The following is a 57,671-nucleotide window of genomic DNA, read 5'->3' on the forward strand; positions in this document are numbered from 1 at the left end:
CCTATGCCACTGAGGTTCAAAATATGTGCAAAAATCATCGACCTCACAAAACAATGCTTCTAAACTAGACATAGGACGGGGCGCTGAATGGTTTAACTTAATTTCAGCTTACTTGCCCCCTCCTTTTCTTATCCCGAACTGACGTTAAATACAAACTCTTGATATGCAAAGTTTTTGATGCGATCGCCCAATCAATAAGTAGTTAATATTCCCCTAAAGCAAGGAGGCAGCATGCAATCTTTAATTATAAGATCTCCAAAAATAGCCCGATTAATTTGTCAATTAGTTCCGGCACAATGTCCTTTTGAAAGAAATATTAAATTTGGTAATATTTTTGTACATATTCCACCATTGTGCAAACTTAATCCTTTCTACAATGAGATAGTTCATCTTCGTTTTCTTTGCTTATCTTATTTAGCTGAGGAGTGTGGAGAAGATGTTTCAGTCTATTGCTAATGAGTCAACTTAAATGTCACATCACTTCACTTGTAAAGAAATCAAAGTAGTTTCTCTTCTGCTATTTGTCATTCTAATTGTAAAAAATTAAGAAAAAACATGAAAATCAAAGCACAAATTTATACATCGAGTAATATCACTGATGTGCTGCCTAGTGGCACATGGCAATATCGACTACTCCTAGAAGACAACTACGTACGTTTAGTAGAAGCCTATAGCGAGCTGGGCTATTGTGATGCTGAGGATAACTTTTTTTGTAGAGAGCAATTGATAGAACTGTTTTTTGGTTCGAGTAGTCAGTTTGACTATTCAATAGCAGAAGCTGAAGAATGCAGCGGCTCACATCCGATCGCAGCAGTTGACTGTGAAACAGAGAAATAACATAATTAACCTTTGTTATTATGAGCAGTCCTAATTTATTTTATCCAGCAGCTTTTGCGAATTCTACTTCTCGGCGTCTGGGAACTTCATAAGTCATAAAATCGTATGCCATTTCTGTGTTGGAAAAAATTGCCCGTGCTTCTTGGAGTAAGTCTTTTAATTCTATGGCATTGCCTGGAGCATAGCGAGGACTAAAGTGTGTCATAATTAATGATTTGGCTTGAGCAGCTAAAGCGACTTGTGCTGCCATTGTTGAGGTGGAATGTAAGCGTTGAAAAGCAAGTTCTGCATCCTGATGAGAAAAGGTTGCTTCGTGAATCAAAACATCTGCGTCTTGAGCTAAGACTACTGCACTATCGCAATAGATTGTGTCTGTACAATAAGCAATTTTGCGCCCAATTTCTGGCAATCCACATAAATCTGTACCATTGATTGTGCGTCCATCGAGAAGTGTGACAGTTTCTCCTCGTTTGAGTTGACCGTAAATTCTTCCTGGAGGAATTGCTAGTGCTTTCGCCTTTTCAACATCAAATCTTCCTGGACGATCTTTTTCGGCAATGCGATAGCCAAAGGTTGTGACACGATGTTCTAAACGTTCGCAAGTGACTGTAAATTCATTATCTTCATAAACAACACCAGGTTGTACAGTATGAACTTGTATACTGTAGGCTAGGTGAGTAGAAGAATACCGACTACACGCCCGCAAGTATTCGTCTAATTTTGGTGGACCATAGAGATCAATTCTTTTTGTATTACCAGCTAATCCACAGGTGGCTAGAAGACCCATTAAGCCAAAAATGTGATCTCCATGCAAGTGCGTGATAAAAATGCGCGAGAGTTGGCTGATTTTGAGATCGCTACGTAAAATTTGATGTTGTGTCCCTTCTCCACAGTCAAACAACCACATTTCAGCTCTTTGCGGTAAACGGAGTGCCACGCTAGAGACATTACGCGATCGCGTAGGGACACCGGAACTTGTTCCTAAAAATGTAATCTGCACGAAAAATTTGGCAACCTATCTACACAATTATGCGACTTCTTTATTTATAGTGGCACGACTAGAGGAGAAAACTAATTTATAGATTTGATTACTGCAAAAACGAGATTATTTCGCTTATACTGGTTTATTTGAAATTTCGGATTGACAGATTTCTATCCTATCGCCAAAGCAAAATAAATTGTCAGGATATCAGCATGAGATTTAATCTATCCTTATTATCCCTTCAAGGACGCTTCTGGGGGCTTTCTACTTTGTTTTGGATCGTGCTAGTGGCTCCTGCAAATGCTGCTATGGAAGTTAGAGTAGCAATTCAACAAGGTGTTAATCAACTGAAAGTTGGTAGTTCTACAACAGCGACAGTACGCGATTACAGTAGTGGCAAACCTTTAGGTCAACTTGCAGCAATGAATGCATTTTATGCCCAACCTGATCCTGCTGGAATTTCCTTAGCAGAAGTACAATCTTCGGCAGTGTGGGTTGAACCGAGTGAAAAGGGCTATGTTTTTATTGGCGATCGCTGGTATCGAGGAAAAACCTTGTTGTTGCCTACACAACAAGGAGTCACTGCCGTTAACTATGTTGATTTAGAACAATATCTTTACAGCGTTCTCGGCGGAGAAATGAATGGTAATTGGCACCAAGAAGCCTTAAAAGCCCAAGCTGTTGCAGCGCGTACTTATGCCGTTTACAAGCGAGAAAATGAAAGCAACGGTATTTACGATGTCGTCAATACACAATCATCACAAGTTTATAAAGGTATTGCTAGCGAATCACCTGGTACTCATGCTGCGGTGAATGCTACCGCTGGACAAATTTTGACTCATAATAACAAAGCAATTCTTGCAGCGTTTCATGCGTGTTCTGGCGGTCATACAGAGAACGTTGAAGATGTATGGTCGCAGCCATTACCATACTTGCGGGGAGTGGCTGGCTATGATGACAACGTTAATGCTTGTCAGTGGGTAAAGACGGTTACTGGAGCAGAGCTTAATCAAAAAATTACAGGAATCGGTACTATTCAAGCTTTAACTCCCGTTTTAAGTCCTTATGGTAGTATCAAAAGCATGAAATTTGTAGGCGATCGCGGTACGCGAGAATTGCGAGGAGACGCTTTACGGACAGCACTCGGTTTAAGAAGTACGCGCTTTACCATCACTGCCGAACCTTTGGGTTTACGCTTTAATGGTCGTGGTTGGGGTCATGGCTTAGGTATGAGTCAATGGGGAGCTTATAATTTAGCGCAACAGGGAGTAAGATACGAGCAAATACTAGCGCACTATTATCGCGGTGCTAGCATAGCTAAGCTGGAACGTTAATGCTGAGAGGGTACTGAAACTCTCAAGCGAAATAGTGAAAGGCGATCTCTTCTTGCTACGATCGCTCAAGCCCATCTGCTATGAAGAATAAGTTAAACTGTGCGATCGCTCGATCTACATGGCTGAAACATGAAGCAATGCGATCTTCTCAGAGTGGCGGACAGCTTAGACTAGTAAGCAATATCAGACAGGGAACCGAAGCGATCGTCACAGTCAATTCAAAATCAGCAGTTAAACTCCAAGGATGCAGCAACAATGGTGCAAGCGATCAACTCACGCAATCTCTACGAGCAAGACCTCATGGCATGGTACGAAGATACGATCGCCAAACTCAAAACTGGAAACTTTAGCAATATTGATATCAATAAATTAATTGAGGAGATCGAAGGGTTGGCAGGACGCGATCGCCGTGAGTTCAAAAGCCGTTTAAGAGTATTACTCGCTCATTTACTCAAGCGCATTTATGTTAACTCTCCTGATGACTATAGAGGTTGGGAAATTACGGTGCGATCGCAGCGCCAGCAACTTCTAGATCTGTTAGAACAATCCCCTAGTCTGCGCAACTATTTTGCCGAAATATTTACCAAATGCTGGAACGATGCACGGACAGAAGTAACAGAAGACTATCCTCAAACTGAATTTCCCAGCGAGTGGACATTCAGCTACGAAATTGACACGCTACTTAACAAGAAATTTTGGTAGTTTGATTTTAATAATTTGCAGAAGACTTGCTTTCTTACCAATGGCGATCGCATCCGCAAACTTATTTCAACGTGAGTTCAACGGTTAGTAAAATGAAAAAAACACTACTACCTACTACCCAACTCGGAAAGGTGAGATCTATAAATTATGCTCTCTTAGTTAATTAATACTTACATGTTTTGGTTGTAATTGACTTATTTCGAGTAACGTCACTTCCCAAACTAATCGGGGTTGTACGTAGGAGCTTAAGTATTTCTTGGCTTGTTCTAAAGGTGGTAAAGGTGAGTTTTGAAGTTCTCCTGCTAAAAACTGCTGCCAATAACAGTATTGTAAGTAATCTAACAACCACAGTTGAGCTTCTGTATCTAAAGTTTTATCAATTTGTCTTGCTAATTCTAAGGCGCTGTGTAGGGATTGTGGAGGATAAGCAACAGCTTTAAGTAATTCGGTAGGAATTGTTTGAAGTTGCTGAGTTCCGGCGATCGCTTCTCCTGGGCTTCCTTGGGCGATCGCTAATACAACCGGCGATGTCTGTAAAATCTCTTCATGACCAGTTTGCTGCAAAACTCGTGCCATCTGATCTTGAGCGAGGCGATAAAACGGAATCCGCTGACACCGAGATACCAAGGTTGGTAGTAAAGATTCTACTGCAGGCGCGATTAAAATAATTGTTGCTAACCCTGGTTCTTCTAATGTTTTGAGCAAAGCATTTGCCGCAGCTTCTGCCATTGTTTCTGCTTGTTCAATCACAACAATATTTCTTGGCGCTTCTAGGGGAAAACGACTGAGAAACTGCGATATTTCGCGAATTTGCTCAGTACGGATAATAGGAGGGGCTTTACGCTTAACTCCAGCAGCTACGGCTTCTAATGCTGTAAGTCGCTGTCCTTGATGCAAATAAGTAGGTTGTACCCACAATACATCTGGGTGATTTCCTAATTGCAAGCGTTGTTTGATTTGCTGCTGTTTGTCTGGTGCAACATTTGTACAGAATATTTGCGCGATAAAGCAGTGTGCTGTTAAGCTACGTCCTACCCCTGGTGGACCAACAAATAAATAAGCAGGAGCAATTCGCTGGCGGTTGACTGCTTGTGTCAGAAACTCAATTGCTGGCGCTTGTCCAATAACGGATGTGAAAAAAGGAGACACGGGGAATAGTGATTAGTGATTATGATGACTTTGTCCTTTTTAAGTTTATAAACTCTGACTTCTGATTTCGGGAAAGCGTTGCATTAGGATTTGCTGAATTTGTTCTTGAACTTCGGCTTCACTATAACTTGCATCGATTCTGACAATGCGCTGTGGGTTTGCTTGGGCTAATTCTGTGTAGCCTTGTTGGACGCGACGATGAAAGTCTATTTTTTCTTGCTCAATGCGATCGCCTCCGGTGCTGCGTGGAACGCGATCGCTCGTATGTTGTTGTTTTCTTGCTAGACTTACAGCGACATCAATATCTAACCAGATAGTTAAATCGCTTTCTAGCCCACCAGTCGCAATAGTATTTAACTGTTCAATTAAACTGCGGCTTAAACCTCGACCATAACCTTGATAAGCCATCGTGGAATCAACGTAGCGATCGCATAAAATCATTGTCCCGTTTGCTAGTTCTGGTTTCAGTAACTCTTCTACGTGCTGGGCGCGATCTGCTGCATACAATAATAACTCAGTAGAGTTATAAATCGGCTGTTCGGGTATGTTCAACAACAACTGGCGCAGATCCGAACCTAAATGAGTCCCTCCTGGTTCACGGGTAACAATAACGGGGAAAGACGGCTTTAGCCACTGATACGATCGCTGTAACTGTGTTGTTTTGCCACAACCTTCCACGCCTTCAAATACAATTAATCTACCATTCATACATTGACTTAATTTTTACTCTCTGTAATTTGTACAAAAGTTGCAAAAACATGAAAACCGCAATTGGCAATACCTAAGCGCTAACAGCTAATTACTAACAGATTTAATTCAGCTTTGACTTTAGCAACTAAAATATCTTTTAACCCTTTACCTTTTACAATCGTCGGATATCATATAAGCGACGCGTTTCTCCTGGCGAGGAGTATCTATGGCTCGCTACACTAGCTGGTTTACTGTTGAAGTTCCACCTACACGTTTACAGCAGTTGCTTGCAGAGGTTTTACAATCCTGCAACCTTGATGTTGTATATCATACAAGTGACTACGTAATGGCACAAGAAATTCCTGGACAAACGTCGTTTGCCAGGTTAGTAGTTGTAGAAATACTAACTGATAAAACACTGAATACGACAACAGAAACTCGGATTAACGTTGTGGTAAAAAATGAAGAATTGCCATTACAGATGAATAATCATTGTTACCAGATGTTTCAACAAGTAAATCAAGCGATCGCTGACAATCGTCAGTGGCAATTAATAGAAAGTATTTGTAGCTAAATCATAAAACTGATAAAAACTAAGCCCTCAGAAAAGAGGGCTTGTATACTGCGTTTTCGTTGCAATCAGCAAGTTGTAGGGTCTATGAATTAGGTAGCTATTAACTAACAACTGGGTAATATACAAGTGCGATTGAATGTATAAGACGCAATTACACTTGTCGCTAGCATTGTCTAGTCTTCAAATTCAGGCATCATATTTGGACCAATAAGAGTGACATCATACTCATCTAAAGGTCCAGAAGGCATAGTATCCTTACTTAACAAGTAATAAATCGCTCGAACTTGAGGACCAAAAACGATCTCATCTTCATTTTTTAGGTCGTGGGCAGGAATTTTACGACCATTAATCAGCAATCCATTAGCACTAGGTTTCCCCTTAGAATCGCCATCAATAATGCGATAGTAAAAGCTGCCATCTTCGCGTGGCAGCCTCACTAAGGTAGCATGACGCCGAGAAACAAACTGCGAGAACAAGCGAATATCGCAGCGGGCATCTCTACCAATAGAATACACAGGAGCGTCTAGACTAAATTCTTTACGTCCCTGATCGTCTTCAACAATCAGTATATGGTTCTGATTAGGTTGTAAAGCCATTGAAGCATCGGTTAGTAAAATCACTCAATCAATTATTATCGCTTTAGTTACACAAGCTATTGTTCGCTGCTACAGATGCGCTCTGTACAGATATTGGCTCAGCTTAACTTAGGTTGATTGTACTCGACATTGTGCCTCCTGAGTGAAACTAAGGTAGTCTTTATATTCATCAGTAGGAATTAGTCAGCCTTTGCGACTTAGTAACATAAAGTAACACTACAAAGGAAAATTATTTAGTAGCGCACGAGCTTTCAGAAGCACAATTCTGTCTTAACCCTCGCCTCTTACCCCTCATTCCTCACCCCTTTATAAAACCGCCGCAACAATAAAGAGTTGGTAACGACGCTAATAGAGCTAAATGCCATTAACGCTCCAGCCGCAGCCGGACTAAGAACAAACCCAAAACTAGGTAACAAAGCACCAGCGGCGATTGGAATCCCGAGTGTGTTGTAGGCAAATGCCCAAAACAAGTTTTGGCGAATTTTATTAAAAGTCGCACGACTTAACTCAATTGCGACAACCACATCAGTTAAACAGTCGCGCATGAGGACAATTTCTGCAGCTTCCATCGCGACATCAGTACCTGTTTTCAAAGCTATGCCTACATCCGCTTGTGATAAGGCAGGAGTATCATTAATGCCATCTCCCACCATCGCGACTAGATGATGTTGAGATTGCAATTTAGAAATTGCTGCTGCTTTTCCGTCAGGACGTATATTAGCGAAGATGTGTTGTGTCTCTATGCCGAGTTGAAGCGCGATCGCCTCCGCAACTTCTTGTCTATCCCCAGTTAAGATTGCGACTTGCAAACCAATTTGCCGCAAGTTATTTACTGTTGCTTTGGCATCTACTCTTAAAGTATCTGTGAGGGCAATTAACCCTACGAGTTTGTTGTCTGCTGCCACGTAAACAACTGTTTTTCCCTCAGTTGTTAGCGAATGGCTGAGTTGTTGTGCCGTTTCATCAATCACAACTGAGTGCTGTACAAGCCATTCTTGATTACCTAACAACACCTTAGTATGACCTGCCACTTGCGCAGATACCCCTAAACCTGGTTCCATGCAAAAGTCTTGGGCGGCTAATGGAGACAAATTGTGCTGTTGCGCTGCTTGTTGAATTGCGGTTGCCAGAGGATGCGCATTGCCACTTTCTGCTGCTGCTGCTAATTGAAGAAGACGTTGAGTAGAAGATATTGATTGTTCCAGCGAAATACAGTCACTCACATGTGGCACTCCAGTCGTGAGAGTACCAGTTTTATCAAACACTACGGTAGTAAGTCGATGGACTCTTTCTAAAACCTCACCGCCTTTGATTAATAATCCCCGTTCTGCGCCTACTCCTGTACCGACGAGAATTGCTGTTGGTGTAGCAAGTCCTAAAGCACAAGGACACGCCACAACCATTACGGCGATCGCTAGCTTCAAACTAAGTAATAATGGCGATTGTACTATTGCATGGGTAGTATGTACCTGATGATGTAGTGAGTTGTGTCCAAGATAAGCGAGGTGATGAGGTTGTGTCGCAATATCAGACCAAATATGAGTTCCGACAAAGTACCAAAACACAAATGTCAATATTGCAGAGGTTAACACTCCGTAGGTAAAGTACCCTGCTACTGTATCTGCTAATTTTTGAACTGGTGCTTTTCGCGTTTGTGCTGCTTCTACCAAAGCAACAATCTGGGCAAGTGTCGTGTTTTTTCCCGTCCGAGTTGCCCGTAACGCAATTGTTCCTGTTTGATTTATTGTCCCAGCAGCGACCTGATCTCCAGATTGCTTACTAACAGGCATGGCTTCTCCAGTCAACATTGATTCATTGACTGTTGTTCTACCAGAAACGACTTCACCATCAACGGGAATTTTGTCTCCTGGTAAAACTTGTAACCATTCCCCTATCCGCACGCGATCAGCAGGAATTTCAACACTGTTATATCCTGTAGTTGTTGTCGGATCGGCAATCAATCGGGCAACTTGCGGTTGCATTGCGAGTAATTCGCGAAAAGCTGATGCTGCACGTCCACGGGCTTGCTGCTCTAATGTTCTGCCCAACAAGATAAAGCCTAATAGCATCACGGGTTCATCAAAAAAGCAGTCCCAACCTAGTTGTGGAAAAAGAAGTGCTACTAAACTTGCGGTATAAGCCGTTAGCGTTCCTAATCCGACTAAGGTGTTCATGTTGGGTGCGTTGCGTCGCAGACCCTGCCAGCCATTGAGTAAGATCGGGCGTCCTGGTCCAATTAGTGTTGCAGTTGCTAAACCAAAGTGCAGCCAAATGTTGTGTAACATTGGTGGCGCAGGCAAACCCCATTCACTGAAATGCCCCAAGCTAGACAAGACAAGCAGAATGCTAGCAACAATCAACTGTTTAAGCGCTGATTGCATTTCCTGCTGGTGTCGTGATGGTTCGACGACACTATTATCAGTTTCTCCCTGGGCATAACGTGGTTGGGTGGGAAACCCAGCCGCTGTTAAATTCTCAGCAAGTTCTACTGCATCAACAGCACCTGCGACACACTCGACAACAGCAACTTCCGTGACCAAATTGACACACGCAGACAGTACACTTTGATTTTGTGTTAACTGATTTTCAACAACCTTGACACAGCCAGCACACTTCATCCCTTGGACATCCAGCGTGATGGTTTCTATCGCTTGAGGTTCGCTATTGGGTAAGGGCTGCGACGGCTCGATTTTTGGGACAAGTTGCATACAGAGTTGGCTATCAACACATCACCACTGTAGCGTTTAGGTAAGAGGTAACGGTAGTACAAGTTAGAACTTAGGAAATTCGGAGAAGTTCTACATCAAAAACGAGAGTTGCATTAGGAGGGATAACTCCACCTGCACCACGCGCACCATAACCAAGTTCAGGAGGAATGATTAATTGACGACGTCCGCCGACTTTCATTGTACTTAGTCCTTCGTCCCAACCTTTAATAACTTGTCCAGCACCGAGTTTGAAGCTAAACGGGCGATTGCGATCGCGCGAACTATCAAATTTACTACCGTTTTCAAGAGTTCCGGTGTAGTGAACTACGACTGTTTGTCCTGCCGTAGGAGTTGCACCATCGCCTTCTTGGATATCAATGTATTTAAGCCCAGAGGGTGTTGTGACAACGTTTTCATCAGACATCATGTTGTTATTCGCTAAAGTATCTACGGTATTCGCGTTGCTTGGCGCAACGATTTCTTTAATTGGTTGATTTTGTGTGAGTTTTTCTGCGATCGCAGCGGGTGAATTGCTAAACTGTGTTACTACCAAAACTACAAGGCAAACCATTACGAAACTCAAGCTGATTAGAATTTCTCTCAAAAGTCAGTCCTCCACCAGCAACAATATATGCCATAAATTCAGCCACTTTACGTGTTCTAGTTTAGGTCAAAACAAGCCATTAACTTTGAGCTACCACCTAAACCTGATAGAGAAATTTGAGGGTTTGAGACAATGCCAAGTTTTATTAAAGGAAAATCCAATCGAGTAAGTTTGGTTAAACCTGCTAGTGAAGCAACTTACTATTGGTTGTGTGTTCTATTGCTAAAATTAACTTGCGTTTGAGTGCGATTTCAATATTGATGGTACTACATTCCGCGCCACAACTTATTTTCTAGATCGCGTACTTGGCGCTCTAAGCGATCAATCCGTCCGCGCAATTCATCCATTTCAGCTTGGCGAGGTACACCCAAGTCTTGTAGCATGTTACGCATTTGACGCTGCATCTGCTCTTCAACATTGCCTTGTTCTGACTTGAGTTGTTGCATCAAGTTGTCGATGAATTCTTTGGCCTGATCTGGGCGAAGTTTGCCGTCTCTTACCAGTTCATCACTTACTTCCCGCAGCTTTTCTGCTACCAATGAGGTTGTGCCTATACCAACCATTAATAGCTGTTTAATCCAGTTGTTGCTTTCCATGCTATCTTGCAGTGTCTAATCAATAAAATGAAGTTGAACGTTAAGGTTCAGGGATGAGTTACTCCAAGAATATAACTTTGAGACTAATTTATCGCTCGTCATCAGATTAAAGAGAATTATTTCTCTGACCTTTGACCATCGTTTGCTAAAGCTATGCTTGAAGCGTAAACCCTAAGCGCTTGTAGTTATATTGTGGCAAATTTACAGCTGCACTTATAGCTACTGCAAGATAGAAAATAGCTAAGATGGTGATTGAGTTACTTAAGTGTCAAGTAGACCCAGATTTGCGCGAGCAATATTTACAAATGGATGCAGAAGTCTGGACAAAAGCTTTGGCTAAGTGTCCTGGATTTCTAGGCAAAGAAGTTTGGCTAAATCCAGAAGAAGCATCAGAAATTGTTTTAGTCATTCGCTGGGCAACAAAAGAAGATTGGAAATCGATTTCTGAAGAGTTGCTTCGTCAGACAGAACAAAAATTTGCGCAACAAATGGGTAGCACTTATCAAATTGTATCTGCTGAGTACCAGGTTTATCAAAAAGGGGTGAGGAGCGAGGGATGAGGGGTGAGGAAGAATAAATCTTTCACCAAACACTAAAACATCTTGAAATACCTGCCAATCATTAGCGATCGCTGTTCCTTGTTGACTATTAACTTTACTACAAGCAATGCCACATTGTCCTCGTTGTCATCAATCGGTTGATGCACAAGATGTTACTTGTCCTTTTTGCCGTACACCACTTAAAGCATATGGACATCCAGGAATTCCTTTACACCGTGCTACTGAAGATACTTATTTGTGTGATAGCTGTACCTACCACCTAGACGATACATGTAATTTTCCACAGCGCCCTTTTGCTAAAGAGTGTACGCTTTACCAAGATGTGACACAATCTCAATTGAAAGCATCACAGCAACAGTACAAAAGAAGCTTTGGTGCTCATTTCCGTAGCTGGCTTAAACAATACCAATTTTGGCTATTGATTCTCGGTTTACTCTTGCTGAGTTTTTTGATTGCTCTTTAGATTTACTTGTTCTCGCCCCTCGTTATGATTTCCCGAATCTTCTGTGCGGTTGCAGGTGCGAGTAAAACTCCATTGCGGTAATGTCCAGTTGCAAACAGAATATTGCTAAAATTATGCAATTCAATCACTGGTGCTGGGCGTCCTTCAGGGCGCGGACGTAAACCCGACCAAGTACGGATAATTTTAGCTTCGGCTAAAGCAGGACAAAATGCGATCGCTTGCTGTCTTACTTGCTCTAATTGGGCAGGATCTGCAATGAGTTCATCTGTAGGAAATTCTACAGTAGCACCAATCCAATAATCTGTAATCGGCTGACTACCTATACAAGGTACGACGTGAACGTCATCTTTTGTAATGACAGGTTGAAATTTTGGATCGCCTAGAGGTTGATTGACCTGCAAATGAATTGCTTGACCGAGTACAGGTTTAATGTCTACTACTGGTGTTGGTTGTGTTGGAGGCGAAGTTGAAGATGTTATGGCAATTTTGGTCAGAGAGACATCTGTATGTTGTCTGGATTGTAACTGCGTCGAACCTGTGCCAGCAGCGATAATTAGCCAATCAACATTTTGAATTCCATCTAAGATAGCCTTGTGTGGTGTACTCGTAGTATCGATGTAGAGATACATTTGCCGATCTGAAGCATCGAAATGATAACCAGCGGCTTTAACACCAAAATGAAATTGAACTCCTTGACGCTGTGCGGCTTCTACCAAAGCTAGAGTAATGGATACAGGATCAACTTGGCGATCTTGTGGTGAATAAATTGCTGCTACAATCTCTTCACAGTTAAGCTGCGGACATTGTACTTGTAATTGCGTGGTATTCCAAATTTCTATTTGCCATCCTTGTGCTGCACGAACTGCGGTCAACTTTTCCCAACCTGCCACATCTTCCTGATAACACAGCATCAAAATTCCCTGTCGATTAAAGGGGATCTGGCGCATAGTCAGCGCTTCTAGTTCTGGAATGAGTGTTTCGTAACGTTGGAGACTTGCAGAGCGCATCTGCCATGCATTACCCTTGATTTTGTGACTAATTGCTCCCATCAATACACCCAGCGCCGCACCTGTTGCTGCTTGGGCTGGTGGCTGTTGATCGACAACTGTAACTTCAAGTCCAAATAAACTTAGTTCGTAAGCGATCGCTGCTCCAACGACACCGCATCCAACAATCAATACATGACTCATGACAATTTGAAAGAATTTGCGAGATGGGGGAGACGAGGAGTCGTGAAGTGTTGAGTGTTGAGTTATGAGAGTTATGAGAGTTATGAGTTTAAGAGAAGTTTGAAATTTCTTTTAATTAATTCAAAACTCACGCATTCACAACTCAAAACTTAAAATAAATGCCTCCGGCACCTTTCTTCGCTTTCCAGAACTCAAAACTAATCACTAATCACTAGCTACTAGCTACTCACTCCTCGCTCCTAGTTAATTACGCTTCACTTTCTTGTTGTAAAACCGTCTGTTTAGGAATTAGCTGCAAAAAACCATCAATATCTGCTAAGGCTTCTCGATAATTGAGTGTCGCTTTTTGATAATCTGCGGCTTCTGCGGCTTGTTCTATTTTGACTAAATTGTCAAACAGACTCCGCGTTACTTCCCGTGCTTGTGATTGGTCTTGGGGAAGGAGATTGCGAGTGACATAAGTCATTTTAAGTCGCATTTCTCCTCCAGGACCGTGAATGAAGTTACTCACATCGATCCAATCACGTCGTTTAATCAACGTAATGAGTTCATTATCTAGGCGATCACGTAGAGCAACAATGTCGGGAACATATTGCTGAATTTGCTCTACTTGCGCTGCGGTATAAGTTGGAGGTGCTTTTGCAACGCTGGGACTACTACAACTAACAAGAAACGTTGTCACGATAACTAAAATCAATGACAGAATTGACCGATAACGCGCCATAATCTGACTATATGTTTGTCTGCTGATGAACAGTGTCATTTTAGATCGCTGGTGGCAACAATCAATTGCTATTGTCTTGCTCAAATGAATTTTTAGTCTCCTACTCTAAGAGGTATGTTCTCAAAGAGCGATGAGATTGTCATCATTTGCTTTGTTTTAGTAATAATACTTAGAGTTAAAGTCGCGTTCCAATTGAGCACTTAGTGTTGTGAGCCATTAGTCACTTAAGAGTCAACAATTGCTAAATTGATAAAGTATTGTTAAGCTGGAAAATTAATAGAGTAAGCTTTCTAGCGGTTTTCTGTCGTCCTTTTCACTACACTAGACTCAAAATCCAGGAGAGTTCCCGCGTGAACGCAGCTGAGCAAGCAACTAATTTGGAACTTACTAGTAAAATTGCGACAGTCGTCAATCTTTTTAAGTCAGAGTTTCCTGACGTGAGAGCAGATCTCAAGCCGTGGACTAATGACCCAGATACTAGAGAGTTAGTCGATCCTGATTCTATCGATATTGGCTTTCATTTTCCTGGTGTAAGTCGATCGTTGCAAAGTCGTAGTATCTTGATTCAGATCCGCTTTTATCAAGACCCCTTAAACGGCGATCGCACTTGTATTGGTGTGGAAGCTGCAGGTTTTAATCATTGTGGTAAGCAGTGGCGTCTTTCTACTGTAGAAAACTGGAGTTTTGTTGGTGCAGTTCAACCTTCCCCCGAAGCTGGAGAAAAGTTGAAATCGTTTTGTCGCCAACTTATGCAAGTGTTTAATCAACCAACTGCATAAAGGCAGTAGCTAGTCATAAACAAATTTGGGGAATTCCTTAAGCCCTAACTTCTTTTAATTGCTTACCATTCGACTACCACATTCACCACAATAAGGTGAGTTATAGGTGTTCTGGCGTTTCCCAAATAGCGTGTAGCGGTTGTCGCGGACTTGATCGTAAATGCGATCGCCCACCCATTTCACTCCAGGTAAACCTCGATAAGCTTCAACAAATAAATTACCCATTGGTAATACTCGCCCAATTTCTTCAATTGCTGCTGTACCTTGCCAGCGACGTTCGGGGGCATCAGCATCAAGTAAAATCACACCTAACTCGCAATCTTGCGGTGTAATACCCCAGGGTGCGAGCGTTTCTTGATCTTGCATGGATACGTAACGAAACATCTGTCCTTTGTCAAAGCTTTCTAGTAGCTGAACAAAAGTTACGCAAAGATTGCAATTGCCATCGTAGATAACGTAGTAATTCATGAAATCAGTTTTTTACTGCTGAGTTTATATTTCTATTTTTAAGCTTATTTACCTTACCTTGTAAATCTTTCTTTGGGTTACTTTTAACTCTTTCACTAAGTTTTATATTTTGAGTTGATCAATTTTAATTTTCATGTTTTACAATTTAAAATTTTGAAGTTCAAATTTGAATTGTACAAATATTTTATTGTAGTTATTAGCAATTGTAAGATAAATAGCTACATCTACACAAATAAAATTTGGACTTTCTTACAAGACTAAATAACTCCTGTCTTTCATATACTAATAATGTATATCTTATGATATCTACACTGTATACTAGTTCTGTTTAAATTAAGAATACCTGGTTGTGGCGAAAATAAACGTAACCTAAAGGGTATTATCAGTCAATGGACAATGGATAGTAGAGTATTAATTAACCATTAACACGCATAAAACGCGTGATAAATAATTATCCTCACTTACTGATAGCTTTACTTGGGTAAATCAGGATTTTGTATTCTATAAAACTACTGCAATTTAAAAAAACATTACATAAATAATGACTGTTTGAATAATTTCTTAAAAGTAATTTACTTACTTTTAAGTACGTACTTACTATTTTTATTTTTCTGTTTTAATATAGTAACAGAAATTAATGAGTAATAATTCTATCTTAATAAGTTGTTAAGTCTTACTTATCAAAGTATTAAAGTAAATCAACTGATATTACCAACAGCATTGAGAATGAAGTTCAGGAGGTAGAAGTATGACACAAAACACAACGACCAATATCATTCATGATAGAAATGCTCGTGGTCGTACTCGAATGGGTTGGTTAGATAGTCAGCATACCTTTTCCTTTGGTAGTTTTTACGATCCGGCACGGATGGGATTTCGTTCTCTACGAGTCATTAATGACGATCGTGTTGTGCCTGGTGCGGGTTTTCCAATGCATAGTCACCGTGACATGGAAATTTTTACTTACGTTTTAGAAGGTGCATTAAAACATCAAGATAGCTTAGGTAGCGGTGCGATTATTTCTCCTGGAGAAGCACAAATTATGAGTGCGGGTACTGGAATTACCCACAGCGAATTTAATCCATCAAAAACGGAACCTGTGCATTTTTTGCAAATCTGGATTCTTCCTGATACACAAGGATTACAACCCCGATATGAGCAAAAAGCATTTCCTCTAGAACAGTGGCGTGGCAACTTACGTTTAATTGCTGCTAAAGATGGACGCGATGGTGCTGTTACAATTCACCAAGATGTTGATTTGTATACCTCTGTCCTAGAAAAAGGTGATGCTTTGCATTATCACCTTAACCCAAATCGATACGCTTGGTTACAGGTTGCGCAAGGAGTTGTATCTCTCAACGATCAAGAACTTCGTGCAGGCGATGGAGTGCAAATGTATGGAGGAGAATTAGAAATTAGCACTGATATCGGTGCAGAAGTTCTGTTGTTTGATCTTGCATAATCTCAGGAAATGCGAACCTTGAAAATTATGTTTTGGGGTGAGGAATAACTCACCCCGTTTAATATTTATGAGGTAATAAAATGCCAGCGATCGCCAAAACCAATGATTTAATCACAGTAATAATTATCTTTGTAGTTGAGCCAGAACAGCAGCAAGAACTAATTGATACTATCATTGAGTTTATTGATAATGCAGTCAAGTATCAACCAGGTTTTGTTTCAGCTAGTCTTCATAAAAGCTTAGATGGCATACGTGTGATGAATTATGCTCAATGGCAAAGTCTTGAAGAATACTACACTTTCCTTGATAATTCAGAAGTACAAGCGCAAGGGAAAAAACTAGCTAATTTTAACCCACCAGATTTGCACATTTTTGAAGTTATTGTTTCGCAACCAGAAAATGCCCCACTTGAAATTAATCAAGGTGATTTAATTCATCTTGCTGAGTTTCGCGTGAAACCAGAAAACCAGCAGCGCCTTGTGGAATTAGAAAAGGAATACATAGGTGTAGCATTACAAAATCCAGGGCTAATCTCTGCTAACTTTCACCGTTCGCTTGATGGTACGCGTACAATGAACTATGGTCAGTGGCGTAGCTTGGAAGATTTTGAATTATTGCTACAAGATCCAAAATACAAACCCTTGAGCGAATATTGGCAGGGTTTAGCTGAAAACGAGTTTCATTTATATGAGGTAGTATTTACTAAATCTACTACCAACTAATAAAAATCACTTTGTTCATAAAAGCTAAGAAATTATGAAAGTAACCTCAGCCTATACTAGACTCCTTGTTACCGATCTTAAAGCTTGCTTACTCTTCTATAAAGATATTATGGAATTTCCAGTCAATATAGAAGATGAAAAAAGTGGCTATGCAGAGTTTCAAGTTGGTGGAATGAAACTCAGTTTATTTAGACGACAAGAAATGGCAGAAATTATCAGAACTACGGACAAACCAACTGAAGCAGAATGTCAAGATAAAGTAGCTTTGATTTTTACTGTGTATGATGTAGACCAAGAATATCACCGTTTATTGCACAAAAACATTAACTTTGTTACAGAACCTATGAATAATACAGATTATAGAATTAAAACATTATATTTCCGAGATCCTGACGGTAATTTGATTGGATTGTATCAGTTTTTAGATTAGAATTTGCTTCTGATTTGCTCAAAGTAATAGTAGAAAACTAAAGTCGTGATGATACGAGTACATCAAACGAGCAATTCAACCTTGAAGAAATAGGTAACGATCGCATTAAAGATTTAAGTGATGGAGTTGTTGCGATCGTGCTTATTGATTACGATAGTGTACATTTTTCTCAAAATTTGTAGATTTGAACAAGCAGTAATGGCAGCAGAAAGATAAAAGCTGGGATAAATTGAGTATAGTAAACAGCTAAAACGAGTTCTATAGATATTGGTCAATATCAACTCTTGCGCGTGCGTAATGAATCCGTAGCACAAGCCCTAAAGTTAACTGCTTCATAATCCAATAAAATATAGTAAGGATAATGAAGATAATAAAAACAACAAAGAGTGGGCGTCGCTCAGTTAAATCATTAACCGTTCTGAGTAGAACACTACCAGGTTCTGTTACTAAATCCCAACTATTAAAGCGGCGAAATCTACCAAGATAAACTCCAACTGCACACAAAACATGGGCGATCAGTTCTCCCCAAATAACAAATTGTCTTGCGCCTTGACGTCTTAAGTAATAACCTTGATTAATCAAAGAAACGACATACGCTTCAAAACCAATAAGCATTGCAAACAGATGCACAGGGATCACAAACAGCGTAATTACCCACGGAGATAGCCCAGGGCGTATTCCGCGAATGAGATGAATAATATCTGTGAGTACATAAGGTGCATTAGGCAGAAAAGCCACAAAAACAATGAAGACTATCCACCACACTAAGGAACGAGAGCGTGTTTTATGCCGAAATAGCCAAAAGCTAAGTGCTAAAGGAATAAAAGCTAAAAATAAGTTCCACAGAATCCAGCCACTGTAGATTGCGTCAAAAGCACGTACTAGTTGGGTGGATAATTCAGTAAATACCCTGTTTGCAAAAATGTGAGTTTCCATCCTAACTGTAATAGTCTAATCTTGTTTTTCCTAGATTAACCTCTATTTAAAACGGTTCCATGAAATTAAGATGCAGTTACTGAACAAAGATGAAGTCTCATGCCAACATTACGTTGGTAGAACCCTGCAATAAGCTGATCGCATCATTACCAAAGAATATTGCACTATATTTGTCCTTACCTGTTCCCCAGTCAAAACACCAACTTCTGTACCACCGCGATCGCCCATGAGGATATCGTTTCCTGCCCTAGCGATCGCATTTCCATCGTGACTCTAAATACGTTGCCCTACATCAATTCTCGCGCATTCTGGCATATCTAACGTCAGTTCGGGATAAGAAAAGGAGGGGGCAAGTAAGCTGAAATTAAGTTAAACCATTCAGCGCCCCGTCCTATGTCTAGTTTAGAAGCATTGTTTTGTGAGGTCGATGATTTTTGCACATATTTTGAACCTCAGTGGCATAGGCAACTACTGGGTCATGGCTTACAAACTCGTAAACGAGCAAGATGTTTATGTCTAAGTGAGATGATGACAATTCTGATAGCTTTTCATCAGCATCACTATCGTAATTTCAAACACTATTACATCAATTGTGTGAGCATCTACTGGCGAAAGGAATTTCCTCGGCTGCCCAGCTACCAAAGGTTTGTTGAATGGATGCCTTCTACCTTAATTCCCTTATGTGTCTATCTAACCCATTGTTTTGGTAAATGTACAGGCATTAGTTTCATCGATGCTACCAGCGTTAAAGTCTGCCACAATCGATAGTAATACAGTTGCTATAAACTAGCAGTGCAGAGGTATATAAAAAAAACTTAAACTACTATTTTGATAGTGATTTTCTGAAAAATAGTACAAAGATAACTAGATTTTAATAACTGTATAATAATATTTAAAATAGCATAAAATTGCAAGCAGATCAAACCATGCAAGCTCGTTAATTGATTGAGAATATTTCCTATATTTTTCTGATACTTCAAACAACTTAACATACATTATACTTATCAAATTTGCCACCAATCCAAAACTTTCTACATTTACAGTCTTTGTCAGCAACAAACTCTAGGTAGTAGTGTTTTCAGCTACAGTCTGTGTGTTGTTAGTAGTCAAAAATGGTGATTTAGACAACAGTAGATTACTTGTGCTTGCTACTGTTGGTTGTGACTGAGATATGACTCGAATTATTGTCTGCGGCTTAGAACGCACGGGCTACAAAATCTTTTGTTTACTCAGACAACAAGGAGCAAGTGTCGTTGGCATTCATCATCAACTGATTCCCAAAGAAGAAACGATTATTGTGGGGGATCTCCAAGCAGCAACAACTTTACAGGCTGCAGGAATTGAAACCGCCCAAACATTAGTACTGGCAAACAGTGATGATGCTTTGAATTTGGCAATTCTGATTCAAGCACGAGTACTCAATCCGCGAATTCGGATTATCAATCGTTTATTTAATGCTAACTTAGGCGATCGCCTCGACCACACCTTACCGGATCACGTCAGTATGAGTGTTTCCGGTTTAGCCGCACCGGTATTTTACTTTGCCGCTTTAGGAAATCGCGCGATCGGACAACTTAAACTATTTAATCAAACTTGGCCTATCCAAGAAGAATATATTCACGAGCACCATCCGTGGCGCGGGCGATTGTTGAGTAATTTATGGGACGATCGCACTCGGATGTTGATTTACTATTTACCTGTACGAGGTGAAATTGATCTTGTCTGTGCAGTCAGTTCAAGGCAACAGTTGCAAGTAGGCGATCGCCTACTTGTTGGTACGCAACCGAATATCCGTACCATGCGAAAGTCAGCAATTTCTAAACTACTAAAAGTACTCACTAACTTACGTCAATTTCGCCAACATGGACAATCTTTAATGATTGTGACGTTAGTCCTGCTCGTAACTATCTTTACTGCCACACTCACTTATATTTGTTTTGATTTAAACACTTCGATTATTGATGCTTTATATTTTTCGGTTGGTATGATCACAGGTGCTGGTGGCAAAGAAGAAGTTGTCGAAAAAGCACCTGATAGTATCAAAGTGTTTACAGCATTCATGATGTTAATTGGCGCAGGTATTATTGGGATTTGTTACGCGTTACTCAATGATTTTGTCTTAGGCACGCGCTTCAAACAGTTTTGGGATGCGGCACGAGTTCCCCAACGCAATCATTACATCGTCTGCGGTTTAGGTGGAATTGGCGTGCAAGTTGTGCAACAATTCCATGCGAGTGGGCATGAAGTCGTCATTATCGAACGCGATTCTAACAACAGATTTCTCAATACTGCTCGTGGATTAGGTATTCCAGTTATTCAAGGTGATGTTAGCTTGCCTGAAACATTACAAGCTGCGAATCTTAAATCAGCAGGCGCTTTGTTAATTGTGACAAGTAACGATGCAGTTAACTTAGAAATTGCCCTTAATGCTAAAACATTAACACCAAGTATTCCCGCGATCGTTCGCTATGAACATCCAGACTTTGCCCATATGGCACAACAAGTCTTTGAGTTCGAGGCGGTGTTGAGTCCAGCTGAACTTGCAGCCCCTGCTTTTGCCGCCGCAGCGTTAGGTGGACGCATCTTAGGTAATGGCATCACTGCAGATAGCCTTTGGGTAGCTTTGGCAACTTTAATCACACCTTCGCATCCTTTTTGCGGTCAGCGCGTTAAAGAAACTGCAATGCAATCTGATTTCGTTCCGTTATATATTGAAACTAACTGCCAAACGATCCACGGCTGGGATTTATTAGACACATATTTGAGCGCAGGAGATGTATTGTATCTTACTATGCCTGCAAATCGGTTAGATCAGTTGTGGCGGGCTGTACCTTCTCAAATTATGGTGAGTTGAGAGTAATTCATTTATTCATGCGGTACGCGAGAGATACTAACGACTGCTAGTAAAATCAAACTACCTCCCAATCCTTGTGAAACTAAAAGTCGCTCTCCTAGTATTAAGTAAGCGCTGATAACTCCGAAAACAGGAGTCAATGTTAAGTAAAGCGAAAGTCTACTTGCAGGTAAATAACGCACAGCAGCTAGGTAAAGTAAAAATGCTAATCCATATCCAAATGCTCCTGATGTAACAGCAATAAGTAAGCTACCCCACATTGCAGGTACAAACTCAAAAGACTCTAGACCTAAAAACAATGCGCCTAATAGCATTATCATAAAGAGGATGAGAGCAACGGATTGCTGAATTGCCGCCAATGCTACAAGATGTAAACGTTGAACTGAACGAGCAGCCGTAACTGCATAAAGTGAAGCAAACAAAACACTGAGACAAACAAGCAAATCTCCCCAGATTGATCCTTGACCGATTGAAGTTGCATTAGGAATAGAAATAAACGCAACCCCCACACAAGCTAATAATCCTAACCCAATCAGAGGAAAATTAATGCGTTCGCGCAGAATTAACCATGACAGGGCAATGGTAACAATAGGTTCAGTTGTGTTGATGAATGTGGAATTACTGGCTGTTGTCAACGATAGTCCAAACACAGCAAAAACGTAAGATAATCCTGGTTCGAGCAGTCCTATTAAGCTCAATTTGAGTGTATTCCACTCTAAAGGAACTTGGATGCCTTGGAAGATAATGATTGTCCAGAGAACAAGCACGCTAGAAGCAGTTTGAATGCACAACAAGGTAAATGGCGGTATTTGTTCTAATGCTCCTTTAGTTAACACAATGGTTAAACCATAAATTGCCGCGGCTAATATGATTAAGTACGTTCCTTCAGGAAGATCAGGCAAACGTTTAAAGCCGCGCAGCGATTCGGTCATAAGATTTACAGTTTATCTTTAACAAGGTTTGTATTGTTTAGCTGTAACTCAACGATGATAGCTAAGAAGCTTGAGAATGATATGCTTTGAGCAATTAAAGCACGGTTTGTATAGGCAACTGTTGCAATATTACCCACATCCGTGCAGCATAGGTACAGACAGTAGTATTTATTTCAATGCTTCCCAGCTAGAAATACCTAAAAATAGTTAACTAGTTGTAAGGCTTGGTTGTAATAGCTACAGACTCTACAATATACAGAATTGCTTTCGATATACCAGCAATATTAACTACAGTAAGACTTTTCAAATTTAATATCATAACCTTAACTCCTTTATCCCAACAGCGATCGCGTTTCACTTATTGAGCCGGAATTTTGGTTTATTTGTGATGATTCAAGTAGGGTTGATAGTGTTTCTATCTAAGTTGTGAACATCTGGTTGAAATGGCTAATTTATGGCTATTAGCTAACAAGTTGTGACATTCAAGCTGCTTCCATCTCGGCAATACATTGCTGTAGTAGATGCTGCATCTTATCAGCATCGGCATGATGTCTGCGCCCATGACCTGGTAATACCCACTCAAAAGCGTATTTTGTCAACTTCCGCATCGATTTAATTTGTTCTGACCAAGAATACCAGCAAACATCGCGCCAAGCAACGAGTGAATTGCGATGATCTGACCAAGCCAGGTGATCTCCAGTAAAGAGAAACTTTTTGTAGAGCACAACTGTGTGTCCTCTAGTATGTCCAGGAACAGGGATAATCAGTAAATTTGAATTAAGTTGAAATAGTTGTGAACCTGTCAGTTGAATTTCGACTTCGTTGCGAGTGCTGGAAGTCATATCGTCACGATGGAGAATGCGATCGCACTGAAAATACTCGCGGTACTTCTGATGATCGGCAACATCATCTTTGTGTGTGAGACATAAGTAGCGAATTCCTCCCATTTTCTCAATTTGCTTCACCAATGGCAGTGTAAACCGAGGTGAATCAACCATAACATTACCTTCAGGACGGACAATCAAGTAACTTGCGGCGCCGTAGGAATTTTCAGCATGGTAGCCGCAGTGATAAACATTCTCGGCGACTGGAATGGGAAAGCTTTGTTGCGCTTCTTTAATATCGTGTGGCTTCTCGATTGTCCCAATCGAACTTGTCGGACACGCTAAAAGTGCTTGCAATGATCGCAGTCGCTCGCCTTTATTCGCTGGCTGATGATAAACTGCTGACTGTCCTCCTACACGATTAAATACCTCTGGAGTCATCCAACGGCAAGTATCGCAATCAATACAGGTGCTATCAACGTAAAAGTCTCCACTCACATTTTGCGGGTGACGCTGATTTAAGTGAGCCATAAGTGAACCTCTAGGACGTAGTGAGATAGTAAAATCACTGTTTATTCCTAAGCTAGCGCACTTGACATCAGCTTGCCTTTTTGCTAAGGAGCTAAGTCGGGAAACACCTGTTGTACTGCCGGATGTACAAGACGATGACTTTGGACGTTCACACCCGCTGCTAAAGCTGGATTCGTTTGCATCGCTTGCATTCCCAAGTTAGCTAACTGCACGATATAAGGTAAAGTACTATTATTCAACGCTTGTGTTGCTGTCCACGGTACGGCTCCTGGCATATTAGGGACACCGTAGTGAACTACCCCTGCTTCAATATATGTAGGCTTGGTATGACTCGTCGCGTGTAATGTTTCAATACAACCACCTTGGTCAACTGCCACATCGACAATTACTGAACCTGGACGCATTTGTCCAACCAATGCACGACTAACAAGAATCGGCGCTCGTCGTCCAGGAACTAAAACAGCGCCAATAAGGAGATCTGCCTCTGGCACGACGGCATCAACTTGCGCAGAATTACTATAAAGTAACTCAACTCTAGAGCCAAATAGTGTTTCTAAGTAAGATAATCGTTCGACATTGACATCTAAGATTTGAACAGTAGCACCCATGCCGACTGCGATTCGTGCTGCTTCTGTACCGACAACTCCACCACCTAAAACAACAACTCTTCCAGATCGGACACCAGGGACACCACCTAATAAAACACCGCGCCCTCCTTGTTGACGTTCCAAAAACCGAGCGCCAAACTGTACAGATAAGCGCCCAGCAATAATGCTCATGGGTATGAGAAGTGGTAGTTTATTTGTGCTACTCGCGACTTCTACAGTTTCGTAGGCGATCGCTGTTACCCCACAATCAATTAAATGCTCTGTTAAAGCTTTATCAGCTGCTAAATGCAAATAGGTGAATAGCAGTTGTCCTTTTTGTAAAAATTGATATTCTGGCTGTAGCGGTTCTTTAACTTTAATAACAAGTTCTCGATTCCAAGCATTTTTAGCAGTAGAAACAATTTCTGCCCCAACTTGGCGATAATCCTCGTCTGTAAACCCAGCGCCAACACCTGCTTGTGATTCTACAAAAATATTGTGACCATTCTCTTTAAGAACTCGCACGCTACTCGGACTCAAGCCCACCCTAAACTCTTGATCCTTTGTTTCTTTAGGAACGCCAATTTCCATTTTTTATGATTTTCTTCTACATCTGTTTTTAGCTTAAGCGCGTCCGCTGCAAGTGGCGAGATAGCGAGTGTAATCTCATATACTACGTCAATCTCCTGCATAGACTAGTACCTGTCTTCGGATACCACTTTTGACAAGTCACTTTGTACGATATAGTAAAGAAATGTAAATAAAACGTAATTTTGGGTACAATCTAATCTGAATTCTTATAGAAGCTCCTAGCCAATTTCCTTAAAATTTAGAGGTTTAGCAAATGACAACTCAGCCACAACCTACAACGACTCCTAGCTTAGAGGAACCTAAGTTTGGATTTAATGAGTATGCCGAACGCTTGAATGGCAGAGCAGCAATGATTGGATTTCTCATTCTAGTTGTGATTGAATACCTGACAGGTAAAGGCGTGCTTGCTTGGCTTGGGCTAAGATAGAGTAGAAGAGAGTTTGATATAAATACTGAGGTCAACAGCAAGCTAGCAAAGCTGCCAAGAAAAGACCTATTCAGCTCTAACATAGTTTGCGGATCTCAGTCCAGACTCACAGTGTACCTTGATAATGATTCTGCCCAGATCAATTGCTGTCTTGTACATAAAAAATGCAAATTGCGTAAAGACATCTGCAAGTCTGGAAAGTAGGTCTTAAGATGATAGGTAACTTGAGATAATAGCTGAGCCAAAGAATATATTAATTTTGTGATGAACGCAGCAATACCGAAGTTGTTATCTGCATACCGTAAAGAGCCGTTACCCAGTGTATTAGTGACTATGGGAGCGGTGGACGCTGTTATTGGCGGACTAGGCGATCGCTGGTCTTTGTTTACGTTTGGGTTAGTCACTGTGAGTATGGCTATTGGTCTGCGTTGGTGGTTATTGCAGCAGCGCCGTCCTTACCCAACAGAAGAAATTGCTACACCGCGCTATTTGCCGCCTAGTAGTTCGCATCAAGCACTACCCGTTTTAAAGGTATCTAAACGCCCACCACGATAGAAACCACTTCGTGCTTCCTAAGGCTTTTCTAATAACTAGTTAGCTATTAACAAGACACTTATGCTTGTTTTTCTGCTGTTTCAACTAGTTTTTTTAGCTTCATGTAAGCTTCTTCTGGTGTGAGTGGCTCTGATTCCTTTTCATTAGGAATATAGTACTGTCTGTTATCAGGAAAGTGTCGAACAACGAAACTAGGGATTAAGCCTAGCTCCATAGCTTTCTCTCCTAGCATATCAGCAGCTTCTGCCAAACTATATTCATCGTGAATTTTATACTGACTCATATTTTTTGTATTCCTATAAATACCGTATACACCTAGTTAAGCTACTACTTTAAATATAATTTAAATTTCCATTACAGGTTTATCGAAGACGCATTACACTATTTGTTTATGTAAAGCATTGCTGCCAGTCTTTTGATGTTCTTACTGCCAGTTTTAAAAATTCTAAAATGCGCAGCACGTTTTGCACGTATTGTTAGTCCTTGTTGTGGGCTACGTTTAGCTTATCACTAGTCATAAAAACTAAGAAAAATTCAAATTTAAATTTTGACATAACAGATAGATTGCCTGTAGACTCTTTACTTTTTTTAAATCTTAGAATTCGTGGATGTAAAGGCTACTTATTTCTTAGTTAAGGACATATACTAAGATTATTTTTAGTTTTATAGCAAAAGCTATCTCCTATAATAGAGTTAGAAATAATTGTTTAACTAATAGAATTGAGACAACATTTTAAGTGACTCCTGGCAGAAGTACTAAGCTGACTAAATCTCTGGAACGAAAATAACTTAGTTTTAGATATGGGGCATCTCTCTAAAGAATGGTTTTAGGAAAAAATGCATAGTTTCTTAAAAAGGTTGACAAGGCTATAGCACTTTTACGTTAACCATCCACTAGTAGCCCAATATGATTTTGCTGCTTCAAGGGCTAAATATTCAGTTAGGAAAACATCGAGTTTAATTTTGCAAGCTAAGTTACTATTACTGTTGGAGATAGCATGTGAATGTAGATAAATTTGCTCAACAAATCTATTCTCAAATAGAAAGTTTATGTCAGCTAGGTAATGCCCCAGAATGTCAAGAGATGCTACCGATAGCTCTTACAAATCTTGGCATTGTATCAGAGGAATTACAACTGACAGTAGATGAGCTACAGCGGCAGAATGAAGAACTCCTTGCTACGCGAACAGCCCTTGAATTACAAGTTCGCCGTTATCAAGAACTATTTGATTTTGCTCCTGATGGTTATATTGTCATCGATAAGTCTGGCAAGATAGAAGAAGCAAATCGTGCTGCAGCTGAATTGTTTAATGTTCCACAGCGATTCTTAGTGGGCAAACCGCTGATTATTTTTGTTGCAGAAGACGAACGCCAAGCACTTTACAGTAAGTTGATGCAGTTGCAGCAAGGACAATCGCTGGAGTGGGTGGTAAATCTTTGCCCGCGTAATCAGGAACCTATAAAGGTAGTATTAACAGTAGCTATCGTAACAGGTAACGCAGGTAACAATAGTAAAATGCAAGTATGTATTCGCCAGGTGAATGCTGTTCAGGATCAACCTTGCCCAGAGCAAATAGAGCAAGAAGAAACATCAAATGGCGATCGCCGTAAATACGTTTATCTAAAGGGCGAACTGATACCGCTTAAACCACAAATGATTTGGCAAGTCGATCAAGGAATTGTCAAGCTTAGTACTTTGAGTGAAACAGGAGAAGAGGTTGTTGTAGGTTTGGCAGGACCTGGAATGCCCTTTGGAGTTGAGCTAACATCGTTGCACACATATCAAGCTACTGCGCTATCCCAAGTTCAATTACTGTGTTACTCCTTTAATGAACTTGCTGCATCACCGTTGCTGGCTGCTCAAGTATTACCGCGAATTAATCAAAGATTACGGCAATCTGAAGCTTTGTTAGCTATTTTTGGGCAAAGGCGAGTCAAAGATCGTTTTGAGCAGTTACTACAGCTATTAAAACAAGAAATTGGTCAGCCAACTGAGCGAGGAATTCGTTTAAGCGTGCGCTTTACACATCAAGAATTAGCTGAAGCTTGTTCAACGACCCGCGTGACAGTTACGCGATTGTTGGGAAAACTTCAAGATGAGGGTAAAATCTCTATGGATGCCAAAAATCATATTATTCTTAAAGAACAAAGTTTATTCGATAGATTACCCGCACGAGATATCTACACTGTGTAAAAGAAAAACCCCATTGCAGGGGCTTTGCTAGTGACTAATAACTTAAATAGTTTAGTCATTTTTGCAGGTAATACGATCGCCAGTTGATTTAGAGAATGTACAATAACCCAAATAGAACAATCCACACAACATCAACAAAGTGCCAGTAGATTTCTGCAGCTTCTACGCCAAAGTGTTTTTCATTTGAATAGTGACCAGAAACACGCGATCGCCATAGAACAGCTAAAATCGCGACTAGTCCAATAAAAACGTGCAATCCGTGAAAGCCAGTTAGAACATAAAAGGCACTGGCAAATAAATTGGTAGTTAGACCAAATTCTAAATTACTGTACTCGTAAAGCTGTCCAGCCAAGAAGATTGCGCCCATTGCTGCAGTAATTGCTAACCAAGTACGCATTCGAGGCACATCATTTTTCTTGATTGCAGTGTCCGCGTTATGAATCACAAAACTGCTGGAAATTAGAATGATCGTATTAACTCCAGGTAACAAAAGTTCTAATTCTGGTGTTCCTTCGGGAGGCCATGATGGTAGCACAGATCGAAAAGCCAAGTATGCACCAAACATTCCGAAGAAAATCATTCCTTCAGCTACCAGAAACATAATAAGTCCAGTAATACGATGATCTGGATGTTCCTCATGATGCGCTTCAGCTTCAGTGTGATGGTAGTTAAGCGCTGTTTTTGCTGGGTCAATGGTTTGACTTTGCATGATTTAATTTGATAACGAATGTAGGAATAGTAAATTGTGAGCCACCATGAAAACTGATCGCTCACAACTTATCAAGTTATTTGCGGTCTTCAGGGTTAGCAGCAAATTTGGGATCGGGATCAGCACGTAATGCCGAATTAGGACCAGCAGCTAAAGCAGGTTCTCTTTCATCAGAGAGTGGAACTTCCACTTCTTCATCATCAGCATTACTCATACCATAGTCATAAGGTCCTGTTGCTAGCACAGGTAGCTTGTCAAAATTCTCAATTGCTGGTGGTGAAGTCGTCATCCACTCTAAGGTTAATGCTTGCCAAGGGTTATTACCTGCCTTAGAACCATACATCCAACTCCAAATAGCATTGATGATGAACGGAAAAGTAGAAACGGCAAGCAAATAAGAACCCATTGTGCAGATAAAGTTGATTGTTTCAAATTTAGGATCGTATACTGCAATCCGTCGGTTCATGCCCATCATGCCCAACTTGTGCATTGGTAAGAAAGTCAGATTTAAGCCCACAATGGTCAGGGCAAAGTGAACCTTACCCCAAAACTCGTTGAGCATTCGCCCAGTAATCTTAGGAAACCAATGGTAATAACCCGCAAAGATACCTAAAACACTACCTCCAAAGAGAACGTAGTGCAGGTGAGCAACAACAAAATAGGTATCGTGAACGTGAATATCAAAAGGTACAGCAGCTAACATGACGCCGCTAATACCGCCGATAACAAACGTGCCGACAAAACCCATAGCAAACAGCATGGCGCTATTAAGGCGAAGCTTACCACCCCAAACTGTGGCTACCCAGCTAAAAACTTTGATCCCTGTGGGTACAGCGATGATCATTGTTGTGATCATAAAGAACATCCGCAACCAACCAGGAATACCACTAGTAAACATATGGTGCGCCCAGACGATTAAGCCCAAAAAGCTAATTGCCAAACTTGAATAAGCGATCGCTTGATAACCAAAGACTGGTTTGCGGGCGTGTACTGGCAAAATTTCGGAGATCAGCCCGAAGAAGGGCAGAATCATAATGTAAACCGCAGGGTGGGAATAAAACCAGAACATATGCTGGTAAACAATCGGATCTCCACCGCCAGTTGGGTTAAAAAATGTTGTCCCTGCGAGTAGGTCAAACCCTAAGAGAACTAAAGCACCTGCTAGTACAGGAGTAGAAAGCAAAGTAATTGCGGAAGTAGCAATCATTGCCCAACAAAATAAGGGCATTTGATATACCGTCATTCCTGGAATCCGCATTTTCCAGATTGTCACCAGAAAATTGATCGCCCCCAGAATGGAAGAAGTACCTAGCAAGAGGACGCTCATAATCCAAATTGCTTCACCCACCTGTCCTGTCACCAAGCTTAAAGGTGGATAGGACGTCCAGCCTGCATCAGGTGCGTCTCCCACAAGTAAGCTACTGATAAGTAACAAACCAGCAGGTGGAATCATCCAGAACGCGACTGCATTCAAGCGAGGGAATGCCATGTCTTTTGCCCCAATCATTAGGGGAATGAGATAGTTAGCAAACCCAGCCCCCGCAGGTACAATCCACAAGAAAATCATGATTGTCGCGTGGAGTGTAAACAAGCTGTTGTAGACTTCTGGACTTACAAAATCAGTTTCTGGTGTTCTTAATTCTGTGCGTACTAAGTCAGCTAAAACGCCACCAATACAGTAAAAAATAAAAGTTGTGACGAGATATTGAATTCCGATAACTTTGTGATCGGTATTAAAGCTGAAGTAGTCGCGCCACTTTCTTACTCCGTGTTCTTCACTTTGAGCAGGATTAGCGCTTTCTTGTAGCTGTGCTTGTGTCATATCGAAAAAGGAAGTAGGGAGTGGGTAGTAGAGAGTAGGACTTATGAGTCGAACCCCTAACTATCTCTAATGATGAGTGTGGTGGATTTGGTGCAGCATTTCCGGTTGAATTTCTAAATCGCTGATATAGGGAGCTAAAAATTCTGCTGGAGATAAATCAGCCGAGTTGACGGCAACAAGTTGTTGCGAGTCTGTGTTTGCGATCTGCTCTTGCTGCCACTGTTCAAATGCCTCCGGTGTTTCAATGACAAATTGTGTATTCATTGCACCGTGGTATGGACCACAGAGTTCAGCACAGATCAGTTTATACTCACCTACAGTTCTCGGTGTAAATCGAATTTCTGACTGTCTACCAGGAATTGCATCCTGTTTTAGGCGTAATTCTGGTACCCAAAAAGCGTGAATGACATCGTTTGCAGTCATACTAATTTGAACTTCGCGTCCTACCGGAACGTGTAATTCACCACTTGTAATGCCTGTATCAGGATAGGTGAAAATCCAAGCGTATTGTAATCCTGTAACGTTAATCGTTAAAGCTGGGGATGTACCCTCTTGATCCGGACTTGCACCGATGCTGGGAGAAACAACTCCTACACCTGGAGCGTTTTGCCTTTGCGGTATTTGATCGGCGTTGCGAACTTTTGCCGTTGCTGGGTCTTGCATTGCTGCGTCAGACTTCTGTTGATTCAAATTAGAATCTGTATTTGGCGGTGTATCACTCAGTGTTGCTGCGATCGCTGCTCCTGGCATTCTGACTGCTTGCTCTCCTATGGGTGCCTCATGCACACCATGCGGATTGAAGCCACCAATTGAGTTGTAAACATCAAAGCTGTAAATCGCAATTCCAATGACAAGAATTGCCGGTATCGCTGTCCACAAAATTTCTAGTGGTATATTGCCAAAAATGGGTGGTCCGTCAGAATCGTCACCAGGGCGACGACGAAAGCGAACGGCAGAGTAAATTAGGGCACCCTCCACAATCAGAAATAAACCTGTGGAGATGGTCAACATTGCATTGAATAGCCCATCTACCAACTCGGCTTCATCTGATGCTGCTGTTGGCAACAGACCATGATTCTGACCGTACCAAAGGCTAATTATGGTTACGGCTATACCAACGATTAAAGTCCAGATTGATGATGGAATGTTCACGGTTTAGCTATTTTAATGACTTTACTTCTATTGTTAACTCTGCTCATCTACCACGGTAGTGTAGAGACAAACTACCGTCGAGAAAATCAAGGTTATTTTTACTAATTTCTTTGGGATCGCTTAATTTAGATTTATCTAGCGTGCTTCTCTAGTATTACCTGTGACAGATGTTAAGCAAAGTAAATTGTGCTACCTAATGGGCATCATTGATATAACAGTGGTCAGGGGATGCGCTTTTCTCAGACCTACAGTTCAGGAGTTAGAGGTCAGGTTAAAAGTCAGTTAGAGTAACGGTTCTGAGCCTCTATAATGTCTTAATGATGATTGACCACATTGCTACATAAGCAAACTCTAACAATAATATTTGAGTGATAGTCAATGTAACTTAAAAGTTGGAGATCTAGTAACGTGGAAGTTCTGATTTCCCATAGCTCATTTTCTGTTGGGAATGCGCTAGCGTGGAAATGAGCAAATAATCACAAAAACATTAACTTTGATAGCTCTCAAACAGGCAGAAGGTATCGTTCATGACCGAATCCGTCCTGCATCAACAAACTGTAACGAGTGGCGAACAATCCCAGCCAAAAGAACGAATCCGGCGGCTCGTATGGAAAATTGCGATCGCGACCTTGATTTTGATGGCAATCGGTAGTGCCACTCGCGTGACGAATGCTGGGCTGGCTTGCCCAGACTGGCCTTTGTGCTATGGTGAGCTTGTCCCAGCAAAGCAAATGAATTTTCAAGTATTCCTCGAATGGTTTCATCGTTTAGACGCAGCTATGGTAGGGTTGGGAGCAATCGTATTAGCGAGTTTGTCTTGGTGGAACCGTCGAATATTACCGCAGTGGTTGCCTTGGGCGGCAACTTTTGCACTTGGCTTAGTTGTCTTTCAAGGTGTTTTAGGTGGCTTGACTGTCACAGAGCTTTTACGTTTTGATATTGTGACTGCTCATTTGGGCACAGCCCTGCTGTTTTTTGTGACACTACTTGTAATTGGCACAGCATTAGTACCCTATCAGGGAACTGGTACAGCAGGTAATCTTCCTTGGATAGGTTTGATTGCAGCTAGTCTTGTTTATTTACAAAGCCTGATGGGTGCTTTAGTAGCTTCTCGCTGGGCGCTGCATCAGTGTTTTGCGGGTAATGCTCTGTGTAACGTCATGTATAGTCACATTGCTGGCGTCGTTCCGCCAACTTTGGCAATTGTTACTGTTGTCTTTTTTGCTTGGCGGACTCCTGCATTACATCCAGCGTTAAGACAACTCGCAAATATGGCAGGTGGGCTGCTGGTTCTCCAAGTGTTGTTGGGTATAGCGACATTCCGCTTGCACCTACAAGTAGAGCCACTCACAGTAGCACACCAAGTAGTTGGTGCAGTTTTACTGGGAACGCTAGTTGCTTTTACTGTATTGGGATTACGCGATCGCACAACAGCTATTATCGCAATTCCTACAACCGAATCATCAAATTGATAAAGTTGCAGCCAATACAAAAATCGAGCGTAAATGACAATTTAATTTTGTTGATCAAGAGCAGATTCTGTTCGCGAGTTAGCTCATCCTTTGGCTGTATGTTGTTTCAAATATTAAGGAACTGGTGCAAATATGATTGAGACGAGTGTCTCACGCCATCATCAAAACTTTTTTCAAGTTATTCAAAGCTACTACCAACTGACAAAGCCAAGGATCATTCCACTTTTATTAATCACAACTGCTGCGAGTATGTGGATTGCTTCTGATGGTAAAGTCGATCCAGTTTTACTTGTAGCAACTTTGAGTGGCGGTACTTTTGCGGCTGGTGCAGCACAAACAATCAACTGTATTTACGATCGCGACATTGATTATGATATGGAACGCACTCGCCACCGTCCAATACCCTCAGGACGAGTGCAATCTCGTGATGCAATGATTTTTGCGATCGCACTTGCTACTATATCTTTTACTTTACTTACAGTATTTGCTAACCTGCTCAGTGCACTCTTAGCCATGTCTGGCATTGTGTTCTATGTCGGTATCTATACGCACTTACTTAAACGTCATACCACACAGAATATTGTTATTGGTGGCGCGGCAGGAGCCATTCCAGCACTTGTAGGCTGGGCAGCTTGTACAGGTTCGTTAAGTTTGCCAGCTTGGGTACTGTTTGCGATCGTCTTTGTGTGGACGCCACCACACTTTTGGGCATTGGCACTGATGATCCGCGACGATTATGCCAAAGTGGGAGTCCCTATGTTACCTGTTGTTGCCGGAAATACAGCAACAACTTGGCAGATTTGGTTGTATACCTTGATTTTGATTCCTACTACACTGTTACTTGTTTATCCGTTGAACGTTTCAGGGCTGTTCTATGCCGTTGTGGCGTTAATCCTGGGAAGTCTCTTTGTTAAAAAAGCTTGGGCATTGTTACACGATCCGAGCAATCAACAACAAGCGCGATCGCTTTTCCTCTACTCAATTCTTTACATGATGTTATTGTGTGCTGGCATGATGATTGATAGCTTACCAATTACACATCAAGTTACTACCGCAGTGATGGCTTTGGTCGCACACTAACAATAAGGTGGGCTTTCGCCCACCCCCGATCCCCAACCGCAATAAGGTCTTAAAATAGATTGTATAGAATTGTATATTTTCTCAAGCAGAGATATATTGTATGGCTCCTGCTGTTTTAATCGAGAATTTAAAGAAACGCTACGGCTCCACTGAAGCTGTCAAAGATGTCTCCTTTCAGGTTGAATCAGGAGAAATATTTGGAATTTTAGGTCCAAACGGAGCCGGAAAGACAACAACACTTAGAGTTTTGTGTACTCTGGCAACACCAGATGCGGGAAATATAGCTGTCTCTGGCATCTCAGTCGTTGATAAACCCAGAGAAGTGAGAAAAAAACTCGGCTATGTAGCTCAGGAAGTAGCGCCCGATAAAATTCTGACAGGGCGCGAATTATTACAACTGCAAGCAGCACTGTATCACCTTCCCAAAGCAGTTGCTAAAGAAAGAATTAAGAATGTTATTGATTTACTAGGCTTAGAAGAATGGGCAGATAAGCGGACAGGGACATATTCTGGCGGAATCCGCAAGCGTTTAGACCTCGCCGCTGGTTTACTTCATGCACCAGACGTTCTCGTTTTAGATGAACCGACGGTAGGGCTTGACATTGAAAGTCGCTTCGTTGTTTGGGATTTCTTGCGCCAAATTCGAGCAGCAGGGACAACAGTATTAATGACAAGCCATTATTTAGAAGAAATAGATGCCCTGGCAGATCGCGTCGCTATTATTGATCGCGGCAAAGTTATAGCTGTAGGAACTCCATCAGAATTAAAAGATCGCGTTGGTGGCGATCGCATTACCTTACGCATTCGCGAGTTTTCCCCAGAAGAAGAAGCAGAAAAAGCAAAAAACTTACTAGAAAGCTTACCTTTTGTTCAAGAAGTTATCATTAATAGCGCTCAAGGTAATTCACTTAATTTAGTTGTCACTCCACAAAATGATGCCTTAAGTGCTGTTCAGCGATCGCTAGACTCTGTGGGTTTACCCGTTTTTGGTATCGCCCAGTCACGCCCTAGCTTAGACGATGTTTATCTCGCTGCGACGGGAAAAACACTCATGGATGCTGAACTAGCAGCAGTGGGAAGTCGCGATCTCAAAGCGGAACGCAAGCAAAATATGCGATAACTCCTGATTTGTTGGTCACATTAACTTCACAATCCTAAATCTAAAACTGTTATGAGTGGTACTGTTACACCTCCTAAATTGGACAACTGGCAGCAAATAGCATCCCCCCAACTTAATACGGGTGCTACTCCCAGCTTCTTAAGTGAAATAGTTCAAGAAACACTTGCTTTGACTCGCCGGTTGTTTATTCAGCTAAAACGACGTCCCTCAACGTTAGTTGCTGGAATCATTCAGCCAGTCATGTGGCTGATTCTCTTCGGTGCACTGTTTCAAAATGCTCCCCAAGGATTATTTGGCACCAGCCAAAGTTATGCGCAGTTTCTTGGCGCTGGCATTATTGTTTTTACTGCTTTTGCTGGCGCACTCAATGCCGGATTACCAGTGATGTTTGACCGCGAGTTTGGCTTTTTAAATCGTTTACTCGTCGCACCATTGGCTTCTCGGTTTTCCATTGTTTTAGCTTCAGCAATTTTTATTATTACTCAAAGTTTACTGCAAGCCGCTGTCATCGTTACCGCAGCAGCCTTCCTTGGTGCGGGACTACCTGATATAGCAGGGTTGAGTGTGATTACACTTGTTGTTTTTTTACTTGCTTTAGGTGTAACAGCTTTAAGTTTAGGTTTAGCTTTTGCTTTACCTGGTCATATTGAACTAATTGCTGTTATTTTTGTAACAAACTTGCCATTGTTGTTTGCAAGCACTGCCTTAGCTCCTTTATCATTCATGCCTAAGTGGCTACAAGTTGTGGCAACCTTAAATCCGCTCAGTTATGCGATTGAACCAATTCGCTATCTTTACACTCATAGCAATTGGCACTTCAGCAGTGTCGTTATGCAAGCACCTTGGGGAACAATTACTTTTGGTGGAGCGTTGCTAGTATTAGTTGGCTTTAGCCTTGTTGCTTTACTTAGCATTCAACCACTATTGCGCAAGTCACTTGCGTAAGATATAAGCATCACAACAGTATTTACCCAATCAATACTATGAAAATACCGCGGATCTTATTTGCTCAAATTATGTTAGGTACAGTAGCTGGAGTTGGTCTAGCATGGCTACTTCCTAAACCTAGTTTGGCTCAAGCAACGAATAGTGCCGATCCCCAAGAAATTTTTAGAACAGAACGCAATAGCGATCCATTTTCTAGCCAGAATACAAATGATTCATGGGGGATGTTTGACTTAATTCATCGCGCTCAACTAGGAACTATGCGCGATCCATACGAATATGCTAACGAACAAAATCAGAACATCAATTCAGCAGCATCAGCATTCCGCGAAAGGCAAAGGCAGCTAATGCAACAACCTAGCCAACAGCCAGTTGCTCCAGCTAATTCAGTGCCGCCAACAATTCGCTTAGAAAATTAAAATTCAAACAGCACTTTTGAGAAGCCACAAAGCACGAAACATCTTTGTGGCTAATATTTTTACGTACAGACTTAAAGTCCTAGTGCAGTGAGAACATCGCTTGCATGAGTTGCCGTGTTCACCGCACTGTCTATATGAGCGATTTTACCCTGAGGATCGATGACATAAGTGACGCGCTTAGCATAGCCACCACCGTCTACATCATAAGCTTTAATAATTGATCCGTCCGTATCTGCTAGCAACGGAAAATTCAAATTATACTTCTGCGTAAATTGCTGGTGGGAAGCTTCGTCATCTTTGCTTACGCCCAAAACAACAATATCTTTGTTTTGATAATCGGGTTGGGCATCGCGAAAGCTACAAGCTTGTTTAGTACATCCAGGGGTGTCGTCTTTGGGATAGAAGTACAAAACAACCGTTTTACCTGCAAAGTCAGATAGCGAGACAGTGTTGCCATTTGTATCTTTGGCGGTAAAAGTAGGAGCATCAGTACCAACTGCTAAAGTCATACTTGCATCTCTCTAGTTCTAAGGTTAATTGCTGATCTATTTATCAAAATTATTCTATCGCTTAATCTATCTACACATTACAGCGATCGCAACCTGATGTGCTTAGTATTACGTAATTGTACTTAACCTTTAGAAATTTAGTGGTTTTCTTTTAGCTGTAAAAACTATCTGATTTATTTAATTTAAGAAAAGACTTAATACATAAATGACATTACTGGAAGCAATTAAGTGATTATTAAGGCACGATGAACAAGATTGTTAAAAACATCTAGCTATATAAATTAACCGTGAAAATGCTGAGACCACTCTAGGCAAAGAAGCTCTTTATAGTTAACTTGATAACTAGTTAACTGGTGAAATTACGTAGTTTTGGATAGGTTTTGGTTCTACCAAAATACTTACTAAGACACAATTTGACCTACTACATTAGGCTCAGGTTTTCTCAAGAATGCCTTCCTCTAACAAAAACTTGTCAGTCTCAGTCATTATTCCAGTACACAACGGAGGAGAGAGCTTCCGGCGTTGCTTGTCTAGCATAGCGGCTGCTGTTCCTCCACCCCATGAAGTTATTGTTGTAGCTGATGGAGATACTGATGGCTCTTGGTGCGTAGCACAAGAATATTACACCACAGTACTGAGAATACCTGTATGTAGTGGACCAGCACAAGCACGTAACTTAGGTGCGCGGACTGCTACGGGTGATATATTATTCTTCGTAGATGCCGATGTCACAATTTATCCTGATACAATTCGCCAGGTGGCGATCGCCTTTAGTTGCGAACCAGAAGTGGCAGCAATGATTGGTTCATATGATGATGCACCAGGTGCTAAAAATTTTCTGTCGCAGTACAAAAATCTCTTGCATCACTATGTTCATCAAACTGCGTGTGAGGAGGCTTCAACTTTCTGGGGGGCTTGTGGTGCAATTCGCCGTGAAGTTTTTTTTGCAGTAGGTGGTTTTGATAATCGTTACCGACGTCCCACAATTGAAGATATTGAACTAGGCTATCGATTAAAGCAAGCTGGCTACACCATTAAACTTTGTAAATCACTACAGGTTAAACATTTAAAACACTGGGGAGTTATTTCCTTACTACGAGCAGACTTTTTCTATCGCGCGCTTCCTTGGACAGAGTTAATTTTACGCGATCGCCAACCTCTCAACGATTTGAACTTACAACTTTTGAGCCGTCTGAGTGTTATTTCAATATTTGCATTATTAGGTGCAGCAATTGCTAGTTTGTGGTGGACAGCTTTGCTGGGTGGTGTTGTTGTATTCAGCGGAGTACTGCTAGTACTTAATGCTCCAGTGTATAGCTTTTTTGTGCGTCAACGTGGCTGGTGGTTTGCACTGCGAGTCATTCCTTGGCATTGGCTTTACTATTTTTACTGCGGTTTAGCGTACGCTATTGGGACAAGTCGCCATTATTGGCGTCAAAAGAAGCAACTTGCTTTTGGCAATTAACTTTTAGCGAACCTAACACACCAGAAAGCTTGTGGTTTAGCAACCGTAGAGTAGCTACTTGTTTTTGCGTTAGTAGCGATCGCTGCATATGAGCTTATTTAAAAGTTTTCCTAACTAATTAAAGAATTTCCTCACGGAGTTATATTTATGCATTCTCCTGTAGTCATTATCGGTGCAGGTCCAGCTGGTCTTACAGCTGCATATGAACTTGTCAAAAATGGTGTTGAGCCGACTGTTTTTGAAAAAGGCGACAAAGTTGGTGGAATCTCGCGTACAGAAACTTACAAAAGTTATCACTTTGATATTGGCGGACATCGCTTTTTTACCAAAGTGGAAGAAGTACAACAACTATGGCTAGAAGTTCTTGGCGATGAGTTTATTAAAGTTCCCCGATTATCACGAATTTACTATAAAGGTAAATATTATAATTATCCATTAAGCTTATTTAATACTTTAACTAATTTAGGTATTTTTGAAAGCTTTTTGATTTTACTTAGCTACCTCAAAGTGAAATGGCAGCCTAATCCTATAGAAGAAAATTTAGAACAGTGGGTCATTAACCGCTTTGGCGAACGACTTTATAAAACATTTTTTAAAACTTACACTGAAAAAGTTTGGGGAATTCCCTGTAACGAAATTCAAGCAGAATGGGCGGCGCAGCGCATTAAGGGATTGTCACTCAAAAAAGCAGTTACAAATGCTTTATTTGGAACGAATAATACTAAAACCTTAATTAAAGAATTTGACTACCCTGTTCTTGGTCCAGGAATGATGTGGCAAAAGTTTCAAACAGCAGTGGAAGATAGAGGCGGTCAAGTACATCTTAATAGTGGTGTTGTTCGTTTAGAGCGTAATGATAAGCGAATTGAGCGTGTAGTTGTTCAACAAGATGGCAAACTTATCAGTGTCGCGGCAGATTATTTTATTTCCAGTATGCCGATCGCAACATTAATTCATCGCCTCGATCCTCTACCACCAGATGAAGTCTTACAAGCTGCTAGAAAGCTGAATTATCGAGATTTCTTAATTGTAGCACTTGTGGTTAATCGCGAACATTTATTCCCAGATAACTGGATTTATATTCATAGCTCAGAAGTTAAAGTAGGACGCATTCAAAACTTCAAAAATTGGAGTGCAGCAATGGTTCCTGACTCAACCAAAACTTGTTTGGGAATGGAATATTTCTGTACAAAAGGTGATGGTATTTGGACAATGTCTGATACCGAATTACTAGATTTAGCAACAAGTGAACTTGATAAGTTAGGTTTAGCAGATGCTATTGATGTAGAAGATGGAGTTGTCATTCGTCAACCTAAAGCCTATCCAGTTTACGACCATGAATACCGCCGTCATCTCACAGTCATTCAGGACTATTTAGCAACGTTTGAGAACTTACAAACAACTGGTCGCAATGGAATGCATCGTTACAACAATCAAGATCACTCGATGTTAACAGGATGGTTAGCTGCTAAAAATATTCTGGGTGAAGAACACAATTTGTGGGAAGTTAACACTGAACGTTCTTATCACGAAGAATTCATGACAACATCGAAGCCAAGTAGAGTATCTAATAATTTACAGCCTGACCTTGCTCTACGGTGATTATTTTTTATTAAGGTTTAAATATGAAAAAGCTACTGTTTTTTAGATATGAGTTTTCTATTATTTAATAGTAGCCTCTTTCTTTCTAATTAACACCTAAAAATTTCTCTGTAATATTGAAGCAAGACTTGGGGTTGATTTATACAGTATGAATAGCTATACATCTGTAAAAAGCGATCGAGCTTATATGTTGTTTGTTTCTATAGTCATTCCAGTCTTCAATGACGCTAAGCGGTTAAAACTCTGCTTAAATGCTTTAGAAAATCAAACTTACCCCAAGCATTTGTATGAAGTTATTGTTGTTGATAATGGTTCAAATAAAGAACAGAATATATCTGGTTTAGTTACTCAATTTGAACAAGTACGAATTACTGATGAAAGTTCACCAGGTTCTTATGCTGCCCGTAATAAGGGAATATCTATAGCAAAGGGAGAAATTGTTGCATTTACAGATGCAGACTGTATTCCTACTATAAATTGGATAGAAAATGGTGTAAAAAATTTATTACATACTCCTAATTGTGGCTTAGTTGCGGGGAAGATAGACATTTTTTTCAAAGATCCTAATCATCTATCAGTAGTAGAACTGTATGAAAGCATCATGGCTCTACCACAAATGGAGTTTTTAAAAAAACATAATTATGGTGCTACAGCTAATGTTTTTACTTTGAAAAGTGTCATAGATAAAGTAGGTTTTTTTGATGCAAATTTAAAGTCTAGTGGAGATGTTGAATGGGGACAGCGTGTAGCTGCTTACGGTTATGGACAAATTTATGCAGAAGATACTTGTGTTGCGCATCCTGCAAGACATTCTTTCCAAGATTTATATAAAAAGACTGTGCGTTATGCAGGAGGAAGCTATGACTTACAAATTAAAAGATCTAAATCAGCTTGGGAGAGAAATAAAAAATTTATTATTAGTGTGATTCAGGATTTAATACCACCTTTAATTTTTACTTGTAATGTCTTTCTAGACTCACGCTTAAAAAACTTTAGGCAAAAAAGTCAGGTTTCTTTAGTAATGTTCTTTATAAGATATATAAGTGTATGGGAAAAAATGCGCTTAAAATTTGGTGGTTACTCTACTAGAGAATAAATAATTAAATTTTGAAAAAGTCTTATGTTGTCATGAACATTGCTTTTATAGTACGCAGTTTTCCTGTTTTATCAGAAACCTTTATTATTAATCAAATAACAGGCTTGATTGATCGAGGATACAAAGTAGATGTATATGCTGAAGAACAAGGTGATATTCATAATGTGCATCCTGATGTCCTTAAATATCGTCTTCTTGACTACACTTACTATATGCCCTCAATTTCACCTAACTTATTGACACGTTTGCGGGATGGCATAAAAATTTTAACTACTAATTTTTGGCAAGATCCAAAAAAAATTGGTCAATCTCTTAATATTCTAAAATATGGTAGTCCTGCACTTTCTTTATGGTTACTATATACAGCTATTCCCCAATTTAAGAAACAATACGATATTATTCATTGTCAGTTTGGTACTTCCTGTTTTCGAGGAATGGCATTTCAAACTATGAATGCACCTAATGCAAAGCTGCTTACTATATTCCGTGGTGATGATATTAGTCGATTCGTTAAAGAAAAAGGCGATCGCATTTATAATCAACTTTTTGAAACTGGAGATTTTTTTCTAGCTAACTGTGAATATTTTAAAAGCCGTGTTATCCAATTGGGCTGTGACAAAAGTAAAATTAAAGTGCATCGCTCTGGGCTTGACTGTAATAAATTTGCCTTTACTCCTCGTTACTTTCCTGCTGATGAAAGAGTAAAAATAGTTACTACAGGAAGGTTAGTAGAAAAGAAGGGAATAGAATATAGCATTCGTGCTTTTAATAAAGTAGCTAAAACTCATCCTAATCTTGAGTACAATATTATTGGTGATGGACCATTAAGAGAACATCTACAACAACTAATTCAAGAACTAGGTGATAGTCAAAAAATTAACTTGCTAGGTTGGAAAAACGAAGAAGAAATTATTAAAATTCTTAATCAATCTCATATTTTTGTTGCACCTAGTGTCACTGCTGCTGATGGAAATCAAGATGCTCCTGTTAATGTTTTAAAAGAAGCAATGGCACTCGGATTACCTGTTATTAGTACTTATCATGGTGGTATTCCAGAGCTTGTAGAAGATAGTATTTCTGGGTTCCTCGTTTCTGAAAAAGATGCAGATGCTTTGGCAGAAAAATTAAATTATTTAATAGAACATCCTGACCTATGGGAAAAAATGGGTAGAGCAGGTCGTCATTGTGTAGAAAATTACTATAATTTGGACAACTTAAATAATCAGCTAGTGCAGATTTATCAACAACTATTAAATACGGTTTAAGAGATTCATTAGAAATGAAATCTGTAAATGTTATTAATAAAAAAATATTATATTCCTTAAACATATTCTGCGGTTTTTGAATAATTAATGGCTAGTAATTATGAATTTATTACCAATGGAAAAACAAGTAACGCTTGTTATCGTGCCTCGCGAACGTTTCAGTTATACTCGTGAGTCGATAGAAAGTATTTACGAACACACAAAAATTCCTTTTCATGTAGTCTATGTAGATGGAAATTCTCCTCCTGCTGTGCAACGTCATCTTCAACAACAAGCACAAGATAAAGGATGGGAACTGATTCGGACGGAGTATTATCTTTCTCCTAATCAAGCAAGAAATCTTGGGCTGGCGCGAGTAAAAACGCAGTACGTTATCTTTGTTGACAATGATGTTATTGTTTCACCTGGATGGTTAAGTGCATTGGTACAATGTGCCGATCAAACTCAGGCTACAGTTGTTGGACCTTTAGTTTGTCAAGATCGCCCAGTACATGAAGTTGTGCATTGTGCTGGAGGCGAAAACCACATTTGGATAGATAACACAGGCGATCGCACGCGACGGCGTTTGCGCGAGAAAATGTACAAACAAGGACAGCGAGTTGCAAACGTACAGAATTCACTACAACGTCAACAAACTGAACTTGCAGAATTTCACTGCGTATTAGTGCGTACCGAAATTTTTCAACGCATTGGTTTTCTAGATGAAGCCATGCTTAACACTAAAGAACACTTAGATTTTTGCATGAGTGTCATGCAAGCAGGAGGCACAGTATACTTTGAGCCTACTTCTATTGTGACTTACGTACCAGGACCACCTTTGGTATTAAGCGATCTTCATTACTATATACTGCGCTGGAGCGATGCTTGGACGCTTTCTAGTCTTCACCACTTCCGTGACAAGTGGAATCTAGCAGAAGATGGTTACTTCCAGACTAAGTATAAAAAAGTTGGCTGGAGACGTAAAGCAACCATTGTTAACCCAATAACTCGCTTTCTAACTTTTGGACTCAGTACTCGTTTATTCGATCCAATTTTCATTCCTTTAGACAAGGCGATCAATCACTACCTAACTAAACGCCATACTCAAACTCAGCTTTACAACAAGCCTCAATTACAAACAAATATATCTGAACGATCTGATTAATATGCCGCCTGAAACATTTTACACGCCTGAGAGTATGCTTAGGCATCCGCTTCGGCTATTTCGACTCATGTGGCGAGACTTACTTGCTTCTCGCGAACTAGCTTGGCGGCTAATGGTACGAGATCTGAGCGCTCAATATCGTCAGTCATTACTAGGAATTACTTGGGCTTTTTTACCACCAATTATCATGGCAGCCGGATTTACGCTTGCAGGTGAAGCAAATGTTATCAATGTTGGTGCTACAGATCTCCCCTATCCAGCTTACGTCATGTTCAGTACAGCACTGTGGCAGACATTTGTAGAATCATTAAATGGTCCAGTGCAAGCAGTCACATTGGCAAAGCCAATGTTGGCTAGAGTCAACTTTCCTAGAGAAGCAATTATCTTAGCCAAAGTAGGGGAAGTATTTTTCAACTTTGCGATCAAATTAGTTTTGATTGTAGCGCTGTTTATCTGGTTCCAAATTCCTACACACTGGACAGTCATCTTAGCTCCAGTAGCACTAATTCACTTAATTATGTTGGGAACTTTTATCGGTACACTATTAGCTCCATTGGGAGTTTTGTATCAAGATGTTTCTAAAGGACTGACTATTATTACAGGATTTTGGCTGTTCTTAACTCCCGTTATTTATCCAGTTCCCAATGAGGGAATTTTTGGCTCGCTAGTTAAGCTTAATCCTGTTACTCCTCTCTTAGTAACTACTAGAGAATTAGCAACAACAGGAGTTGTATCGGATGCTCATCAGTTTTGGGTAGTCAGTGTTATGACAATATTTGGCTTATTACTAACATGGATTGGGTTTCGGATCGCTATGCCATATGTCATTGAGAGGGTAAGTTCATAATGATTGCTGAGCTTAAAAACAAAATAATTGCGACTCAGAATAAAGACAGTGAAGTCGTTATTTCTGTTGAAGAAGTCTCTAAGAAATTTTGTCGCGATCTGAAACAGTCTTTGTTTTATGGAGTTCAAGACATTGCCACTGATTTGATTGGAGGACGCAGAAAAAGTCAATATCTCAGATCAGGCGAGTTTTGGGCTTTAAAAGATGTTGGCTTTCAATTGCGACGAGGAGAAGCACTTGGATTAGTAGGTGCAAATGGCTCTGGAAAAAGCACATTATTACGCATTATTAGTGGTTTAATTAAACCTGATACTGGCATTGTCAAAGTAAAAGGAAGAGTAGCTCCACTTATTGCTTTAGGTGCAGGCTTTAACCCAATTTTGACAGGTAGAGAAAATATTTATGCCAATATGTCAATTTTGGGATTGCCTACTAAAAAAATTAAAAAATTATTTGATGATGTCGTAGATTTTGCCGAAATTTGGGAGGCGATAGATGCTCCTGTACAAACATACAGTTCAGGAATGGCAGCACGGTTAGGATTTGCTTGCGCAGTTCATATTGAACCAGATGTTTTGTTGATTGATGAAGTATTAGCTGTTGGGGATGTCAAGTTTAAGATGAAGTGTCATCAACGGTTAGCAAAACTCCGCGAGAAAGGTACTGCTTTTATATTAGTTACTCATAATCCACACAGTACTTTGAATGTCTGTGATTCCGCAATATATCTAAAAAAAGGTCAATTAATTCAATCAGGAGAAAGTGAAGTCATTATTCGCAAGTACGAAGAAGATTTGTGTTTAAATGGCGTTGGCAGTACCACAGGAATAATGGTATTACCGAGAAAGCAAAATGATGATTTAGGGTTAGATATTTTGTCTCTAAGTTTTAGAGATGAGCATAATCATGTTTTGCCTCATCTTTTAACAGGAGAACCAGCTTACTTGTGTGTAGAATGTATTGCTCATAAACCAATTAATAATACCAATTTGGGAGTTCAGATTAAGTCTTTATCAGGAGAGAACGATTTAGTTTTATATTTAACATCTACAAGCGACCAATGTAAATTAAAGATACCAAGAGGTAAAGTAGAAATACGAATGAAAATGCCATACTGTGGTTTAGTTCCTGGAGTTTATACCTCTAAAATATATCTACGAGATGGCATACGTACTTTCGATAGTGTTGAGGCTTTTAGGTTTACAGTTAAAGCAAATAGAAATACTAGTAAATGCTTATTTTATCAACCACGTGAATGGGAAATAGTTCTCAAGTAAACGACAAAAAACATATAAAAAATTTATGATAAACCATCAGCTTTTATTTTCAATTATTATTCCTACCTACGCTCGTCCTGAACGTCTTAATACTTGTCTTACAGCGATCGCACAACTCGACTATCCACGCGATCGCTTCGAGGTAATTGTTGTAGATGATGGTAGCCCAATGCCATTAGAGCCTATCGTTGCACCTTTTCACAATCAAATCGCTCTAACCCTCATTAAACAACTCAATGCTGGACCTGCTTCAGCCCGCAATCATGGTGCAGCAAAATCTCAAGGTAAGTTTCTTGTCTTTACTGATGATGACTGTACGCCTACTCTCAATTGGTTAACAGCTTTAGAACAACGTTTTAAAACAGCACCAGAGTGTCTTATTGGTGGCAAAACACTAAACGCATTACCTAATAATCTTTATTCAACTGCAAGTCAAATATTAATTGATTATCTGTACGCTTACTATAACTCTACAACACAGCAAGCACAATTTTTTGCCTCAAATAACTTTGCTTTATCTGCAGAATTATTTCGTACTCTCGGTGGCTTTGATACGACTTTCCCACTAGCAGCAGGAGAAGATCGAGAATTTTGCGATCGCTGGTTATATCAAGGTTATCAAATGGTATATGCTCCAGAAGTGCAAATTTACCACGCACACAAATTATCATTACGTTCATTTTGGCGTCAACATTTTAACTATGGTCGTGGGGCTTTTTGCTTTCACCAAGTACGTTCTCGACGTAATGTAGAGCGCATCAAAGTTGAATCTTTGTCTTTTTATTTTAATTTACTCATATATCCGTTATCGGTGCGATCGCCTCAACCTGCATTTTTATCTTTGTTATTGCTGTTATCGCAAATAGCTAACATTTCTGGATTTTTTTGGGAAAAATATAGTCAGAATTATAATTCGATGTCATCCCAAACTGCAGCATAAAAATTTAATACACACAGCCAATGTTAGATTCAAAAACTGTTATGACTTTTGTTCGGAAAGAACCTCACTATACCTTTGGGGTTGTCTGTTTATTTTTTCTTATCAGTTTCATTGGTCTTTTGAATCATGAGATGTGGTTAGATGAACTCCAAGCATGGCTTATAGCTAGAGATAGTACATCTTTGGTTAATCTATTCCAGAATTTGAGATATGAAGGACACCCAGGATTATGGCACATTGGTTTGTACTTAATTAGTAGATTTACACAAAATCCAATTGCTATGCAGTTCTTTCATCTGAGTATTGCTACAGCAAGTACATATATCTTTGTAAGATTTTCACCTTTTACTAGGTTACAAAAAATATTATTTTCTTTTGGCTACTTTCCTCTCTACGAATATAACATTATCAGTAGAAATTATAGTCTTGGTTTGTTATTCATTTTTCTTTTCTGTGTACTGTTCCCAAAACGCGCAAATCACTACTGGTTGCTGGCAATCATTCTGGCTTTGTTAGCAAACACCAATATTTATAGTTTTATTATCTCAATTTGTTTATTATTAACTTTAATTATTGATTATTTTTATAATCAGAATTTACTTAAAGCAGTTGTACCTCGAAGTAAAAATACTTTATTAAGTTTTATTCTTGTACTTGCTGGTTACATAATTGCACTTATTCAAGTCATTCCTCCTGACGATGCTAAGTTCACTGGAAGTGCAAAGCTTTTTACTGAATCTAATGTTTTAGTAAACAACATTAAGCATTTCGCTTATGTTCTCATGACAGTTTGGAGAAGCTATGTTCCAATACCTAATATTTTTGATTTCCATTTTTGGAATACTAATTTACTAATTGAAGGTGCTGGAATATTTAGATTTTTTGCACTTCTCTTATCTCTAGGCTTATTAATTTTCTCTATAGCTATTTTTATACAAAAACCAATTATACTTTTTTTGTATACCTCAGGTACCTTAGGAATTTTATTGTTTGCACACATCAAATTTTTAGGTTACTTAAGGCATCACGGGCACTTATTTATTTTATTTATAGTGTGCTTATGGCTTGCTAGCTATTACCCTAGACAATATTTTTTTAACAGCAGCATTAATAGACTATCTAAGTTTTTCACTAAATATAAACAACCAGTTATCATGATTATTTTATATATTCATGTAGTAGCTAGTATATTTACTTATACTATGGATTTATTATATCCATTCTCTGCTAGCAAAGAAGTTGCTCAAATTATCAAGAGTCAAGAGCTAGATCAGTATTTAATTTCTGGTAGTAAAGATTATGCAGTAGCTCCTCTGGCTGCTCTTTTAAACCAAAGTATATATTATTTAGAGAGCGATCGCTTAGGAAGATTTATTAATTGGAATCAGAGAAAAAATTTAGATGAGGCAGAATTTGTTCGTAGATTAGAGAATATAGTTCAGAATAATACTACAGTTTTAGTACTCAATCACGAAATTTATAACAAAGTATATAAACTCTTAAATGTTTCTCAAATATTCAAAACAAACAAAAGTATTGTTCAAGGTGAAGATTACTACTTATATTTAGTTAAGAGAAGTAAATTGCTTGTAAAATAGCAGATGAGTAGACTTACTACATAAGTCACAAATGCCCTTCAACAAGATTTTTACGAGTAAGTCCACGGAGGTAGGCTTTAGCAGCGAATGAATTCGCACTCGCATTCTTAGTTTCAAAGCAGGAAATTACGGTTTCAAGCATTCCTTGCTCAGGTGTGGTGAAATGATTAGCTAATAGAAGTTTTAATTCCTGAGGCTATTAAGGAATTCTTGTTTTTGAGCAAACTTGTCAGAGAAATAGTTAGTAATCTCTGTGCGAGTCAGTGGTATAACTTTTGTTTCAGAGCGGATTGGCTGTAAGCAAGCGTGCAGACTGCAATGGGAATTGCTAGCCTTCCTATAAACATACGCGATACTCAAACCAGGTATCCGAAAGTAATCGCCTATTTGTAGTTCTTGGAAAGTCATAGAAGTATAGAGGTACAAAGTTAATTCTCACTTTAGTGTACCTCTTGGTCTTTTTCTCGATCTTGAATGAACATTAGACTTTGTGGCATTAGTAGGAAAAAGGTTAAAGGTTAAAGGCAATTTTTATAGCGATTTTTAGTACTTTTGTAAGAGGTTAATTGACTAGCTTTACTCGATACGATCATTGCTGGCAGATGCCGTTACACTTGCTTTCACTGCGCCGTAGTCTTCACGCAGGCTTTGAGAATAGAACTTAGTAGTATAAAAAGTCCTTTCCACCTTTGGAAAGGACTATGCAGAGCAACTGTTGTGAACAATAAGGGATTAGTTACTGAGTATCAGTGTTGCTTTGTTCAGAATTGCTTTGTGTCGGACTCTCAGTTGAATTAGTTGTCTCACTACTTTGTGTCTCTGGTGCTGAAGTTGTACTACTGTCTTCTGATTGCGATTGTGTGGGTTCTGGCTGAGTTACTGGTGCTGGTGAAACAGGACTAGGACTGGGAAGTGTAATATTGACGTCTGGTGCTTCTGGGGCTGGTGCTTGTTGTTGGGGAACTGGAACCGGAATAGGAACTTCTCTAACTCTGTCAATAATTGTTGTTTGGTTTTCAGGCGCGGGACTTACTGCTGGTGATGGTTCGCTGTTAGGTGCTGGAACAACAATATTTGTGTTTGTGGGAACAGGTTCATTACGTTGATTGAGTAGCCAAATGCCGCCAGCCGTCAAAGCTGCTAGTGAAGCAAGGAGAATACCAAGCAACAAGCCACGGGAAGCATTTTCATTATCTCTTACAGCTAAAACTTCTTCTTGATACAGATTTTCTGATACTTGACCTTGAACATAACCTTCGCGGTATGCTTCAGTGTTGCTACTTGCACTGCTATTTACTGTTTCATTTGTACGCGTAACATTAGTATGAGTGTTGCCATTTCCATCAGTGTGTGTTTCTTGGCGTTCGCGGTTATAGCTTTTGTAATCGTTAGGGTTAGTAGGCATAGCTTTAAAGTTACTCTCTCACAAGGATGAACAAGTTAGTAGAATTTACGTAGATTAAAGTATTTTTTAATACTAATCTTTTGGATTGCTTTTAGAATAACTTCTGCGATCGCTCGTTTAGCTCTGTCTGGAGTAATGCTTTTTTCTTCTATCTAGAGATATAATTTGCTAAGCTGTATCATCTTTTTTGAATTTTCCTTGTAATTACGCTTGACATCAGTAAGCTTTATGTATCAATAAGTGGTATTTTGCCTACATCTCCTTTTTGTTAGAGATGTTCTCAATGCATTAGTCCACTTGCAATTAGCAACCTGATGTTTAGTAAATTCTCAATAACTTCTATTACCAATACAAAATATTAAGAATCATAAAGGTAATGACTGGAAGGCTGGAAACCTAATATTCTCGTGGATAGACTAGGCAACAGTGCAAATGTACTGTTATTTCTTAGATATATTCCAAGTGTGGCACTATAGCCTAGATGATTCCAGTTCAACTAACACTGAAAAATTTCTTGAGCTACCGCGATGTCACCCTTGACTTTTCGGGGCTGCATATTGCTTGCATTTGTGGTTCTAATGGTGCAGGCAAATCTTCCTTACTTGAAGCAATGACCTGGGCAGTATGGGGACAAAGCCGTGCTGCTGCTGAAGACGATATCATCCATACAGGAGCTAAAGAAGTTCAAGTAGATTTTATTTTTACGAGTAATCAACAGCAATATCGCGTGATTCGGACTCGCCATCGCGGACAAAGTAGTTCGCTAGAGTTTCAAATTGCAACACCGAATGGCTTTCGGGCTTTGACAGAACGAGGTGTTAGAGCAACACAGCAATTAATTCTGGAACATATCAAGCTTGATTACGATACTTTTATCAATTCAGCGTATCTTCGTCAAGGGCGTGCAGATGAATTTATGCTCAAACGCCCTACTGAGCGCAAAGAGATTTTAGCTGAGTTGCTTAAACTGAATCAATATGACGACTTAGAGGAAAGAGCAAAAGATTTATCGCGATCGCTAAAAGGCAAAGCAGAAGAACTTGAACGGACTTTAGCAGGAATGCAAAGCCAGTTGCAGCAAAAAGAGGCGATCGCATCATTACGCGCACACTTAGAAGCACAACACAATCAACTGCAACAACAGCAAGCTTTTGACACAATTCAACTACAAAGCTTACAAGTCGTTCAACACCAGCGACAAACGTGGGAGCAACAGCTAGGGTTTTTACAACAGCAGCATCAAAATTTAACACAAGATAGCGATCGCTTAGCAGAAGAACGTCGTGCAATCAACGAACAGCTATCCGCCATTGAGGAGATTCTCAGTCACACCGATGAGATTCATGCAGGCTATGCTAAGTACGAAAGCTTGCAAACTGAGGAAGAAACGCTTTCGGCTAAATTCCAAGAACATTCTCGTATAACTATGCAATTGCAGCACTTGCAGCAACAACTCACGCAGCAAGTTAATGAAATTCGCTCCGCACTGCAACACGCCGAAGCACAATTTGCAGCTTTACAACAGCAAGAACAAGAAATTCAGCAAACGTTACAAAAATCTGCTGAAGTCGAAACAGGATTAGCACAACTTACCACCGCCCGCAATCGACTAACACAGTTGGATCAGTTGCAACTTCAAGTAACACCACTATTGCAATACCGCATTACAATTCAAACGCAACTCGAACGAGTACAAGCACGCATTCAGGTGCGACTCGAAGAACTGCAAGCTTCGGAACACCAACTTACCCATCAACAACAACGCCAACCGCAATTGCAGCAAGCGGTGATGGATGTGGCGGTACAACTTGATCAACTAGAGAAAAAGCGCGTTTACCTCGAAAGAGTCCGCGAAAAAGGACAAGAACGACGTCATTTTATGGAACGCCTGCAAGCGCATCAACGCGATTATGAAAAACAAATGGGCGAACTAGAGCAAAAATTACAAATGCTGCAACATCCTGATGCGACTTGTCCATTGTGCGATCGCCCTTTAACTGAACACCATTGGCAAAAAGTTGTCGAAAAAACCCAAACTGAACAGCAAGAAATTCAACAACAGTTTTGGGTCATCCGCGAACAAATGGCAGTGTCTGAACGTGAAATTCAGGTGTTGCGTCAAGAATATCGCGAAATTTCGCAAGAACTTTCAGGATACGATTCTTTGAGAGAACAACGCGGACAACTCGCCGCCCAACTCGAAGCAACAGATGACGTACAACGCCGTTTACAGCAAATTGTTAGTGAAAAACAACAATTAGAGCGATCGCTAGCGCAAAACGATTATGCATTAGATAAACAAGCAGAACTACAGCAAATTGAGCAACAACTGCAACAGTTAAATTACAACGAGAAAGATCATGCTTTAGCCCGCAGTGAAATTGAGCGGTGGCGGTGGGCAGAAATTCGTCAAGGACAATTGAAAGATGCTCAAAAACGATTGTCTCAAATTTTACAACGTCAACCTCAAATTCAAGCCCAAATTGAGCAATTCAATCAAAAAATTGTCGAACAGCAAACTTATTCTGAATGTGCTAAACAAATTGCTGAGTTAGAAGAACGCATCAAGATAATTAACTACGCACCCGAACAACATAACACCACCAGAGGAGCATTACGTAAAGCTCAAACATGGCAAGTTCGCTATCAACAACTGAAAAATGCCCAAGAGCAGTATCCGCAATTTCAAGCGCGATCGCAAGATCTCAAAGAAGCAATTCGATCGCGATCGGCTGAACGTCAAGTTCTCATAGCCCAAATGGAATCGCTGACTCAGCAACTCGAACAAACGCCTTTACCTACAGTAGAAATTCAAGCCTTAGAAGAACAACTTGCCTTGCGCAGACGACAGCTTGACGATCAACTCAGTCATTTAGGGCAACTTCAACAACAATTCAATCAACTTGAAGAATTACAAGCACAATATCAACACGGACAACAACAACTGCAAGCGACAAAACAACAGCAGCGCGTTTATCAAGAACTAGCACAAGCCTTCGGGAAAAATGGCATTCAAGCATTGATGATTGAAAATGTCTTACCGCAACTCGAAGCTGAAACTAATCAACTTTTGGCACGGTTAAGCGCAAATCAACTTCACGTCCAATTTGTCACTCAAAAAGCTGGACGGAGTGGAACGAGAAAAAAAGCAACCAAAATGATTGATACGCTTGATATTCTCATTGCCGATGCCCGCGGTACAAGACCTTATGAAACTTATTCAGGAGGAGAGGCGTTTCGGATTAACTTTGCCATCCGCCTTGCATTAGCTAAACTTCTCGCCCAACGAGCAGGTGCAGCGCTACAATTGCTAATTATTGATGAAGGCTTTGGCACTCAAGATCAAGAAGGATGCGATCGCTTAATTGCTGCAATCAACGCGATCGCTAATGATTTTGCCTGTATCCTCACAGTGACGCATATGCCTTACTTTAAAGAAGCTTTCCAAGCCCGAATTGAAGTTGCTAAAACCCAAAATGGTTCGCGTTTGAGCCTAGCAATTTAAAATTTAGGACACTACTGAGATAATACAGAATATTTGAATCTGAGGATTATTCATCATGCGTTCTAGAGCAATCGAAATGTTTCTCGCAATTGGACTCGCTGCAACTGTTTCAGCGTGTAACGGTACAACGACAACTCCTGAGGGAGAAGCCGGTGAGGCTGGTGAAGTTGGAGAACCAACACAAACTCAACCTGTTGTTCCTGGTGGAGAAGCCGATGAGGCTGGTGAAGCTGGTGAAGCTGGTGAAGCTGGTGAGGGTGGCGAAGATTAACTCAAAATAACAAACGATGCAGGGCAGTAATAAATTAAATTTACTTACACGTGTCCTGCATTATTTCCAAGGTGACATAACTCGTAACGGTAAACGCGATCGCTACAACGAATCAATCATGATTTTATTCATCGATGACGTTCTTACTCCAGCAGAACTTGCACAAATCACGACAAAACTCAAAAATGCTGAGTTTGTTGATGGTAAACTGACAGCAGGATGGCATGCTAAAGAAGTAAAAAATAATACGCAACTTAAGAGAGATTCGGCAATAACCCAAGAACTGCGCTCCGTTGTTCATCAAGCACTGCAACGCAATCGACTGTTTCAAACTGCCATACAACCAAAAGCAATACGTCCAGTAATATTTAGTTGCTACGAACCAGGAATGTACTATGGCTACCACGTAGATAATGCTTTAATGGGAACACCCCTGATGCGCTCAGATGTCTCATTAACACTATTTCTGAGTTCTCCTGATACCTACAAAGGTGGTGAACTTGTCGTTGAAACTTCGTTAGGCGAACAGACTTTTAAACTTGCTGCTGGATCGGCGATCGCTTATCCCTCTTCAACTTTACATCGCGTCGAACCTGTCACAACTGGAATCCGACTTGCAGCTGTTACTTGGATACAAAGCTTTATCCGCGATCCAAACGAGCGAGAAATTCTATTTGATTTGAATACTACCAAACAAGCCATGTTCGAGAAATATGGTAAAACACTAGAATTTGACCTTATTTGCAAAACTCATGCTAACTTGCTCCGCAAATGGGTTGATATTTAGCTAATTCTTATCCACCTCACCAAGAAGCAATCAAAGTCTTGACATCTGGCTAGCTGCAACAATTTGTTCTGTAGTAAGGTTTATCTGTGGGAAAGTTAGCGAGATAATGCTATCCGCACCTTTGAAAGCTTGTGTTTGATACTTGCTATCGACTAGCTGATGAACGAAAACAGTAGGAAATTTTGGCGAACCCAAGATAGTGCGAGAAGCGATCGCTAAATAATCAACAATCCAATACTCAGCAATTCCTAACCTTTGATACTCATCTAATTTATCGATATAATCATCTTCCCAATTCGTAGAAACAACTTCCACCGCAAGTTGAATTGGTTCAGTTACCGCGCCGTAAGCGGATACATTATTGTTCCACACACTTGATACCACACCAACATCGGGGTTTCTGCCTTGTTCTTTACCAGATGCTGTTACAGTTCGGATGATAATATCTTTATCAACAATGTAGTCGAGTCCTAACCGCCTGATTTCATCATTGAAAGCAAACATGAGAAACCTAGCGACATTTTTGTGCGCCCTCGTCGGTTCCACCTGAACAATTTCTCCATCCACAAGTTCAAAGGTACCTTTGCCCTCTGGGTATTGTTCAAGAAATTCGATGAAATTTAGTTTTCTTGGCGTTGTCGTACTCATACAATTTTAGAATTGCGTTTTTTAGCGTATTGGTCAAACACTGTGCTATCTAATCATCACTAGCCTCTTTGCTACTCCAAAAGTCTTGTAGCGTTGAATCATTAATAATGTAAGCTGCATCACCATCGCGGATCGCACGTTTACCCAATCGGGGAAAGATCCCAATATCGCAACGAACTTTTTCACCACCCATTAAATAAACGAGATCTTCATTGAAAGGATTGCGGAGATGATGTGGTTGTTGCGGCAGCCCAAAACCCATAAAGTCACCTGAACTCACTTCATATTCGTTGTCTCCAATTTCTGCTATACCTCTGCCTGAGAGAATGTAAATCCACTCTTCCTCGTGATGGTGCAGATGATAAATAAAAGATTCTTTTTTTGGTGGTATGCGGGCAAGTGTAATGGCAAGATGCTTTAACCCAACTACGCGACTGATAGTCCGCAGATAAACTTCTGAGTTGGGATTGAGTGGATGGTGAAATTCAAACTCATCTATGGAGTTAATAGCTGACGCTTTTAGTAAAGAATGCGGTTGTTCATCCATAGCAACTTACGATCTCATCTAAAGTTGATAGCGCGAAAAAAATAAGCTTAAGATTAACTTATTAGTCTCATAGCCTGTTCTTAACACTACTTTTGTAAGTTTTCTGCATAACTCTACATATGAAAGCATGAGCAGGTTAAACAGTATAAAGGCGATCGCCCCACTTCGTCTGCTAAATCAAGCGCTGGAAAGTATTTTGCAATTTTGGAGGGCAAGGTTACTTAGGCGATTTGTTTTGATTGTCTTGGCTGTATTTATCGTAGCAATCTTTGACTCAACTGCTGCAAGACCAATAATGGGCAGTCTTAAGCAACCAAAGGTAATTGTCATCTCAATCGATGGTGCAATGCCATCAACAGTCGATCGGTATTTATCTACAGGTGTACTTAAACCAGATCGAGGTATAGGACGATTAAAACAACTGGGAGTTTCTGCTCTACAAAATATCACAGTCACCCCATCACTAACGGCTCCAGCTCATATTGCTATAGGCACAGGTTCTACAGCGGTAAGCAATAATATCAATGCTAATAATTTCCACTTAGTTGTCAGCCCATTTACACAGAATATTAGTGGCTTTGCTGCTCCAATTGGCGGTTATTCAATTGGTAGAGATGGTTCAATTAACGATCGTGCTCAAACTGCTGAGTCACTCTGGGTTGCATTGCGAAATCAAGGTAAAAAGGTTATTGCAGCAACCTTTCCTGGTGCGGATGGAGTAGATATTACTATACCTGGCATTGACGACAGCCCGATTCTGCAACCAGCGAGCGATCGCACAGTAGACTACACTATACCTTATGGGACATTTGGCGGCGTGGGAGCTAGAGGCTTCAGCTTAACAGCAGCAGATTTTAGTTCAGCCCCTCGTAGCACAACTGAACAACTGGTAGCTGCCGCAAGAGTATCATACAGCCCGATTCTGCAAAAATCGACTCCCCTTGATAGCTTTACAGTTGGGGGAGTTGATTACATTATTCAAGTTGCAGCACTTGATACTACTGATGATCAGAAGGTCAACTACGATACTTTAGTCTTTTTTGACCAAAATCAAGGCATTCAGCCTGAACCTTTTAACTTACCATCTACAGGTCCTGCTTATGTTTGTGCTGGCGATCGCACTTCTCGCCGATTTTACCTAGAAGGTAACGAGAATAAAGCAGGAACGAATTTTTATGTCACAAATCTTGCTGCTGATTTATCCCAGGTTCGGATTGCTCGCTATTCTGTTAACTATATTCCCCGTAACTCAGCAGTTTTAGCAGATGTAGATGATATCAATAACAATGTTGGGTTTTGGGTTTCCGAAGCAGACTTCCGCATTCCGCAGCAAATTAGCCCTGGATTTACAGATTTTCCTGAAGTAGAACGAGAAGCAATTTATCAAGATCAAGTCCGCACCTTCGTAGACTACCAAACTCGCATAGCTTTGCGGGGGATTAGTCAGAATCGCGATGCCGATTTGGTACTTACTTATATTCAGCAACCAGATGGCGCTTGGCATCAGTTTTTACTAGCAGATTTGCGTCAACCTTCTGAGATTAGTGACCCGAACTCAATTGGTACTAACCAAGACCAAGAAAAGATTAAGCGCTACCAAAGTTACTTGCAATCAGCTTATCAAGTTGCTGATGATGCTGTTGAACGAATTATTCAAGCCGTTGGCACAGATCGTTTCGGTAGACCCAGAAGTAACATTATTTTACTTTCTGACCACGGGTTTGAAACTTTTCATACCGCAGTGAGTATCAACAATTTTCTGAGTAGCAGAGGCTTTGATATTACCAAAGTACGAGCTGTTTCCTCTGGTCCTGCGGTAAACATTTACATCAACTTACAAGGTAGAGAACCAGATGGTACTGTCACGCCACAAGAGTACGTCAATCTGCAACAGCAGCTGATCCAAGCTTTAGGAGAATTAGTGGATACTAATCCCAATTACACGCACGATCAAGTTGCACCTGTTTTCTCTCAGATTTACAGTCGTCCTGTTCCTAGCGATCCAAATGACCCAAGTTTTGGTCTAGACACCAATGAATTTATTG

Annotated in this window: 56 protein-coding genes and 1 pseudogene (1 of these 57 running past the window's edge); 35 read left to right on the top strand and 22 right to left on the bottom strand. The window is 40.3% G+C overall.

The window, feature by feature from the left end:
* Nucleotides 1-231 precede the first annotated feature (231 nt).
* Together IQ230_RS02190 and IQ230_RS02195 are read left to right on the top strand one after the other, a co-directional pair.
* Nucleotides 232-456 (top strand): Mo-dependent nitrogenase C-terminal domain-containing protein, encoded by a 225-nt coding sequence (locus IQ230_RS02190; protein WP_193930379.1) that lies wholly within the window; start codon nt 232-234, stop codon nt 454-456.
* A 99-nt stretch (nt 457-555) separates the two neighbouring features.
* A complete protein-coding gene (locus IQ230_RS02195; protein WP_193930381.1) occupies nt 556-837 on the top strand; it encodes a hypothetical protein in 282 nt (93 codons plus the stop codon).
* Nucleotides 838-877: 40 nt separating this feature from the next.
* Here IQ230_RS02195 and IQ230_RS02200 read toward each other — a convergent pair whose 3' ends face one another.
* Nucleotides 878-1,837 carry a ribonuclease Z gene (locus IQ230_RS02200; RefSeq protein ID WP_193930383.1) on the bottom strand — a complete coding sequence of 320 codons (960 nt, stop codon included), beginning with the start codon at nt 1,835-1,837 and terminating at the stop codon, nt 878-880.
* 194 nt (nt 1,838-2,031) lie between these two features.
* Here IQ230_RS02200 and IQ230_RS02205 point away from each other — a divergent pair, with 194 nt between their 5' ends.
* From IQ230_RS02205 to IQ230_RS02215, 3 genes are all read left to right on the top strand, one after another.
* Nucleotides 2,032-3,153 carry a SpoIID/LytB domain-containing protein gene (locus IQ230_RS02205; RefSeq protein WP_193930385.1) on the top strand — a complete coding sequence of 374 codons (1,122 nt, stop codon included), beginning with the start codon at nt 2,032-2,034 and terminating at the stop codon, nt 3,151-3,153.
* Nucleotides 3,154-3,233: 80 nt separating this feature from the next.
* Entirely contained in the window at nt 3,234-3,503 is a 270-nt protein-coding gene (locus IQ230_RS02210; protein ID WP_193930386.1) for a hypothetical protein, read from the top strand.
* Nucleotides 3,454-3,855, top strand: coding sequence for a DUF29 domain-containing protein (locus IQ230_RS02215; protein ID WP_265576181.1), 402 nt, complete (start codon nt 3,454-3,456; stop codon nt 3,853-3,855). Before IQ230_RS02210 ends, IQ230_RS02215 begins: the two co-directional genes overlap by 50 nt.
* A gap of 159 nt (nt 3,856-4,014) precedes the next feature.
* On the opposite strand, the gene holB is transcribed toward IQ230_RS02215, so the two are convergent.
* Complete coding sequence (gene holB / locus IQ230_RS02220) at nt 4,015-5,004, bottom strand: DNA polymerase III subunit delta' (protein ID WP_193930390.1); 990 nt, start codon at nt 5,002-5,004, stop codon at nt 4,015-4,017.
* A gap of 45 nt (nt 5,005-5,049) precedes the next feature.
* Nucleotides 5,050-5,712 (bottom strand): dTMP kinase, encoded by a 663-nt coding sequence (gene tmk / locus IQ230_RS02225; RefSeq protein WP_193930391.1) that lies wholly within the window; start codon nt 5,710-5,712, stop codon nt 5,050-5,052.
* Between the two features lie 208 nt (nt 5,713-5,920).
* Here tmk and IQ230_RS02230 point away from each other — a divergent pair, with 208 nt between their 5' ends.
* On the top strand, nt 5,921-6,268 hold the full coding sequence (locus IQ230_RS02230; protein ID WP_193930392.1) for a hypothetical protein: 348 nt from the start codon (nt 5,921-5,923) through the stop codon (nt 6,266-6,268).
* A 173-nt stretch (nt 6,269-6,441) separates the two neighbouring features.
* Here the strand turns inward: IQ230_RS02230 and IQ230_RS02235 are convergent, their stop codons facing one another.
* The 4 genes from IQ230_RS02235 to IQ230_RS02250 form a co-directional block, all read right to left on the bottom strand.
* On the bottom strand, nt 6,442-6,864 hold the full coding sequence (locus tag IQ230_RS02235) for an FHA domain-containing protein (protein ID WP_193930580.1): 423 nt from the start codon (nt 6,862-6,864) through the stop codon (nt 6,442-6,444).
* Between the two features lie 284 nt (nt 6,865-7,148).
* Nucleotides 7,149-9,572, bottom strand: a complete 2,424-nt coding sequence (locus IQ230_RS02240; protein ID WP_193930393.1) for a heavy metal translocating P-type ATPase — start codon at nt 9,570-9,572, stop codon at nt 7,149-7,151.
* Nucleotides 9,573-9,642: 70 nt separating this feature from the next.
* Nucleotides 9,643-10,176 carry an FKBP-type peptidyl-prolyl cis-trans isomerase gene (locus IQ230_RS02245; protein ID WP_193930394.1) on the bottom strand — a complete coding sequence of 178 codons (534 nt, stop codon included), beginning with the start codon at nt 10,174-10,176 and terminating at the stop codon, nt 9,643-9,645.
* Nucleotides 10,177-10,442: 266 nt separating this feature from the next.
* Nucleotides 10,443-10,772, bottom strand: a complete 330-nt coding sequence (locus tag IQ230_RS02250) for a phasin family protein (RefSeq protein ID WP_193930395.1) — start codon at nt 10,770-10,772, stop codon at nt 10,443-10,445.
* Between the two features lie 245 nt (nt 10,773-11,017).
* Between IQ230_RS02250 and IQ230_RS02255 the strand changes: the two genes are divergently transcribed.
* Together IQ230_RS02255 and IQ230_RS02260 are read left to right on the top strand one after the other, a co-directional pair.
* Nucleotides 11,018-11,332 (top strand): TIGR03792 family protein, encoded by a 315-nt coding sequence (locus IQ230_RS02255; RefSeq protein ID WP_193930396.1) that lies wholly within the window; start codon nt 11,018-11,020, stop codon nt 11,330-11,332.
* A 106-nt stretch (nt 11,333-11,438) separates the two neighbouring features.
* Nucleotides 11,439-11,795: a zinc ribbon domain-containing protein gene (locus IQ230_RS02260; RefSeq protein WP_193930398.1), complete on the top strand. Its 357-nt coding sequence runs from the start codon at nt 11,439-11,441 to the stop codon at nt 11,793-11,795.
* A 2-nt stretch (nt 11,796-11,797) separates the two neighbouring features.
* Here IQ230_RS02260 and IQ230_RS02265 read toward each other — a convergent pair whose 3' ends face one another.
* Both IQ230_RS02265 and psbQ read right to left on the bottom strand, forming a co-directional pair.
* Complete coding sequence (locus IQ230_RS02265) at nt 11,798-12,985, bottom strand: NAD(P)/FAD-dependent oxidoreductase (protein ID WP_193930400.1); 1,188 nt, start codon at nt 12,983-12,985, stop codon at nt 11,798-11,800.
* A gap of 247 nt (nt 12,986-13,232) precedes the next feature.
* Complete coding sequence (gene psbQ, locus IQ230_RS02270; RefSeq protein ID WP_228054514.1) at nt 13,233-13,748, bottom strand: photosystem II protein PsbQ; 516 nt, start codon at nt 13,746-13,748, stop codon at nt 13,233-13,235.
* 311 nt (nt 13,749-14,059) lie between these two features.
* Between psbQ and IQ230_RS02275 the strand changes: the two genes are divergently transcribed.
* Complete coding sequence (locus IQ230_RS02275; protein WP_099703423.1) at nt 14,060-14,488, top strand: hypothetical protein; 429 nt, start codon at nt 14,060-14,062, stop codon at nt 14,486-14,488.
* 54 nt (nt 14,489-14,542) lie between these two features.
* Here the strand turns inward: IQ230_RS02275 and IQ230_RS02280 are convergent, their stop codons facing one another.
* On the bottom strand, nt 14,543-14,956 hold the full coding sequence (locus IQ230_RS02280) for a thiol-disulfide oxidoreductase DCC family protein (protein ID WP_193930402.1): 414 nt from the start codon (nt 14,954-14,956) through the stop codon (nt 14,543-14,545).
* Between the two features lie 748 nt (nt 14,957-15,704).
* Here IQ230_RS02280 and IQ230_RS02285 point away from each other — a divergent pair.
* From IQ230_RS02285 to IQ230_RS02295, 3 genes are all read left to right on the top strand, one after another.
* Nucleotides 15,705-16,418 carry a pirin family protein gene (locus IQ230_RS02285; RefSeq protein WP_193930404.1) on the top strand — a complete coding sequence of 238 codons (714 nt, stop codon included), beginning with the start codon at nt 15,705-15,707 and terminating at the stop codon, nt 16,416-16,418.
* Between the two features lie 80 nt (nt 16,419-16,498).
* Nucleotides 16,499-17,140, top strand: a complete 642-nt coding sequence (locus IQ230_RS02290) for an antibiotic biosynthesis monooxygenase family protein (protein ID WP_193930406.1) — start codon at nt 16,499-16,501, stop codon at nt 17,138-17,140.
* 34 nt (nt 17,141-17,174) lie between these two features.
* Nucleotides 17,175-17,570, top strand: coding sequence for a VOC family protein (locus tag IQ230_RS02295; RefSeq protein ID WP_193930408.1), 396 nt, complete (start codon nt 17,175-17,177; stop codon nt 17,568-17,570).
* Nucleotides 17,571-17,828: 258 nt separating this feature from the next.
* Here the strand turns inward: IQ230_RS02295 and IQ230_RS02300 are convergent, their stop codons facing one another.
* A complete protein-coding gene (locus IQ230_RS02300) occupies nt 17,829-18,506 on the bottom strand; it encodes a DUF1361 domain-containing protein (protein ID WP_228054515.1) in 678 nt (225 codons plus the stop codon).
* Between the two features lie 393 nt (nt 18,507-18,899).
* On the opposite strand from IQ230_RS02300, the pseudogene IQ230_RS26355 reads away from it, so the two are divergent.
* Nucleotides 18,900-19,271: pseudogene (locus tag IQ230_RS26355) on the top strand (IS982 family transposase); the annotation flags it as partial.
* 406 nt (nt 19,272-19,677) lie between these two features.
* On the top strand, nt 19,678-21,360 hold the full coding sequence (locus IQ230_RS02310; protein WP_193930412.1) for a potassium channel family protein: 1,683 nt from the start codon (nt 19,678-19,680) through the stop codon (nt 21,358-21,360).
* A gap of 11 nt (nt 21,361-21,371) precedes the next feature.
* Here IQ230_RS02310 and IQ230_RS02315 read toward each other — a convergent pair whose 3' ends face one another.
* The 3 genes from IQ230_RS02315 to ald form a co-directional block, all read right to left on the bottom strand.
* Nucleotides 21,372-22,292, bottom strand: coding sequence for a DMT family transporter (locus IQ230_RS02315; protein WP_193930414.1), 921 nt, complete (start codon nt 22,290-22,292; stop codon nt 21,372-21,374).
* A gap of 482 nt (nt 22,293-22,774) precedes the next feature.
* Nucleotides 22,775-23,647 (bottom strand): MBL fold metallo-hydrolase, encoded by an 873-nt coding sequence (locus tag IQ230_RS02320; RefSeq protein WP_193930416.1) that lies wholly within the window; start codon nt 23,645-23,647, stop codon nt 22,775-22,777.
* A gap of 83 nt (nt 23,648-23,730) precedes the next feature.
* Nucleotides 23,731-24,825 (bottom strand): alanine dehydrogenase, encoded by a 1,095-nt coding sequence (gene ald, locus IQ230_RS02325; protein WP_193930417.1) that lies wholly within the window; start codon nt 24,823-24,825, stop codon nt 23,731-23,733.
* Between the two features lie 253 nt (nt 24,826-25,078).
* Here ald and IQ230_RS02330 point away from each other — a divergent pair, with 253 nt between their 5' ends.
* Both IQ230_RS02330 and IQ230_RS02335 read left to right on the top strand, forming a co-directional pair.
* Entirely contained in the window at nt 25,079-25,252 is a 174-nt protein-coding gene (locus IQ230_RS02330; protein ID WP_099702202.1) for a chlorophyll a/b-binding protein, read from the top strand.
* 264 nt (nt 25,253-25,516) lie between these two features.
* On the top strand, nt 25,517-25,807 hold the full coding sequence (locus IQ230_RS02335) for a hypothetical protein (protein WP_193930419.1): 291 nt from the start codon (nt 25,517-25,519) through the stop codon (nt 25,805-25,807).
* A 58-nt stretch (nt 25,808-25,865) separates the two neighbouring features.
* Here the strand turns inward: IQ230_RS02335 and IQ230_RS02340 are convergent, their stop codons facing one another.
* Entirely contained in the window at nt 25,866-26,090 is a 225-nt protein-coding gene (locus tag IQ230_RS02340) for a hypothetical protein (protein ID WP_193930421.1), read from the bottom strand.
* A 717-nt stretch (nt 26,091-26,807) separates the two neighbouring features.
* On the opposite strand from IQ230_RS02340, the gene IQ230_RS02345 reads away from it, so the two are divergent.
* Nucleotides 26,808-28,001 carry a PAS domain-containing protein gene (locus IQ230_RS02345; RefSeq protein WP_193930423.1) on the top strand — a complete coding sequence of 398 codons (1,194 nt, stop codon included), beginning with the start codon at nt 26,808-26,810 and terminating at the stop codon, nt 27,999-28,001.
* Between the two features lie 88 nt (nt 28,002-28,089).
* Here the strand turns inward: IQ230_RS02345 and IQ230_RS02350 are convergent, their stop codons facing one another.
* From IQ230_RS02350 to IQ230_RS02360, 3 genes are all read right to left on the bottom strand, one after another.
* Nucleotides 28,090-28,710 (bottom strand): cytochrome c oxidase subunit 3, encoded by a 621-nt coding sequence (locus IQ230_RS02350; protein ID WP_193930425.1) that lies wholly within the window; start codon nt 28,708-28,710, stop codon nt 28,090-28,092.
* A gap of 76 nt (nt 28,711-28,786) precedes the next feature.
* Nucleotides 28,787-30,532 (bottom strand): cytochrome c oxidase subunit I, encoded by a 1,746-nt coding sequence (gene ctaD / locus IQ230_RS02355; RefSeq protein WP_193930427.1) that lies wholly within the window; start codon nt 30,530-30,532, stop codon nt 28,787-28,789.
* 66 nt (nt 30,533-30,598) lie between these two features.
* A complete protein-coding gene (locus tag IQ230_RS02360; protein ID WP_193930429.1) occupies nt 30,599-31,684 on the bottom strand; it encodes a cytochrome c oxidase subunit II in 1,086 nt (361 codons plus the stop codon).
* Between the two features lie 527 nt (nt 31,685-32,211).
* Between IQ230_RS02360 and IQ230_RS02365 the strand changes: the two genes are divergently transcribed.
* The 5 genes from IQ230_RS02365 (at nt 32,212) to IQ230_RS02385 (ending at nt 36,720) form a co-directional block, all read left to right on the top strand.
* Entirely contained in the window at nt 32,212-33,156 is a 945-nt protein-coding gene (locus IQ230_RS02365) for a COX15/CtaA family protein (protein ID WP_193930431.1), read from the top strand.
* Between the two features lie 132 nt (nt 33,157-33,288).
* Nucleotides 33,289-34,236, top strand: coding sequence for a heme o synthase (locus IQ230_RS02370; RefSeq protein WP_193930433.1), 948 nt, complete (start codon nt 33,289-33,291; stop codon nt 34,234-34,236).
* A 100-nt stretch (nt 34,237-34,336) separates the two neighbouring features.
* On the top strand, nt 34,337-35,356 hold the full coding sequence (locus IQ230_RS02375; RefSeq protein WP_193930435.1) for an ABC transporter ATP-binding protein: 1,020 nt from the start codon (nt 34,337-34,339) through the stop codon (nt 35,354-35,356).
* 51 nt (nt 35,357-35,407) lie between these two features.
* A complete protein-coding gene (locus IQ230_RS02380) occupies nt 35,408-36,301 on the top strand; it encodes an ABC transporter permease (RefSeq protein ID WP_193930437.1) in 894 nt (297 codons plus the stop codon).
* Between the two features lie 38 nt (nt 36,302-36,339).
* On the top strand, nt 36,340-36,720 hold the full coding sequence (locus IQ230_RS02385; protein ID WP_193930439.1) for a hypothetical protein: 381 nt from the start codon (nt 36,340-36,342) through the stop codon (nt 36,718-36,720).
* Nucleotides 36,721-36,791: 71 nt separating this feature from the next.
* Here the strand turns inward: IQ230_RS02385 and IQ230_RS02390 are convergent, their stop codons facing one another.
* Nucleotides 36,792-37,229: a peroxiredoxin gene (locus tag IQ230_RS02390; protein ID WP_193930441.1), complete on the bottom strand. Its 438-nt coding sequence runs from the start codon at nt 37,227-37,229 to the stop codon at nt 36,792-36,794.
* Between the two features lie 448 nt (nt 37,230-37,677).
* Between IQ230_RS02390 and IQ230_RS02395 the strand changes: the two genes are divergently transcribed.
* The 9 genes from IQ230_RS02395 (at nt 37,678) to IQ230_RS02435 (ending at nt 48,463) form a co-directional block, all read left to right on the top strand.
* The gene (locus IQ230_RS02395; RefSeq protein WP_193930443.1) at nt 37,678-38,694 is read left to right on the top strand and encodes a glycosyltransferase; all 1,017 of its coding nucleotides are present in this window, start codon (nt 37,678-37,680) and stop codon (nt 38,692-38,694) included.
* 147 nt (nt 38,695-38,841) lie between these two features.
* Nucleotides 38,842-40,296, top strand: coding sequence for an NAD(P)/FAD-dependent oxidoreductase (locus IQ230_RS02400; protein ID WP_193930445.1), 1,455 nt, complete (start codon nt 38,842-38,844; stop codon nt 40,294-40,296).
* Between the two features lie 148 nt (nt 40,297-40,444).
* Nucleotides 40,445-41,392 carry a glycosyltransferase gene (locus IQ230_RS02405; protein WP_228054517.1) on the top strand — a complete coding sequence of 316 codons (948 nt, stop codon included), beginning with the start codon at nt 40,445-40,447 and terminating at the stop codon, nt 41,390-41,392.
* A 32-nt stretch (nt 41,393-41,424) separates the two neighbouring features.
* A complete protein-coding gene (locus IQ230_RS02410) occupies nt 41,425-42,657 on the top strand; it encodes a glycosyltransferase (RefSeq protein WP_193930447.1) in 1,233 nt (410 codons plus the stop codon).
* Nucleotides 42,658-42,757: 100 nt separating this feature from the next.
* On the top strand, nt 42,758-43,801 hold the full coding sequence (locus tag IQ230_RS02415) for a glycosyltransferase family 2 protein (protein ID WP_193930449.1): 1,044 nt from the start codon (nt 42,758-42,760) through the stop codon (nt 43,799-43,801).
* A gap of 34 nt (nt 43,802-43,835) precedes the next feature.
* Nucleotides 43,836-44,648, top strand: a complete 813-nt coding sequence (locus tag IQ230_RS02420) for an ABC transporter permease (RefSeq protein WP_228054518.1) — start codon at nt 43,836-43,838, stop codon at nt 44,646-44,648.
* The gene (locus tag IQ230_RS02425) at nt 44,648-45,925 is read left to right on the top strand and encodes an ABC transporter ATP-binding protein (protein ID WP_193930453.1); all 1,278 of its coding nucleotides are present in this window, start codon (nt 44,648-44,650) and stop codon (nt 45,923-45,925) included. Before IQ230_RS02420 ends, IQ230_RS02425 begins: the two co-directional genes overlap by 1 nt.
* A gap of 25 nt (nt 45,926-45,950) precedes the next feature.
* Entirely contained in the window at nt 45,951-46,865 is a 915-nt protein-coding gene (locus IQ230_RS02430) for a glycosyltransferase family 2 protein (protein WP_193930454.1), read from the top strand.
* Nucleotides 46,866-46,885: 20 nt separating this feature from the next.
* Nucleotides 46,886-48,463, top strand: a complete 1,578-nt coding sequence (locus tag IQ230_RS02435; RefSeq protein ID WP_193930456.1) for a hypothetical protein — start codon at nt 46,886-46,888, stop codon at nt 48,461-48,463.
* 736 nt (nt 48,464-49,199) lie between these two features.
* On the opposite strand, the gene IQ230_RS02440 is transcribed toward IQ230_RS02435, so the two are convergent.
* Nucleotides 49,200-49,868: a hypothetical protein gene (locus IQ230_RS02440; protein WP_193930458.1), complete on the bottom strand. Its 669-nt coding sequence runs from the start codon at nt 49,866-49,868 to the stop codon at nt 49,200-49,202.
* 481 nt (nt 49,869-50,349) lie between these two features.
* Between IQ230_RS02440 and sbcC the strand changes: the two genes are divergently transcribed.
* From sbcC to IQ230_RS02455, 3 genes are all read left to right on the top strand, one after another.
* Entirely contained in the window at nt 50,350-53,373 is a 3,024-nt protein-coding gene (sbcC, locus tag IQ230_RS02445) for an exonuclease subunit SbcC (RefSeq protein ID WP_193930460.1), read from the top strand.
* 55 nt (nt 53,374-53,428) lie between these two features.
* Nucleotides 53,429-53,644, top strand: coding sequence for a hypothetical protein (locus IQ230_RS02450; RefSeq protein WP_193930462.1), 216 nt, complete (start codon nt 53,429-53,431; stop codon nt 53,642-53,644).
* Nucleotides 53,645-53,762: 118 nt separating this feature from the next.
* Complete coding sequence (locus IQ230_RS02455; protein WP_193930588.1) at nt 53,763-54,431, top strand: Fe2+-dependent dioxygenase; 669 nt, start codon at nt 53,763-53,765, stop codon at nt 54,429-54,431.
* A gap of 30 nt (nt 54,432-54,461) precedes the next feature.
* Here the strand turns inward: IQ230_RS02455 and IQ230_RS02460 are convergent, their stop codons facing one another.
* Nucleotides 54,462-55,079 (bottom strand): Uma2 family endonuclease, encoded by a 618-nt coding sequence (locus tag IQ230_RS02460; RefSeq protein ID WP_193930464.1) that lies wholly within the window; start codon nt 55,077-55,079, stop codon nt 54,462-54,464.
* A 49-nt stretch (nt 55,080-55,128) separates the two neighbouring features.
* Nucleotides 55,129-55,626: a cupin domain-containing protein gene (locus IQ230_RS02465; protein WP_193930466.1), complete on the bottom strand. Its 498-nt coding sequence runs from the start codon at nt 55,624-55,626 to the stop codon at nt 55,129-55,131.
* Nucleotides 55,627-55,753: 127 nt separating this feature from the next.
* On the opposite strand from IQ230_RS02465, the gene IQ230_RS02470 reads away from it, so the two are divergent.
* Nucleotides 55,754-57,671, top strand: the 5' portion of a protein-coding gene (locus IQ230_RS02470; protein ID WP_193930467.1) for an alkaline phosphatase family protein. 347 nt of this gene lie beyond the right edge of the window; 1,918 of the gene's 2,265 nt are visible here — the first part of the coding sequence; its start codon is at nt 55,754-55,756; the stop codon falls past the right edge of the window.

This window comes from Gloeocapsopsis crepidinum LEGE 06123, from assembly GCF_015207655.1.
Taxonomy (GTDB): Bacteria; Cyanobacteriota; Cyanobacteriia; order Cyanobacteriales; family Chroococcidiopsidaceae; genus Gloeocapsopsis; species Gloeocapsopsis crepidinum.

Excerpts from the sequence above, each read along its gene's own strand:
- IQ230_RS02190 (WP_193930379.1), top strand. The coding sequence starts at position 232 with ATGCAATCTTTAATTATAAGATCTCCAAAAATAGCCCGATTAATTTGT.
- IQ230_RS02195 (WP_193930381.1), top strand. The coding sequence starts at position 556 with ATGAAAATCAAAGCACAAATTTATACATCGAGTAATATCACTGATGTG.
- IQ230_RS02205 (WP_193930385.1), top strand. The coding sequence starts at position 2,032 with ATGAGATTTAATCTATCCTTATTATCCCTTCAAGGACGCTTCTGGGGG.
- IQ230_RS02210 (WP_193930386.1), top strand. The coding sequence starts at position 3,234 with ATGAAGAATAAGTTAAACTGTGCGATCGCTCGATCTACATGGCTGAAA.
- IQ230_RS02215 (WP_265576181.1), top strand. The coding sequence starts at position 3,454 with ATGGCATGGTACGAAGATACGATCGCCAAACTCAAAACTGGAAACTTT.
- tmk (WP_193930391.1), bottom strand. The coding sequence starts at position 5,712 with ATGAATGGTAGATTAATTGTATTTGAAGGCGTGGAAGGTTGTGGCAAA.
- IQ230_RS02230 (WP_193930392.1), top strand. The coding sequence starts at position 5,921 with ATGGCTCGCTACACTAGCTGGTTTACTGTTGAAGTTCCACCTACACGT.
- IQ230_RS02235 (WP_193930580.1), bottom strand. The coding sequence starts at position 6,864 with ATGGCTTTACAACCTAATCAGAACCATATACTGATTGTTGAAGACGAT.
- IQ230_RS02240 (WP_193930393.1), bottom strand. The coding sequence starts at position 9,572 with ATGCAACTTGTCCCAAAAATCGAGCCGTCGCAGCCCTTACCCAATAGC.
- IQ230_RS02250 (WP_193930395.1), bottom strand. The coding sequence starts at position 10,772 with ATGGAAAGCAACAACTGGATTAAACAGCTATTAATGGTTGGTATAGGC.
- IQ230_RS02255 (WP_193930396.1), top strand. The coding sequence starts at position 11,018 with ATGGTGATTGAGTTACTTAAGTGTCAAGTAGACCCAGATTTGCGCGAG.
- IQ230_RS02260 (WP_193930398.1), top strand. The coding sequence starts at position 11,439 with ATGCCACATTGTCCTCGTTGTCATCAATCGGTTGATGCACAAGATGTT.
- IQ230_RS02265 (WP_193930400.1), bottom strand. The coding sequence starts at position 12,985 with ATGAGTCATGTATTGATTGTTGGATGCGGTGTCGTTGGAGCAGCGATC.
- psbQ (WP_228054514.1), bottom strand. The coding sequence starts at position 13,748 with ATGACACTGTTCATCAGCAGACAAACATATAGTCAGATTATGGCGCGT.
- IQ230_RS02280 (WP_193930402.1), bottom strand. The coding sequence starts at position 14,956 with ATGAATTACTACGTTATCTACGATGGCAATTGCAATCTTTGCGTAACT.
- IQ230_RS02285 (WP_193930404.1), top strand. The coding sequence starts at position 15,705 with ATGACACAAAACACAACGACCAATATCATTCATGATAGAAATGCTCGT.
- IQ230_RS02290 (WP_193930406.1), top strand. The coding sequence starts at position 16,499 with ATGCCAGCGATCGCCAAAACCAATGATTTAATCACAGTAATAATTATC.
- IQ230_RS02295 (WP_193930408.1), top strand. The coding sequence starts at position 17,175 with ATGAAAGTAACCTCAGCCTATACTAGACTCCTTGTTACCGATCTTAAA.
- IQ230_RS02300 (WP_228054515.1), bottom strand. The coding sequence starts at position 18,506 with ATGGAAACTCACATTTTTGCAAACAGGGTATTTACTGAATTATCCACC.
- IQ230_RS02310 (WP_193930412.1), top strand. The coding sequence starts at position 19,678 with ATGACTCGAATTATTGTCTGCGGCTTAGAACGCACGGGCTACAAAATC.
- IQ230_RS02315 (WP_193930414.1), bottom strand. The coding sequence starts at position 22,292 with ATGACCGAATCGCTGCGCGGCTTTAAACGTTTGCCTGATCTTCCTGAA.
- IQ230_RS02320 (WP_193930416.1), bottom strand. The coding sequence starts at position 23,647 with ATGGCTCACTTAAATCAGCGTCACCCGCAAAATGTGAGTGGAGACTTT.
- ald (WP_193930417.1), bottom strand. The coding sequence starts at position 24,825 with ATGGAAATTGGCGTTCCTAAAGAAACAAAGGATCAAGAGTTTAGGGTG.
- IQ230_RS02330 (WP_099702202.1), top strand. The coding sequence starts at position 25,079 with ATGACAACTCAGCCACAACCTACAACGACTCCTAGCTTAGAGGAACCT.
- IQ230_RS02335 (WP_193930419.1), top strand. The coding sequence starts at position 25,517 with ATGAACGCAGCAATACCGAAGTTGTTATCTGCATACCGTAAAGAGCCG.
- IQ230_RS02340 (WP_193930421.1), bottom strand. The coding sequence starts at position 26,090 with ATGAGTCAGTATAAAATTCACGATGAATATAGTTTGGCAGAAGCTGCT.
- IQ230_RS02350 (WP_193930425.1), bottom strand. The coding sequence starts at position 28,710 with ATGCAAAGTCAAACCATTGACCCAGCAAAAACAGCGCTTAACTACCAT.
- ctaD (WP_193930427.1), bottom strand. The coding sequence starts at position 30,532 with ATGACACAAGCACAGCTACAAGAAAGCGCTAATCCTGCTCAAAGTGAA.
- IQ230_RS02365 (WP_193930431.1), top strand. The coding sequence starts at position 32,212 with ATGACCGAATCCGTCCTGCATCAACAAACTGTAACGAGTGGCGAACAA.
- IQ230_RS02370 (WP_193930433.1), top strand. The coding sequence starts at position 33,289 with ATGATTGAGACGAGTGTCTCACGCCATCATCAAAACTTTTTTCAAGTT.
- IQ230_RS02375 (WP_193930435.1), top strand. The coding sequence starts at position 34,337 with ATGGCTCCTGCTGTTTTAATCGAGAATTTAAAGAAACGCTACGGCTCC.
- IQ230_RS02380 (WP_193930437.1), top strand. The coding sequence starts at position 35,408 with ATGAGTGGTACTGTTACACCTCCTAAATTGGACAACTGGCAGCAAATA.
- IQ230_RS02385 (WP_193930439.1), top strand. The coding sequence starts at position 36,340 with ATGAAAATACCGCGGATCTTATTTGCTCAAATTATGTTAGGTACAGTA.
- IQ230_RS02390 (WP_193930441.1), bottom strand. The coding sequence starts at position 37,229 with ATGACTTTAGCAGTTGGTACTGATGCTCCTACTTTTACCGCCAAAGAT.
- IQ230_RS02395 (WP_193930443.1), top strand. The coding sequence starts at position 37,678 with ATGCCTTCCTCTAACAAAAACTTGTCAGTCTCAGTCATTATTCCAGTA.
- IQ230_RS02400 (WP_193930445.1), top strand. The coding sequence starts at position 38,842 with ATGCATTCTCCTGTAGTCATTATCGGTGCAGGTCCAGCTGGTCTTACA.
- IQ230_RS02405 (WP_228054517.1), top strand. The coding sequence starts at position 40,445 with ATGAATAGCTATACATCTGTAAAAAGCGATCGAGCTTATATGTTGTTT.
- IQ230_RS02410 (WP_193930447.1), top strand. The coding sequence starts at position 41,425 with ATGAACATTGCTTTTATAGTACGCAGTTTTCCTGTTTTATCAGAAACC.
- IQ230_RS02415 (WP_193930449.1), top strand. The coding sequence starts at position 42,758 with ATGAATTTATTACCAATGGAAAAACAAGTAACGCTTGTTATCGTGCCT.
- IQ230_RS02420 (WP_228054518.1), top strand. The coding sequence starts at position 43,836 with ATGCTTAGGCATCCGCTTCGGCTATTTCGACTCATGTGGCGAGACTTA.
- IQ230_RS02425 (WP_193930453.1), top strand. The coding sequence starts at position 44,648 with ATGATTGCTGAGCTTAAAAACAAAATAATTGCGACTCAGAATAAAGAC.
- IQ230_RS02430 (WP_193930454.1), top strand. The coding sequence starts at position 45,951 with ATGATAAACCATCAGCTTTTATTTTCAATTATTATTCCTACCTACGCT.
- IQ230_RS02435 (WP_193930456.1), top strand. The coding sequence starts at position 46,886 with ATGTTAGATTCAAAAACTGTTATGACTTTTGTTCGGAAAGAACCTCAC.
- IQ230_RS02440 (WP_193930458.1), bottom strand. The coding sequence starts at position 49,868 with ATGCCTACTAACCCTAACGATTACAAAAGCTATAACCGCGAACGCCAA.
- sbcC (WP_193930460.1), top strand. The coding sequence starts at position 50,350 with ATGATTCCAGTTCAACTAACACTGAAAAATTTCTTGAGCTACCGCGAT.
- IQ230_RS02450 (WP_193930462.1), top strand. The coding sequence starts at position 53,429 with ATGCGTTCTAGAGCAATCGAAATGTTTCTCGCAATTGGACTCGCTGCA.
- IQ230_RS02455 (WP_193930588.1), top strand. The coding sequence starts at position 53,763 with ATGATTTTATTCATCGATGACGTTCTTACTCCAGCAGAACTTGCACAA.
- IQ230_RS02460 (WP_193930464.1), bottom strand. The coding sequence starts at position 55,079 with ATGAGTACGACAACGCCAAGAAAACTAAATTTCATCGAATTTCTTGAA.
- IQ230_RS02465 (WP_193930466.1), bottom strand. The coding sequence starts at position 55,626 with ATGGATGAACAACCGCATTCTTTACTAAAAGCGTCAGCTATTAACTCC.